The sequence below is a fragment of the Xanthomonas sp. WHRI 10204 genome (genome assembly GCF_040202875.1).
Lineage (GTDB): Bacteria > Pseudomonadota > Gammaproteobacteria > Xanthomonadales > Xanthomonadaceae > Xanthomonas.
In genome coordinates, this window is sequence record NZ_JBEGDW010000001.1 from 1,164,531 (window position 1) to 1,220,350 (window position 55,820).

The 55,820-nt window shown below is 64.8% G+C and carries 47 protein-coding genes and 3 other RNA genes (1 of these 50 only partly in view); 25 read left to right on the forward strand and 25 right to left on the reverse strand.

Annotation, left to right across the window (positions count from 1 at the left end; genetic code table 11):
* Both murD and ABQZ00_RS05055 read left to right on the forward strand, forming a co-directional pair.
* Positions 1-1,205: the 3' portion of a UDP-N-acetylmuramoyl-L-alanine--D-glutamate ligase gene (gene murD, locus ABQZ00_RS05050; protein WP_323539362.1), read on the forward strand. The gene continues 205 nt to the left of window position 1, outside the view; the window shows 1,205 of its 1,410 coding nt (coding positions 206-1,410); its start codon lies beyond the left edge, outside the window; its stop codon occupies positions 1,203-1,205.
* Positions 1,206-1,410: 205 nt separating this feature from the next.
* Positions 1,411-2,211 (forward strand): dienelactone hydrolase family protein, encoded by an 801-nt coding sequence (locus ABQZ00_RS05055; RefSeq protein ID WP_323539361.1) that lies wholly within the window; start codon positions 1,411-1,413, stop codon positions 2,209-2,211.
* A gap of 206 nt (positions 2,212-2,417) precedes the next feature.
* Here ABQZ00_RS05055 and ABQZ00_RS05060 read toward each other — a convergent pair whose 3' ends face one another.
* A complete protein-coding gene (locus ABQZ00_RS05060; RefSeq protein WP_115513468.1) occupies positions 2,418-3,416 on the reverse strand; it encodes a polyprenyl synthetase family protein in 999 nt (332 codons plus the stop codon).
* Positions 3,417-3,690: 274 nt separating this feature from the next.
* Here ABQZ00_RS05060 and ABQZ00_RS05065 point away from each other — a divergent pair, with 274 nt between their 5' ends.
* The 5 genes from ABQZ00_RS05065 (at position 3,691) to ABQZ00_RS05085 (ending at position 8,886) form a co-directional block, all read left to right on the forward strand.
* Positions 3,691-4,248: a single-stranded DNA-binding protein gene (locus ABQZ00_RS05065; protein WP_323539360.1), complete on the forward strand. Its 558-nt coding sequence runs from the start codon at positions 3,691-3,693 to the stop codon at positions 4,246-4,248.
* Positions 4,249-4,904: 656 nt separating this feature from the next.
* Positions 4,905-5,807 (forward strand): hydroxypyruvate isomerase family protein, encoded by a 903-nt coding sequence (locus ABQZ00_RS05070; protein ID WP_323539359.1) that lies wholly within the window; start codon positions 4,905-4,907, stop codon positions 5,805-5,807.
* 30 nt (positions 5,808-5,837) lie between these two features.
* Entirely contained in the window at positions 5,838-7,523 is a 1,686-nt protein-coding gene (locus tag ABQZ00_RS05075; RefSeq protein ID WP_323521290.1) for a GMC oxidoreductase, read from the forward strand.
* Complete coding sequence (locus ABQZ00_RS05080) at positions 7,523-8,098, forward strand: gluconate 2-dehydrogenase subunit 3 family protein (RefSeq protein WP_323521289.1); 576 nt, start codon at positions 7,523-7,525, stop codon at positions 8,096-8,098. Before ABQZ00_RS05075 ends, ABQZ00_RS05080 begins: the two co-directional genes overlap by 1 nt.
* A gap of 44 nt (positions 8,099-8,142) precedes the next feature.
* Complete coding sequence (locus ABQZ00_RS05085; protein WP_323539395.1) at positions 8,143-8,886, forward strand: 3-keto-disaccharide hydrolase; 744 nt, start codon at positions 8,143-8,145, stop codon at positions 8,884-8,886.
* 42 nt (positions 8,887-8,928) lie between these two features.
* Here the strand turns inward: ABQZ00_RS05085 and ABQZ00_RS05090 are convergent.
* The 6 genes from ABQZ00_RS05090 to ABQZ00_RS05115 form a co-directional block, all read right to left on the reverse strand.
* Positions 8,929-9,004: non-coding RNA, sX9 sRNA (locus tag ABQZ00_RS05090), on the reverse strand.
* A gap of 60 nt (positions 9,005-9,064) precedes the next feature.
* Entirely contained in the window at positions 9,065-9,361 is a 297-nt protein-coding gene (locus tag ABQZ00_RS05095; protein ID WP_323539358.1) for a c-type cytochrome, read from the reverse strand.
* 18 nt (positions 9,362-9,379) lie between these two features.
* Positions 9,380-10,234 (reverse strand): sugar phosphate isomerase/epimerase family protein, encoded by an 855-nt coding sequence (locus ABQZ00_RS05100; protein ID WP_323539357.1) that lies wholly within the window; start codon positions 10,232-10,234, stop codon positions 9,380-9,382.
* 19 nt (positions 10,235-10,253) lie between these two features.
* Positions 10,254-11,378, reverse strand: coding sequence for a Gfo/Idh/MocA family protein (locus ABQZ00_RS05105; RefSeq protein ID WP_323539356.1), 1,125 nt, complete (start codon positions 11,376-11,378; stop codon positions 10,254-10,256).
* Positions 11,379-11,390: 12 nt separating this feature from the next.
* On the reverse strand, positions 11,391-12,608 hold the full coding sequence (locus ABQZ00_RS05110) for a nucleoside permease (RefSeq protein WP_323539355.1): 1,218 nt from the start codon (positions 12,606-12,608) through the stop codon (positions 11,391-11,393).
* A 95-nt stretch (positions 12,609-12,703) separates the two neighbouring features.
* On the reverse strand, positions 12,704-13,756 hold the full coding sequence (locus ABQZ00_RS05115; protein WP_323539354.1) for a sugar phosphate isomerase/epimerase family protein: 1,053 nt from the start codon (positions 13,754-13,756) through the stop codon (positions 12,704-12,706).
* A gap of 95 nt (positions 13,757-13,851) precedes the next feature.
* On the opposite strand from ABQZ00_RS05115, the gene ABQZ00_RS05120 reads away from it, so the two are divergent.
* Entirely contained in the window at positions 13,852-14,862 is a 1,011-nt protein-coding gene (locus ABQZ00_RS05120; RefSeq protein ID WP_323539353.1) for a LacI family DNA-binding transcriptional regulator, read from the forward strand.
* Between the two features lie 56 nt (positions 14,863-14,918).
* On the opposite strand, the gene ABQZ00_RS05125 is transcribed toward ABQZ00_RS05120, so the two are convergent.
* Positions 14,919-16,403: a sensor domain-containing diguanylate cyclase gene (locus ABQZ00_RS05125; protein WP_323539352.1), complete on the reverse strand. Its 1,485-nt coding sequence runs from the start codon at positions 16,401-16,403 to the stop codon at positions 14,919-14,921.
* A 310-nt stretch (positions 16,404-16,713) separates the two neighbouring features.
* On the opposite strand from ABQZ00_RS05125, the gene ABQZ00_RS05130 reads away from it, so the two are divergent.
* The 7 genes from ABQZ00_RS05130 to ABQZ00_RS05160 all read left to right on the forward strand — a co-directional run bounded on the left by ABQZ00_RS05130 (position 16,714) and on the right by ABQZ00_RS05160 (position 24,188).
* Complete coding sequence (locus tag ABQZ00_RS05130; RefSeq protein WP_115528524.1) at positions 16,714-17,721, forward strand: zinc-dependent alcohol dehydrogenase family protein; 1,008 nt, start codon at positions 16,714-16,716, stop codon at positions 17,719-17,721.
* A 403-nt stretch (positions 17,722-18,124) separates the two neighbouring features.
* Complete coding sequence (gene paoA, locus ABQZ00_RS05135; RefSeq protein ID WP_503064239.1) at positions 18,125-18,766, forward strand: aldehyde dehydrogenase iron-sulfur subunit PaoA; 642 nt, start codon at positions 18,125-18,127, stop codon at positions 18,764-18,766.
* On the forward strand, positions 18,763-19,713 hold the full coding sequence (locus ABQZ00_RS05140; protein ID WP_115554228.1) for an FAD binding domain-containing protein: 951 nt from the start codon (positions 18,763-18,765) through the stop codon (positions 19,711-19,713). Before paoA ends, ABQZ00_RS05140 begins: the two co-directional genes overlap by 4 nt.
* A 1-nt stretch (position 19,714) precedes the next feature.
* The gene (gene paoC / locus ABQZ00_RS05145; RefSeq protein ID WP_323539350.1) at positions 19,715-21,922 is read left to right on the forward strand and encodes an aldehyde oxidoreductase molybdenum-binding subunit PaoC; all 2,208 of its coding nucleotides are present in this window, start codon (positions 19,715-19,717) and stop codon (positions 21,920-21,922) included.
* Positions 21,919-22,932 (forward strand): XdhC family protein, encoded by a 1,014-nt coding sequence (locus tag ABQZ00_RS05150; RefSeq protein WP_323539349.1) that lies wholly within the window; start codon positions 21,919-21,921, stop codon positions 22,930-22,932. The genes paoC and ABQZ00_RS05150 overlap by 4 nt, the downstream gene beginning before the upstream one ends.
* Positions 22,933-22,991: 59 nt before the next feature.
* Positions 22,992-23,067, forward strand: a non-coding RNA gene (locus tag ABQZ00_RS05155) — sX9 sRNA.
* 512 nt (positions 23,068-23,579) lie between these two features.
* Positions 23,580-24,188: a nucleotidyltransferase family protein gene (locus tag ABQZ00_RS05160; protein WP_323539348.1), complete on the forward strand. Its 609-nt coding sequence runs from the start codon at positions 23,580-23,582 to the stop codon at positions 24,186-24,188.
* Between the two features lie 63 nt (positions 24,189-24,251).
* Here the strand turns inward: ABQZ00_RS05160 and ABQZ00_RS05165 are convergent, their stop codons facing one another.
* Positions 24,252-24,479: a hypothetical protein gene (locus ABQZ00_RS05165; RefSeq protein ID WP_055849762.1), complete on the reverse strand. Its 228-nt coding sequence runs from the start codon at positions 24,477-24,479 to the stop codon at positions 24,252-24,254.
* 230 nt (positions 24,480-24,709) lie between these two features.
* Here ABQZ00_RS05165 and ABQZ00_RS05170 point away from each other — a divergent pair, with 230 nt between their 5' ends.
* Both ABQZ00_RS05170 and ABQZ00_RS05175 read left to right on the forward strand, forming a co-directional pair.
* Positions 24,710-24,925 carry a hypothetical protein gene (locus tag ABQZ00_RS05170; RefSeq protein ID WP_055849765.1) on the forward strand — a complete coding sequence of 72 codons (216 nt, stop codon included), beginning with the start codon at positions 24,710-24,712 and terminating at the stop codon, positions 24,923-24,925.
* Positions 24,926-25,283: 358 nt separating this feature from the next.
* Positions 25,284-26,534, forward strand: a complete 1,251-nt coding sequence (locus tag ABQZ00_RS05175; protein WP_323539347.1) for a DUF819 family protein — start codon at positions 25,284-25,286, stop codon at positions 26,532-26,534.
* Between the two features lie 167 nt (positions 26,535-26,701).
* Here the strand turns inward: ABQZ00_RS05175 and ABQZ00_RS05180 are convergent, their stop codons facing one another.
* Complete coding sequence (locus tag ABQZ00_RS05180; protein ID WP_323539346.1) at positions 26,702-27,898, reverse strand: Tle-like phospholipase domain-containing protein; 1,197 nt, start codon at positions 27,896-27,898, stop codon at positions 26,702-26,704.
* Between the two features lie 36 nt (positions 27,899-27,934).
* On the reverse strand, positions 27,935-28,744 hold the full coding sequence (locus tag ABQZ00_RS05185) for an ankyrin repeat domain-containing protein (RefSeq protein WP_082473493.1): 810 nt from the start codon (positions 28,742-28,744) through the stop codon (positions 27,935-27,937).
* Between the two features lie 190 nt (positions 28,745-28,934).
* On the opposite strand from ABQZ00_RS05185, the gene ABQZ00_RS05190 reads away from it, so the two are divergent.
* On the forward strand, positions 28,935-29,639 hold the full coding sequence (locus tag ABQZ00_RS05190) for an HAD family hydrolase (RefSeq protein ID WP_323539394.1): 705 nt from the start codon (positions 28,935-28,937) through the stop codon (positions 29,637-29,639).
* Positions 29,640-30,357: 718 nt separating this feature from the next.
* On the opposite strand, the gene ABQZ00_RS05195 is transcribed toward ABQZ00_RS05190, so the two are convergent.
* Positions 30,358-30,582, reverse strand: coding sequence for a YbdD/YjiX family protein (locus tag ABQZ00_RS05195; RefSeq protein ID WP_005926176.1), 225 nt, complete (start codon positions 30,580-30,582; stop codon positions 30,358-30,360).
* On the reverse strand, positions 30,582-32,654 hold the full coding sequence (locus ABQZ00_RS05200) for a carbon starvation CstA family protein (protein WP_055849774.1): 2,073 nt from the start codon (positions 32,652-32,654) through the stop codon (positions 30,582-30,584). The genes ABQZ00_RS05195 and ABQZ00_RS05200 overlap by 1 nt, the downstream gene beginning before the upstream one ends.
* Before the next feature lie 233 nt (positions 32,655-32,887).
* Between ABQZ00_RS05200 and ABQZ00_RS05205 the strand changes: the two genes are divergently transcribed.
* Both ABQZ00_RS05205 and ABQZ00_RS05210 read left to right on the forward strand, forming a co-directional pair.
* A complete protein-coding gene (locus ABQZ00_RS05205; RefSeq protein WP_323539345.1) occupies positions 32,888-33,745 on the forward strand; it encodes a pirin family protein in 858 nt (285 codons plus the stop codon).
* 33 nt (positions 33,746-33,778) lie between these two features.
* Positions 33,779-34,204, forward strand: a complete 426-nt coding sequence (locus tag ABQZ00_RS05210; protein WP_323539344.1) for an OsmC family protein — start codon at positions 33,779-33,781, stop codon at positions 34,202-34,204.
* 146 nt (positions 34,205-34,350) lie between these two features.
* On the opposite strand, the gene ABQZ00_RS05215 is transcribed toward ABQZ00_RS05210, so the two are convergent.
* The 3 genes from ABQZ00_RS05215 to nfi form a co-directional block, all read right to left on the reverse strand.
* Positions 34,351-34,812: a hypothetical protein gene (locus ABQZ00_RS05215; protein WP_055849779.1), complete on the reverse strand. Its 462-nt coding sequence runs from the start codon at positions 34,810-34,812 to the stop codon at positions 34,351-34,353.
* Between the two features lie 250 nt (positions 34,813-35,062).
* A complete protein-coding gene (locus tag ABQZ00_RS05220) occupies positions 35,063-35,953 on the reverse strand; it encodes a pirin family protein (RefSeq protein ID WP_115513446.1) in 891 nt (296 codons plus the stop codon).
* Between the two features lie 152 nt (positions 35,954-36,105).
* Entirely contained in the window at positions 36,106-36,813 is a 708-nt protein-coding gene (nfi, locus tag ABQZ00_RS05225; RefSeq protein WP_323518525.1) for a deoxyribonuclease V, read from the reverse strand.
* Positions 36,814-36,916: 103 nt separating this feature from the next.
* Between nfi and gpmA the strand changes: the two genes are divergently transcribed.
* From gpmA to ABQZ00_RS05250, 5 genes are all read left to right on the forward strand, one after another.
* Positions 36,917-37,666 (forward strand): 2,3-diphosphoglycerate-dependent phosphoglycerate mutase, encoded by a 750-nt coding sequence (gene gpmA, locus ABQZ00_RS05230; RefSeq protein ID WP_055849782.1) that lies wholly within the window; start codon positions 36,917-36,919, stop codon positions 37,664-37,666.
* Between the two features lie 137 nt (positions 37,667-37,803).
* On the forward strand, positions 37,804-38,121 hold the full coding sequence (locus ABQZ00_RS05235) for a hypothetical protein (protein WP_055849784.1): 318 nt from the start codon (positions 37,804-37,806) through the stop codon (positions 38,119-38,121).
* A gap of 269 nt (positions 38,122-38,390) precedes the next feature.
* Positions 38,391-40,493, forward strand: coding sequence for a M13 family metallopeptidase (locus ABQZ00_RS05240; RefSeq protein ID WP_323539343.1), 2,103 nt, complete (start codon positions 38,391-38,393; stop codon positions 40,491-40,493).
* A gap of 304 nt (positions 40,494-40,797) precedes the next feature.
* Positions 40,798-42,360 carry a phospholipase D family protein gene (locus tag ABQZ00_RS05245; RefSeq protein ID WP_323539393.1) on the forward strand — a complete coding sequence of 521 codons (1,563 nt, stop codon included), beginning with the start codon at positions 40,798-40,800 and terminating at the stop codon, positions 42,358-42,360.
* Positions 42,361-42,472: 112 nt separating this feature from the next.
* Positions 42,473-42,548: non-coding RNA, sX9 sRNA (locus tag ABQZ00_RS05250), on the forward strand.
* Positions 42,549-42,552: 4 nt separating this feature from the next.
* Here ABQZ00_RS05250 and ABQZ00_RS05255 read toward each other — a convergent pair.
* The 9 genes from ABQZ00_RS05255 to mfd form a co-directional block, all read right to left on the reverse strand.
* Positions 42,553-42,873, reverse strand: coding sequence for a hypothetical protein (locus tag ABQZ00_RS05255; RefSeq protein ID WP_115554217.1), 321 nt, complete (start codon positions 42,871-42,873; stop codon positions 42,553-42,555).
* A 286-nt stretch (positions 42,874-43,159) separates the two neighbouring features.
* Positions 43,160-44,287 carry a protein-glutamate methylesterase/protein-glutamine glutaminase gene (locus tag ABQZ00_RS05260; protein WP_055849789.1) on the reverse strand — a complete coding sequence of 376 codons (1,128 nt, stop codon included), beginning with the start codon at positions 44,285-44,287 and terminating at the stop codon, positions 43,160-43,162.
* Entirely contained in the window at positions 44,284-45,090 is an 807-nt protein-coding gene (locus tag ABQZ00_RS05265) for a CheR family methyltransferase (protein WP_323539342.1), read from the reverse strand. Before ABQZ00_RS05265 ends, ABQZ00_RS05260 begins: the two co-directional genes overlap by 4 nt.
* Positions 45,091-45,094: 4 nt before the next feature.
* Positions 45,095-46,378 carry an EAL domain-containing response regulator gene (locus ABQZ00_RS05270; RefSeq protein WP_323539341.1) on the reverse strand — a complete coding sequence of 428 codons (1,284 nt, stop codon included), beginning with the start codon at positions 46,376-46,378 and terminating at the stop codon, positions 45,095-45,097.
* 25 nt (positions 46,379-46,403) lie between these two features.
* A complete protein-coding gene (locus ABQZ00_RS05275; RefSeq protein WP_323539340.1) occupies positions 46,404-46,919 on the reverse strand; it encodes a chemotaxis protein CheW in 516 nt (171 codons plus the stop codon).
* A 10-nt stretch (positions 46,920-46,929) separates the two neighbouring features.
* Positions 46,930-49,083: a methyl-accepting chemotaxis protein gene (locus ABQZ00_RS05280; RefSeq protein WP_323539339.1), complete on the reverse strand. Its 2,154-nt coding sequence runs from the start codon at positions 49,081-49,083 to the stop codon at positions 46,930-46,932.
* 66 nt (positions 49,084-49,149) lie between these two features.
* Positions 49,150-51,168 (reverse strand): chemotaxis protein CheA, encoded by a 2,019-nt coding sequence (locus ABQZ00_RS05285; protein WP_323539338.1) that lies wholly within the window; start codon positions 51,166-51,168, stop codon positions 49,150-49,152.
* A gap of 18 nt (positions 51,169-51,186) precedes the next feature.
* Positions 51,187-51,516, reverse strand: a complete 330-nt coding sequence (locus ABQZ00_RS05290) for an STAS domain-containing protein (protein ID WP_115513439.1) — start codon at positions 51,514-51,516, stop codon at positions 51,187-51,189.
* A 451-nt stretch (positions 51,517-51,967) separates the two neighbouring features.
* On the reverse strand, positions 51,968-55,435 hold the full coding sequence (gene mfd / locus ABQZ00_RS05295) for a transcription-repair coupling factor (protein WP_323539337.1): 3,468 nt from the start codon (positions 55,433-55,435) through the stop codon (positions 51,968-51,970).
* Between the last annotated feature and the right edge of the window lie 385 nt (positions 55,436-55,820).

Below are 55,820 nucleotides of genomic sequence, written 5' to 3' on the forward strand. Positions count from 1 at the left end.
GTTTCGAGGTCGTGGTGAAGTCGCCGGGCATCAGTCCGTATCGCGCCGAAGCACTCACTGCCGCTGCCGCGCACGGCACGCAGTTCATCGGCGGCACCGCGTTGTGGTTTGCCGAACACGCGCAGGCCGACGGCGATGTGTCCGGCACCATCTGTGTGACCGGCACCAAGGGCAAGAGCACCACCACCGCATTGCTGGCGCACCTGTTGCGCAGTGCCGGGCATCGCACCGCCCTGGTCGGCAATATCGGCCAACCGTTGCTGGAAGTGCTGGCACCGCAACCGCCGCCGGCGTACTGGGCGATCGAGTTGTCCAGCTACCAGACCGGCGAGGTCGGGCGCAGCGGCGCGCGACCGCAACTGGCCGTGGTCTTGAACCTGTTTCCCGAACATCTGGACTGGCATGGCGACGAGGCGCGCTATGTGCGCGACAAGCTGTCGCTGGTGACCGAAGGGCGGCCGCGGATCGCCTTGCTCAACGCCGCCGATCCGCTGTTGCGCGGGTTGCAGCTGCCGGACAGCGAGGTGCGCTGGTTCAATCATGCCGATGGCTGGCATCTGCGCGGCGAGGTGGTGTATCGCGGCGAGCTGGCCATCTTCGATACCGCCAACGTGCCGCTGCCTGGCGAACACAATCGCCGCAATCTGTGCGCGGTGCTGGCCGCAATCGAAGCGTTGGGCCTGGATGCCGCAGCGCTGGCACCGGCGGCGCTAAGCTTTCGTCCGTTGCCCAATCGCCTGCAGCTACTCGGCAGCGTGGACGGCATCAGCTACGTCAACGACTCGATCAGCACGACACCGCATGCCTCTTTGGCCGCGCTTGCCTGTTTTGCGCAGCGGCGCGTCGCCTTGCTGGTCGGCGGGCATGACCGCGGGCTGGATTGGCAGGAGTTTGCCGCGCAGATGGCGCAGCAGGCGCCGCTGGAAATCGTCACCATGGGCGCCAACGGCCCGCGTATCCATGCGCTGCTGGAACCACTGGCCGCCAACGGCCGTTTCGGGCTGCACGCCGCCACTGATCTGGAACACGCCATGCAATTGGCACGCGATGCGCTGGGTGCGCAGGGCGGTGTGGTGCTGCTGTCGCCGGGCGCGCCCAGCTTCGGTGCATACCGCGATTACGTTGCACGCGGCCGGCATTTCGCGCAATTGGCCGGATTCGACCCGGCGGCGATCAGTGCCATCCCCGGGCTGGGCGTGCAGTAAGGCCTCTGACTGTCACGCCATCGCGCGCGCGATCGCCTCAACGCAGGATCAGGGCCACGAGAGCGTGCGGACACGCGATCGCCTCGACGGCGGACAGAATCGACATTGGTAGGCGGTCCATCCGCTGGTGGCTGTCTTCCGTGCGCCGCGACCACTCCTGCACGCCGCCTAGGCCTACACTCGCGCAAATCCCGGGAGCAAGCGCATGCACAAGCAATGGTCGTGGAGCGGTGTGGGTCTGGTCGGCGTGTTGGCGTCGTTGGCATTTCCGGCGATGGCCGCGATGCAAGCCAAGCCGCTGGAATGGAAGGTCGGCAAGGACACCTATAGCGGCGTGCTGGTCTACGACGATGCCGGCGATGCCAAGCGCCCCGGCCTGGTGATGGTGCCGAACTGGCGCGGCGTCAACGACTCGGCGGTGGCCAAAGCCAAGCAATTGGCCGGCGACGATTACGTGGTGTTGGTGGCCGATGTGTACGGCAAGGGCAAGCGTCCGGCCAACGATAGCGAGGCCGGGCAGTACGCCGGCGCGTTGAAGAAGGACCCGCCGACGCTACGTGCACGCGCGCTGAAAGCGGTCGACGTGCTCAAGGCGCAGGCCGGAAAGGCACCGCTGGATGCCACGCGCATCGGTGCGGTGGGTTTTTGCTTCGGCGGGACGACGGTGCTGGAACTGGTGCGTGCCGGTGCGCAGCTGGCCGGCGTGGTCAGCCTGCACGGCGGCATCGCCACGCCTAGCCCGGCCGCTGCCGGCTCAGCCAAAACCCCGCTGCTGGTGCTCAACGGCGCCGACGACAAGAGCGTGACCAAGGCGGACATCGCAGCGTTCGAAACCGAGATGAATGCTGCGGGCGCCGACTGGCAGTTCGTCAACTTCAGTGGCGCGGTGCATTGCTTTGCCGAAGCCGATGCCAACAGCCCGCCCGGTTGCCTGTACAACCCGCGCGCGGCCAAGCGTGCGTACCGCATGCTGGGCGACTTCTTCGATGAGCGGTTTGCGCGATAGCCGGAATTGGGGATTGGGGATTCGGGATTTGCAAAGCGCGGTCCCGTTCTTCAACGAATCCACCCACTGAATTTGTGCTCAGTGATGTCCGCCGATCAATCGTTCGGCGATCGCATGCAGGGATGGGTAAAAGCGCGAGCAACGCTGCTGTTGCAAATCCCAAACCCCAACTGCCCAATCCCGTCCGGAGCGCCCAGCGCTTCGGATCAGTGCGTGCGTTCGACCGCGTAACGGGCCAAGCCGCGCAAGGCGGCAACCGCCGGGCTGGCGGGCAGGGTGTCCAGCGCCTGTTCGGCAGCGGTGGCGTATTCGGCGGCGCGCTGACGGCTGTAGTCCAGCCCGCCGGTGGCGTGGATGGCTGCCAAGACTTCCGGCATCGCTGCAGCATCGCCTTGTTCGACGATCTGCCGCAGGCGCTGCTGCGTGGCCGCGTCCGAATGCGCCATTGCATGGATCAACGGCAGCGTGGCCTTGCCTTCGGCCAGATCGTCGCCCAGGTTCTTGCCCAGGTCGCTGGCGTCTGCGGCGTAATCGAGCACGTCGTCGGCGATCTGGAACGCAAAACCCAGCTGCATGCCGTAGTCGTACAGGCGCTGCTGCACATCGGCATTCGCGCCCGAGGCCAGCGCACCCAGACGGGTGCCGGCGGCGAACAGCACCGCGGTCTTGCGCTCGATCACGCGCAGGTAGGCGGCCTCGTCGGTGTCGGGGTTATGCACGTGCAAGAGCTGCAGCACTTCGCCTTCGGCGATGCGGTTGGTGGTGTCGGCCAGGATCTGCATGACTTCCATGCGGTCCAGCTCGACCATCAACTGGAAGCTGCGCGAATACAGGAAGTCGCCCACCAGCACGCTGGGTGCATTGCCCCACAACGCGTTGGCGGTGCTGCGACCGCGGCGCAGATCAGACTCGTCCACCACATCGTCGTGCAGCAAGGTGGAGGTGTGGATGAATTCGATGATCGCTGCCAGCTGGTGGTGCTCCGGGCCGGAGCCGCCGGCGGCGTGGCCGGCCAGCATCACCAGCATCGGGCGCAGGCGTTTGCCGCCGGCGGAGATGATGTGATCGGCGATCTGATTGATCAGCACGACGTCCGAGGCCAGGCGGCGGCGGATCAGCGCATCCACCGCGGCCATGTCGGGCGCGGCGAGGGACTGGATCTGGGGCAGGCCCAGGACGGTGGGGAGGTCTTCGGCGATGGTCATGCGCAGGCGTTCGTGATGTGCGCCGATTATAGGTGCCCGGGCCGGATCCGTCCCGCCGGGCGCAACCGGCGCCTTCACATTCGCGGTGGCGTGCGTCCGGGCTTGGGGCCGCAAAGGCCCGCGCGGGCTGGATTTCCGACCCCGGGCAGGGCGCTTGCCCGGCAGCCGGGCGCGGCAACCCGCCAGGACCGCCGACGGGCAGGTGCGGTAACATTGCCGCACAGACATTCATCGCTGCGCGCCCCGGCGCCAGCGCATCATCTCGGAAGCACCTATGGCCCGCGGCATCAACAAAGTCATCCTCGTCGGCAACCTCGGCAACGATCCCGACACCAAGTACACCCAGGCCGGCATGGCGATCACCCGCGTGAGCCTGGCGACCACCAGCATGCGCAAGGATCGCGAAGGCAATAACCAGGAGCGCACCGAGTGGCATCGCGTGGTGTTCTTCGGAAAGCTGGGCGAAATTGCCGGTGAGTACCTGCGTAAGGGCTCGCAGGTGTATGTCGAAGGCGAACTGCGCTACGACAAGTACACCGGTCAGGACGGCGTGGAAAAGTACAGCACCGACATCGTCGCCAACGAGATGCAGATGCTTGGCGGCCGTGGTGAAGGCGGCGGTGGCGGCGGTGGCATGGGCGGCGATCGCCCGCAGCGCGCACAGGCCCCGCGCCAGCAGCAGGGCGGTGGCGGTGGTGGCTACGGTGGTGGTGGTGGTGGTGGTGGCGATGGCGGCGGCGGGCAGGACTATGCCCCGCGTCGTCAGCAGCCGGCCCAGAAGCAGTCCGCGCCGCCGATGGACGATTTTGCGGATGACGATATTCCGTTCTAAGGAATATCTTTTTAAAGATGTAAAAAGGGGCCCTTTGCGCATTTGCCAAGGGCCTTTTTTGTTGTTAACGATCTCCAACAAGGTCCGACGACTCGTGTTTGATACGCACAGAATTTTTCTAGACAGCTCATGGCCACGGAAAATGGCTGATTCGGAGGTTCCATGCGCCGCCCGAACTGTTCCAGGTGCAGCTGACCTCGTCACCGCTGCGGTAGCCCCTTGGGTAGTAGTCGCTGATCCTCATGGCGGCCCGGGCGTCTCTTGGGGAATCGCACCGAAAATGCCAGCAGGTCGGCTCAATTCTCGCTTCGTGGGCGAGGCAGGGTCCGCTGAGAGAGGCGGGATGACCGGAGGCGAAACGCGGCGCTGAAGCGATGCTAGGCGTTAACAAGTTGCCCGCTCGCGTGCGGCGTTGTTGACACAAAACCTCCGGTCGGCATCGACTGGATGGACTGGGATCGTCTAGCAGTCCACCTCCTGCGACGTCCGACATTCCATCACCGTCGTGCAGCGCCTGGCGCGACAGGCGTTCTGCTCTGCAGCATGGGTTTCGTGCACTGCGTCTTGCAAAAAAGCGATTCCCTACTTTATGGTGCAATCGATTGAATCGCGGCGAATCCTTAGCATTTGATACCGGTTGGGAGGCCGGAAAACGGATGTCTATCCAATCGAGCGGGCCGGCGCCGGCCCCGGGGTTCACGCGACGGGATGCGCTTCGCGTTGCTGTCGCCGGGAGCATTGGCCTCGGCGTTGCGGGCATGTTGCCTGCGTTTGCCGCTGCCGCTGCAGAGCCGCGCAAGGGCCACCTGAAGCATTCCGTGGCCCGCTGGACGTTTCCGCAGCAGTCGATCGCCCAGCTTTGCCAGACGGTGAAGGGCATCGGGTTCGCCGCCATCGATCTGGTCGGTCCGGCAGATTGGCCTGCGCTGAAGGCCAATGGTGTGTACAGCTCGATGTGCAACGGGGCGGAGATGGGCCTGGACAAGGGCTTCGCCGGCAGCCAGTTCCACGACCAGCTGGTCGAGCGCTACACGCGGCACATCGATCTGGTGGCCGATGCCGGCTATCGCAACCTCATCTGTTTTTCCGGCAACCGCAACGGTATGGACCCCAAGGAAGGCATGGTCCACGCCGAAGCCGGACTCAAGCGCATCCTCGGACATGCCGAGAAGCGCGGCGTCGTGCTGGTGATGGAACTGCTGAACTCCAAGGTCGATCATCCCGACTATCTGTGCGACAACTCGGCATGGGGCGTCGAGCTGTGCCGGCGCATCGGCTCGGATCATTTCGGCCTTCTGTACGACATCTACCACATGCAAATCATGGAGGGCGACATTATCGCCACCATCGGCAAGCATCACGCTTTCTTCAAGCATTACCACACCGCGGGCGTGCCTGGCCGGCACGAGATCGGAGACGATCAGGAACTCCACTATCCCGCCATCTGTCGCGCGATCCGCGATACCGGTTTCGACGGCTATCTGGCGCAGGAATTCATTCCTACGGCACCGGATCCCGTCGGCTCGCTGCGCGAGGCAATCCGCCTCTGCGACGTCTGAAACGCTATCCACCCAGGTGAAGTAGAACCCATGGCAGACAATCACTACGACGCCATCGTCGTTGGCTCGGGAATCAGTGGCGGTTGGGCGGCGAAGGAGCTGACCGAGAAAGGCCTCAAGGTCCTGATGCTGGAACGCGGACGCAACATCGAGCACGTCAAGGACTATGTCAACGCGATGAAGGAAGTGTGGGATTTCCCGCACTACAACCGGCCGACCCAGGCGATGAAGGCCGACTATCCAGTGTTGAAGCGCGACTACGGCTTGGTCGAGAACCTGCAGGGCATGTGGGCAAACGAACAGGAATCGCCCTACACCGAACTCAAGCGATTCGACTGGTACCGCGCCTATCACGTGGGTGGTCGCTCGCTGCTGTGGGGACGGCAGAGCTATCGCCTGTCGGACCTGGATTTCCAGGCGAATCTCAAGGACGGCATTGCCACCGATTGGCCGATCCGCTACGCCGACCTTGCGCCCTGGTACGACTACGTGGAGAAGTTCGCCGGCATCGCCGGCACGCGCGAGGGCCTGGACGTGTTGCCCGATGGTGAGTTCCTGCCGCCGATCCCGTTGAACATCGTCGAAAAGGACGTTGCCGCGCGGATCAAGAAGGCCTTCGGTGGGACCAGGCACCTGATTCACTCGCGCACCGCGAACATCACCCAGCCCATGGTCGAGCAGGGCCGCGTCAACTGTCAGTACCGCAACAAATGCATCCTGGGCTGTCCCTTCGGCGCCTACTTCTCGACCCAGTCGGCGACGCTGCCGGCGGCCATGAAGACCGGCAACCTGACGTTGCGGCCCTTCTCGATCGTCAAGGAAGTGCTCTACGACAAGGACCGCAAGCGTGCGCGGGGCGTGGAGATCATCGATGCCGAGAGCGGACAGACCTATCAGTACACGGCCAAGGTCATTTTCCTTAATGCGTCCTCCTTCAACTCGAGCTGGCTGCTGATGAACTCGGCCACCGATGTCTGGGAAGGCGGGCTGGGTTCTTCGTCCGGCGAGCTGGGGCACAACGTGATGGACCATCATTTCGGCGCGGGCGCCTCCGGCCGGATCGAGGGCTTTGAGGACAAGTACTACTTCGGCCGTCGTCCCTGCGGTTTCTACATTCCGCGTTTCCGTAACGTCGCCGCGGACAGACGCGGCTACCTGCGTGGGTTCGGCTATCAGGGCAGCGCTAGTCGCACCGGGTGGTCGCGCGAGATCGCCGAACTGAACATCGGCGCTGACCTGAAGGACGCGCTGACCCTGCCGGGCAAATGGCGCATCGGCATGACCGGATTCGGCGAAATGCTGCCTCACCACGACAATGCGATTCGCCTGGACCCGCAGCGCAAGGACAAATGGGGATTGCCGGTGCTGGCGATGGATGTGTCCCTGCGCGCGAACGAAAAGGCCATGCGCAAGGACATGGCCGCGGATGCCGCGGAGATGCTGGAGGCCGCCGGCGTCAAGGACGTGCAGATGCACGATGACGACTACGCCCCGGGCAAGGGCATCCATGAGATGGGCACTGCCCGCATGGGCCGCGACCGCAGCAACTCGGTGCTGAACCAGCACAACCAGGTCTGGGACGCGCCGAACGTCTACGTGACCGACGGCGCCTGCATGACGTCCAGCGCCTGCGTGAATCCCTCGCTGACCTACATGGCGCTGACGGCGCGGGCGGCCGATCACGCCGTGCGCGAGCTGAAAGCGGGGAACCTGTGATGGAACGTCGCGAACTGCTGAAGATGATCGTCGCCGCCACGGGCGCGGCCATGGTCGGCCTGCCTGCGCTCGTGCATGGGCAGGCGCCGGCCGCGGGGGCGAAGACGCTCTTCTCCGCCGCCGAGGTCGGCATGCTGGACGAGATCGCAGAGACCATCCTGCCGCGGACCGCAACGCCGGGGGCGAAGGACGCCGGCGCCGGCCCGTTCATGGCGCAATTCGTTACCGACTGCTATGCCGCCCGGGAGCAGGCGACATTCCGCGCCGGGCTGATCGAGATCGACAAACGCGCCGGCGGCCGATTCGTGTCGCTGGCGCCGCAGGCGCGTACCGAGCTGCTGCGCGCCCTGGATGCAGAAGCCAGGAAACATGTCGTCGAAACGACCGACACCGGCACCGCCGAAATGGCGGGAGCGATCCCGCATTACTTCACCATGATCAAGCAGCTAGCCATCTTCAGCTTCTTCACCTCTAAGGTCGCGGCGACCGAAGTGCTGCGCTACGTCGCCGTGCCGGGTCGCTACGACGGCGACATGGCCTATACCCCCGGTACGCCCGCTTGGGCGATCAACTGATGGACCGCAAGGATGTGCCGATGCGCCACTTCCCCGGGAACACGATGGCCAGGCCCCTGTTGATGGTGGCCTGCCTGCTGGCCGTAGCGCCTGCGTTAGCGCAGACCAGCGGCGACCCGTCGCGCGATCCGGCCAAGACCGAGGCGTGGACGCCCGTACCCGCGATCGTGGCCACGCGCGCTGGCGGCGCGCCCTCCGATGCGATCGTGCTGTTCGATGGCAAAGATCTCTCCGCCTGGGAGTCGGAGCAGGGCGGTCGGGTCCCGTGGAGCGTCGCCGACGGTGCGCTGACCGTGGTCCCGGGGAGCAAGGGCATCCGGACCAAGCAGCGCTTTTGCGACATCCAGCTGCATGTCGAGTGGCGCACGCCCACCGCGACCCGGGGGTTCGAAGGCCAGCAGCGGGGGAACAGCGGCATCTTCCTGCAGGAACTGTATGAGCTGCAGGTGCTCGACAGCGACAACAACCCGACTTATGCCAACGGCCAGGCCGGCGCGATCTACAAGCAGGCCATTCCGCTGGTAAACGCGTCGCGTGCGCCGGGCGAGTGGCAGACCTACGACATCATCTGGAAGGCGCCCCGCTTTTCGCAGGGGGGCGGGCTCACCTCACCGGCCCGCATCACCGTCCTCCATAACGGCGTGCTGGTGCAGAACGACATCGTCCTGTCGGGCAAGACCGAGTACATCGGCGCCCCGTCGTACTCGCCACACGCGTGCGCGCCGATCTTCCTGCAGGAGCACGATTCCAAGGTCAGCTACCGCAATATCTGGGTGCGCGAGCTGTAACGCCGGAACGCCCGCGCGCAGTTGGCGCCGGTCGCTGAGAGCGGCTAACAATATGTGGCGAGCAGTCGTCAGGTGGGCGTGGGCGGGGCGGAGCAACCGCAGCGTACGAGTGGTACATGCCGCACCGAGCGCCGGCCGCGCCCGCCTGGTGGCTGCGCAGTCGTTTTGTGAGTTGCTCTTATTGCGCCAGGAAGCTGGCGATATCGTCGACTTCCTGTTGCGACAGCTGCGAAAAGGGCGGCATCAACCCGCCGCCCTTGCTGATTTTTTCCTTGATCTGCGCGGGCGGCAGCCGCTTACCCGCGTCCGTAAGCGCGGGGAACGTAGGCGGGACGCCCGCGCGATTGGCCCCATGGCAGGCCGTGCAGTGCGTTGCGTAGAGCTGCGCACCGGCCGTCGGGTCGTCCTTGCACCACGCCGTGGTCGCAAGCGTCGCCCCCAGCAGAGCCACGGCGATTGTCAGGATCGTTTTCAAGCGGGGCTCCTTTGCGCGCTAGCGATGCGCGCCGGCGGGCAGGTGTTCACGCAGGTAGTCAGCACCGGTCTGGATGACCGTGGCCGGATCGCGCGGACGGTCATGCTCGATGATGTACCAGCGCACGCCGGCACCCGCTGCGGCAGGCAGGATCGCGTTCCAGTCCAGTACGCCCTGGCCGACGGAGGCGAAGCCGCCCTCGTCCTCGGCCTGGCCTTTCGGGGCATTGTCCTTGGCGTGTACCGCGAACATGCGGCCCTTGAACTTGCCCAGCATCACCGCCGGGTCGTAGCCTGCGCGCGCAACCCAGGCCAGGTCCAACTCGGTCTTGAGATCGGGGCCCGCCGCTGCGAACAGCAGCTCCAGACCGGTCTTGCCATGGAAGTCGACCAGTTCGAAGTCGTGGTTGTGGTAGGCCAGTTGCATGCCCTTGGCACGTAGCCGCTTCGCGATTTGGCCTAGTTCCTGGCCCAATGCGGTCCAGCCTGCGGCATCGGTCGGCCGATCCTTCTCTTCCAGGTAAGGCACCACCAGTGTCGTGTTGCCGATCGACCGGTTGAAGGCCACCACGGCGTCCAGGTTCTTGCGCAGTTCGGCCAGTTGCACGTGCGACGAGATCGCCTTGATCGAATACTTGTCGAGCAGCTGCTTGAGTTGCGCAGCGCTGACGTTGTGCATGCCGACCGTTTCCACCGCTCCCACGCCCGCGTCATGGACGATCTTCAGTTGTTGGTCGAGCGAGCCTGCGTTGCGCAGCGTGTACATCTGCACCGCGATGGGTTTTTGCGGGCCGGCGGCGTCGCGCGCGACGGCGGGCAGGGCGACGAGGAGCAGCAGTGCGAGTGTCGCGGTCCTGCATAGGGCTGTACGCATGAAGAAGTCCTCCCGGGATTCAATCGATGGCCGTCCAGGCGCGCGTCCTGGCCGATGTGATGACGCGATCGACGATCAACGCCGAGCGCACTCCGTCTTCGAAGGTAGGCAGGCCTTCCGGCCGCTCCCCTTCGATGGCGCGATAGGTGTCGGCGACAAACGCCTCGAAGCAATTGCCATAGCCTTGTGCATGCCCGGCCGGCAATGTCGACAGCCGGCGTTGTTCGGCACTGCCGGCACCCGGCCCGCGCACGAAGATTTCCTCGCGCTGGTCGGGCAGGCCGATCCACAGCCGTTCGGCGTCCTCCTGGTCGAACGCCACGCTGGCCCTGGCGCCATCGATCTCGAACCAGAGACGATTGCGGCGTCCGGCCGAGACCTGGCTGACCGTCAATGACGCCAGCGTGCCCGCGCCGGTTCTGAACATCGCTGCGGCCACGTCCTCGCTTGCGACCGCCTGCACCGCGCCGCCCGCCGTCGGCGTGCTGAAGCTCTGACCGGTGAGGGCGCCGCGCTCGGCGATGACGGTCGCGAAGGCAGCGCTGACCTCGACGAAACGCTCGCCGCCGACCCATTCCACCAGGTCGCACCAGTGCGAGCCGATGTCGGCGAACACGCGCGATGCGCCGCCCAGCGCCGGGTCCACGCGCCAGTTGTTGCTGGCAGGGTCCAATAGCCAGTCCTGCAGATAGCTGCCGTGGATCAGGCGCAGCGGCCCCAGCTCGCCCTGCGCGATGCGCGCGCGCGCCTCGCGGATCACCGGGTGATAGCGGTAGACGAAGGGGACCGTGGCAACCAGTCCGGTCGAGGCGGCCAGTGCCGCCAATGCTTGGGCGTCTTGCAACGTGGTGGCCAGGGGTTTTTCGCAGATCACGTGCTTGCCGGCTTGCAGCGCCGCCTGCGCCATGGCGCGGTGCAGATGGTTGGGTGTGCAGACGTGCACCACCTGCACCTGCGGATCGGCGACCACCTCCTCGATGTCGCGATAGGCGCGCGGCACACCCCATGACTGCGCCACGTCGCGTGCGCGTTGCGGGGAAGAGGCGGCGATGCCGCGGACCTCGGCACCGGCCAGCAGCGCCGCGCGACGATGCACGGCGCCGATCATACCGGTGCCGACGATGGCGATTCCAAGCTTGCTCATCGGGTGGGGTTCTCAGGGCGTGGAGGGCGTGGCCGCGACGACCGGGCGGTCGCGGAAGAGCAACAGGAAGGCGATCAACACGACCAACGCCACACCTGCCGGGAACAGCCAGATCTGCTGCCAGTCCGGGCCCGCCGCCGTGGTGTAGTGCTCCACGACCGCGCCGGACAGGAACGTGCCGATCAACATGCCCACGCCGTACGTGGCCAGGGTGATGAACCCCTGCGCGCTGCTGCGCGCGGCGGGGCCGGCATGCGCATCGGTATAGATCTGGCCGGTGACGAAGAAGAAGTCGTAGCAGATGCCGTGCAGCAGGATGCCGATCACCAGCAAGGAGAAACCGCTACCCGCATCGCCAAAGGCGAACATCACGTAGCGCAGCACCCACGCCGCCATGCCCAGCGCCAGCATCGTCTTGACCCCCAACCGCACGAACAGGAACGGCATGGCCAGCATCAACAGCACTTCGGACACCTGACCCAGCGATTGCAGGCCGGCCGCGCCGCGCACGCCCAGATCGTTGAGATAGGGGTTGGTGAAGTTGTAGTAGAACGCCAGCGGGATGCATATGGCGATGGATGCCAGGAAGAACACCAAATAGGAGCGCGACTTCAGAAGCTGCAGCGAGTCCAGTCCCAGCATCTGTCCCAGCCCGGCATCGCGCTGTTGCGTCAGCGGCGGCGTGTGCGGCAGGGTGAAGGCATACAGGCCCAGGGCCAGCGATGCCATCGCCGCCATCCGGAAGGTCAGTTCGAGCCGGTGCGCCTGTTCCCAGCCCAGCCAGCCGATCATCACGCCCGCCACGATCCAGCCGACGCTGCCAGCGACGCGCACGGGCGGGAACTGTTTTTCAGGCGATTGCATGTGCCGCATCGCCACGCTGTTGGCCAGTGCCAGCGTCGGCATGAACAGCAGCATGTACCCCATGACGTAGGCGGAGAACATGCCGAAGCTCGTCGCCGTGGATGCCAGCCACATGAGCGCCGCACCTGCCAGGTGCAGCACCGCGAGGATGCGCTGCGCCGCGAAGTAGCGATCTGCGACCAAGCCGACCAGGAAGGGCGCCAAGATGGCGCCGATGGACTGGCTGAGAAACGCCGTTGCCACCTGGCTCGCGCTGGCCTTGAGGGGGCCCTGCACCAGGTACGTGCCCAGGGTCACGAACCATGCTCCCCAGATAAAGAACTGCAGAAACATCATCGCGCCCAAGCGCGACATGGTGTGCCTCATGGCTTGCCCTCCCAGGCGGTATTGGCTTAGAGCGTGCTATGTACTTTGAGGTGAGTGCGAAGCGTCCTGCGGCGCGTCGAGACGCATAACACGCTCTATGTCCCCAGCATGCGGCGCAGCGATTCCGGATCGGCGCCGCTGTCGGCAAAGTCGTCGAAGGCGCGTTCGGTCACGCGGATGATGTGGTCGCGGATGAACGCCGCACCCTCGCGTGCGCCGTCTTCCGGATGCTTCAGGCAACACTCCCACTCCAGCACCGCCCAGCCCGGGAAATCGTATTGCGCGAACTTCGAGAAGATCGCCTTGAAGTCGATCTGGCCGTCGCCGAGCGAACGGAACCGCCCCGGACGATCGATCCAGTCCTGGTAGCCGCCGTAGACGCCGCTGTTCGCACTGGCGCGATACTCCGCGTCCTTGACATGGAAGATGCCGATACGCGCGTGATACCGGTCGATGAAGCCCAGGTAGTCCATCTGCTGCAGCAGCAAGTGGCTGGGGTCGTACAGGATCTTGGCGCGTGGGTGGTGGTCCACGACATCGAGGAAGCGCTCGAAGGTCGCGCCGTCGTGCAGGTCCTCGCCCGGGTGGATCTCGAAGCACAGATCCACGCCGCAGGCGTCGAAGGCATCCAGAATGGGGCGCCAGCGGCGGCCGAGTTCGGCGAAGGCTTCTTCCACCAGCCCGGGCGGCCGCTGCGGCCAGGGGTAGAAGTAGGGCCAGGCCAGCGCGCCAGAGAACGTGGCATGCGCAGTCAGCCCCAGGCGCTGGCTGGCCTTGGCCGCCAACAGCAACTGTTCAACCGCCCAGGCCTGGCGGGCGGCGGGGTTACCGCGCTTGTCTGACGGTGCGAATCCGTCGAACAGCTGGTCGTAGGCGGGGTGGACGGCGACCAGCTGCCCCTGCAAGTGGGTCGACAACTCGGTGACTTGCAGCCCGTGCCCGGCCAGCATGCCGGCGATGTCGTCGCAATACGCCTGGCTCTGCGCGGCCTGGGCCAGATCGAACAGGTGCGGCGCGCTGGTCGGCACTTGTACGCCAGAATACCCCAGGCCCGCAGCCCAACCGGCCAGTGTGTCCAAGCGATTGAAGGGAGGTGTGTCGGCGATGAACTGTGCCAGGAATAGCGCCGGACCCTTGAGCGTCTTCAACGTAATTCGCCCTCATGCAATCGATTGAATCATCCTAGCATGGGCTTTCCGCAAGACCCGTTGTGCACTGCACAGCAGAAAGAAGAATCAAGGTCATGGCTACAACCATCTACGACATCGCAAAGCACGTTGGTGTCACCGCCGGCACGGTGTCGCGGGCGCTTTCCCGGCCGGAAAAAGTCCTGCCCGCCACGCGCACGCGCATCGAGCAGGCCGCCGCGGCGCTGGGCTATGTCCCCAACACAGTGGCCAGGACGCTCAAGACCCAGCGCAGCGGCAAGCTCCTGGTTACCGTCCCGGACATCGCCAATCCATTCTTCGCCCAGATCCTGCAGGGCGCGGAGGACGCGGCGCAGGCCGTCGGCTACGCCGTCCTGCTGGGTGATACCCAGCACCAGCCCGATCGCGAGGAGCGCTACGCGCAGATGCTTCTCCGTAACGAGGCAGACGGCCTGATCGTGCTGGGGCACGGCCTCCCGCCGACGGCGCGTGAGATCGTCAAGCAGCTAGGCGCCGCCGCGCCGGTGGTCAACGGATGCGAGTTCGACCCGGCGCTTGGCATCCCCAGCGTCCACATCGACAACGCGGCCGCCGCGCGCGCCATGATGGAACACCTGTATGGACTGGGGCACGAGCGGGTCGCCGTGGTGGGCGGCCCGCCCGACAATCCGCTGCACCAGCAACGCCTGGAAGGGGTCCGGGCCTCCGGCAAGGCACGCGGCCGTCTGCGCAAACTGACCGTCGTGCCGGGCGACTTCTCCGTAGAATCTGGCCATGCGGCTGCGATGGCGCTATTGACCCTTGCGCCCGCGCCGACCGCGATTTTCTGCTTCAGCGATCAAATGGCGCTGGGTGCCCTGGCCGCTTGCCGGGACCTGGGTATCCGCGTGCCGGATGACCTGTCCATTGTCGGCTTCGACGACCTGGCGTCGTCGAGTTACCTCACGCCGCCATTGACGACCATCCGGCAACCCATGCGAGAGATCGGTGTCCGCGCGGTCAACTTGCTGCTCGCCATCATCGAAAGGGTAGACGTGCCGCTGCAGCAGACGCTGGATTTCAGCTTGATGCTGCGTGGATCCACGGGTGCGCCGAGGGCGAGGTGACGGCAGGATCAGTCAGTGGAGTGAAGCCGGGCAACGCGGCAGAGCCGGAATCTGGATCACGCCGACGTACGATCCCGCCCGCTCTGCTTGGCGCGGTACAGCGCCGAATCGGCGTCATGCACGATGGCGTCGGGGGTCAGCGGTGCTTCGCCGGGTTCGAAGGTGGCGGCGCCGACGCTAACGGTGACGTGCGCGCTGGTTGGGCTCGGCAGATGCATCAGGCCGAGTTCGGCCACCGCGCTGCGCACGGCATCGGCCTGGCGCAGCGCACCGGCGGCGTCGGTATGCGGCAGGATCATGCCGAACTCTTCGCCGCCATACCGCGCAGCCACGTCGCTGCTGCGCCGCGAGCAGCCGGCGATGGCGCCGGCAATCAGGCGCAGGCAGGCGTCGCCAGTCACATGGCCATAGGTGTCGTTGTAGAGCTTGAAGTGATCGACATCGATCATCAGCACCGATAACGGCGATTGCAGACGGACCGCCTCCTGCAAGGCCTGCGACAACCGATAGTCGAACGCGCGCCGGTTGGCGATGCCGGTCAATGCATCCACCCAGGCCTCGGAACTGAGTTTGGCTTCGTTGCGATGCATGCGGCGCAGCTGCAGGTCCAGCCAGATGCCCACGCCCAGCAGCAGGGCGCAGCCAAGCGTGGCGATCACGATGCGCTGGCCCGCGGCATGCCGCCAATTGGTCAGCGCATCGTCCACCGACACGCCGGTCAGTACGCTCAGCGGATACGGCCGTGCCGGTGCGAAGCTGGAGATGCGCTCCACGCCATCGATCGGCGAGCGATAGGTCGCCGTGCCATGTCGGCGCGCGCGCATGTTGACGTAGATCGAGGTGCCGGCAATCGAGCTGCCGATCACGCCCTGCTTGTCGGGCCGGCGTAACAGCACGATGCCATCGTCGTTGATCATGCCGATGGTGCCGTGCGGGCCGACGTCGAAGGTGCTGTAGTGCTGCTGGAAATACTTCAGCTGCAGCGTCACCAGCACCACCCCGGCAAAGTCGCCGTCCGGGCCGTTGAGCCGGCGGCTCAGTGTCAGCACCCAGCTGCCATCGGAGCGGCTTTTGACCGGTGCGCCGACCAGCGACAACGCATCGCGATGGTCGCGGTGATACTTGAAGTAGGCGCTGTCGGCGTTGTTATGCGTCTTGGGTGTGCTATCCAGCGACGAGCTGACCCAGCTGCCATCTGCCGCGTAAATAAAGATGCCATGCAGGCGGTCCGAACGCCTTGCCTCGCGCACCAGGAATTCGTGCATTGCTGCGCGCGCGCTGGTATTGCCCTGGTCGTGCTCGACGCGCGCGACCAGCCCGGACAGCACTGCGTCGGCGATCGACATGGTGTCGCTGGCATGCTGCGCCAGCGAGTTGGCCAGGTTCAACGACTGCGCTTCGGCACCGCGCAGCGCGGATGCACGTTCTTCATGGATGGACCAGTACTCCGAACCGAGCAGTAGCATGCACGCCATGGTCAGCACGAAGTGCAACGCAATGCGTTGTGCACGTTGCCGCCGCCGCTTGGTGGGTGATGTCACTGTGGCTACCTGTCCAGACACCTGGGCGATGCAACCGGTGTGCCAGCCTACGCGTCGCTGCGGTCGCTACCGCGTGCAAACGCGGTGGCGCAATACGATTTTGTGATTTGCAGCGCATTGGAGGGCGGCAAACCAGTACGCGGCAATGCGGCGCAGCACGCAGATCCCGTTGCCGGTCCTGGTATCGCGCCATCGGCAGCGAGTCACCGACAGGCAACATGCTGCAGCCTTTTCAAGCCAGCTCGACTGCATTCGCATCACGGTACGCGTGCTATCCCTGGGCTCGAATCATCATCTGAGGAGTTCCCCCATGCGCGCCATTCGTCTCTCGCATCCCGCCGGTCTGAACGCACTGACGTCGGTTGAATTGCCCGATCCGGGCCAGCCTGCACGCGGGCAGATCCGTGTGCGTCTGCATGCGAGCTCGCTCAATTTCCATGACCTGGGCGTTGTGCTCGGTCAGATGCCGACGGCCGATGGCCGCATCCCGATGTCCGACGGCGCCGGCGTGATCGAGGCGATCGGCCCCGAGGTCGACGAGTTCGCCGTCGGCGACCACGTGGTGTCCACCTTTTTCCCGCAGTGGCTGGATGGCGAGCCGCTGCATGCTGGTTTTGCGACCACGCCAGGCGATGGCGTCGATGGGTATGCACGCACGGCGGTTGTGGCCGCTGCGCAGGCATTTACCCATGCGCCGGTCGGTTACAGCCACGCAGAGGCGGCCACCTTGACCACCGCTGGCGTCACCGCCTGGCGGGCGCTGGTTGTCAACGGCGGCCTGAAAGCAGGCGATACCGTGCTGGTGCTGGGCACGGGTGGCGTGTCGATCTTTGCGCTGCAATTCGCCAAGGCGATGGGCGCGAGCGTGATCGCCACGTCCTCGTCCGACGAGAAGCTGGAAAAGGTCCGCACGCTCGGTGCCGATCACGTCATCAACTATCGGCAGCACGCCGAGTGGTCGCGGCAGGTGCTGGAGATCACCGACGGACGCGGTGTGGATCATGTGGTCGAGGTCGGTGGACCCGGCACGCTGGCGCAATCGATCCGTTCCGCGCGTGTGGGCGGGCACATCGCCTTGATCGGCGTGTTGACCGGTGCGGCTGGCCCGGTGCCGACCGCCGAGATGATGGGGCGTCAGCAGCGTCTGCAAGGGTTGGTTGTCGGCAGTCGCCGGCATCAGCAAGCGCTGGTGCGCGCATTGGACGGGCTGCCGCTGCGCCCGGTCATCGACCGCAGCTATGCGCTGACCGAGATCGGCGAGGCGTTTGCATTGCAGAAGGCCGGCGGGCATCTGGGCAAGATCGTGCTGGAGTTTTAAGAGTGGATCCTGCGCGCTGGCTGCAACGCCGACGCCAGCGCGCCCAGGCAAGCATGTTTTCATGCGTTGCAGCATCAGCGCCCGCAACGGGTCTGCTGATGTCGGACACGGTTTCATAACGGTGGGGTGGTGGTGCGCGTCGCGGTCGGCAGGTGATCACGCGCGCAGCGGATGATGCAGGAATCGGTTGTATCGCTGCGGCGCCCTCCAATCACGCCGCACAGTGATGAGCACGTTTCATAGACGCATGCCAGCTCCAACGCCAATGCACGGGCAGGCGACAACTAGAATCGGGTAACGACCGATTGCATCGCTCCCAAGTGCCGCACTCACGCGCTTGTGACCGACGGCCCTGCACATTGATAAAGAACTGTATTAGCCAGCATTGTTGGAGATGCCAGCCATGAGAAACATCAAGATGACCCGTCGCGAAGTACTGATCGCTGGCACGGCATCGGCAGCCGGTGTTGCCGCAACCCAATCGATGGCGGCCACTGCCGTGTCGCAACGGCAAGCAGTGGAGCCTGCCAACGCATCCAGCCAGGTTGCCTTTGAAGTCAATGGCAAGCCCGTGACGCTGACACTGGATAATCGCACCACCTTGCTGGACGCATTGCGCGAGCACCTGCAGTTGACCGGCACCAAAAAGGGTTGCGATCACGGCCAATGCGGCGCGTGTACGGTCATCGTCGACGGGCAGCGCATGAATTCCTGCCTGTCGCTGGCGGTGATGCATCAGGGCGCAAAGGTCACCACCATCGAGGGCCTGGGCACACCTGACAAACTGCATCCGATGCAGGCGGCCTTCGTCAAACACGATGGCTATCAATGCGGCTATTGCACGCCGGGGCAGATCTGTTCGGCAGTGGCCGTGCTGGATGAAGTCAAACGCGGCATTCCCAGCCATGTGACCGAGGACCTGACGGCCAGGACCCGGCTCACCACGCCCGAACTGCAGGAGCGCATGAGCGGCAATATCTGCCGCTGCGGTGCGTATTCCAACATCGTCGAAGCGATCAACGAAGTTGCCGGAGAGCGCGCATGAAGGCTTTCAGTTACGAGCGCGCTACCTCGGCGGCAGATGCCGCGGCCAAAGCCGCGCGCCAGCCGGGCGCCAAGTTCATCGCCGGCGGCACCAATCTGCTCGATCTGATGAAGTTGCAGATCGAAACGCCATCGCATCTGATCGACGTCAATGGCTTAAGCCTGGACACCATCGACGCAACGCCGGACGGCGGTTTGCGCATCGGCGCGCTGGTGCGCAATACCGACCTTGCGGCAGATGCGCGTGTTCGTCGCGATTACGCGGTGCTGTCGCGCGCGCTGCTGGCAGGTGCGTCCGGCCAGCTGCGCAATCGCGCGACCACGGCGGGCAATCTGTTGCAGCGCACGCGTTGCCCGTATTTTTACGACACCAATCAACCGTGCAACAAGCGTCTGCCTGGTAGTGGTTGCGCGGCGATCGGCGGCTTCAACCGTCAGCTGGCCGTCATCGGCACCAGCGAAGCCTGCATCGCCACCCATCCCAGCGACATGGCCATCGCCATGCGTGTGCTCGATGCCACGGTGGAAACGGTGCGCCCGGATGGACAGACGCGCGCGCTGCCGTTGGCCGACTTCTATCGCGCGCCAGGTACGACGCCGCATCTGGAGACCGCGCTGGAACGTGGCGAGTTGATCACCGCCGTCACCTTGCCCAAGCCGCTTGGCGGAACGCATGTCTATCGCAAGGTGCGCGACCGTGCGTCTTACGCGTTTGCGTTGGTCTCGGTTGCCGCTGTCGTGCAGCGCGACGGCACCGCGCGCATCGGCGTAGGTGGCGTGGCGCACAAGCCGTGGCGCAGCGAAGCTGCCGAAGCACAGTCGCGCCAGGGCGCACGCGCCATCGCTTCTGTGCTGCTGGACGGCGCACAGCCCACCGAACACAACGCATTCAAAGTGCCGCTGGTGGAACGCACGTTGACCGCGATCCTGGCCGACGCGAGGGCTTGATATGAAATTCGACACTCCTGCCGGTACCAATCCCATCGATCAAGGCAAGGTCGTCGGCAAGCCCGTCGATCGCATTGACGGGCCGCTCAAGACCACCGGCCAAGCGCCGTATGCCTACGAACATCACGATCTGCCAGGCCGCGTTGCCTACGGCCATGTCGTGGGGGCGGGGATCGCCAAGGGCATGATCCGCAGTATCGACCTTAGCGCCGCACGCAATGCGCCCGGCGTGCTCGGGATCGTCTCTGCGCAGAACGCCGGCAAGTTGCACAAGGGCAAGCTCAATACCGCCAAATTGCTGGGCGGCCCGGAGATTCAGCACTACCACCAGGCGATTGCAGTGGTGGTTGCAGAGACCTTCGAGCAGGCACGCGCAGCGGGTCAGTTGATCAAGGTCGATTACGGCCGCCAGGTCGGCGTATACGATCTGAAAAAAGCGCGCGATGGCGCTAAGGTCACCAAGGAGGGCGGCGCACCCAATAGCGCCGTCGGCGACTTCGATGGTGCCTTCGCCGCAGCGCCGGTGCAGCTGGATGCCGAATACACCACGCCCGATCACTCGCACGCCATGATGGAGCCGCACGCGTCCACTGCGATGTGGGACGGCGACAAGCTCAGCGTGTGGACATCCAACCAGATGATCAACTGGGGCGCGCGCGACCTGGCGGTGACGTTGGGCATTCCGCGCGAAAACGTGCGGATCATGTCGCCGTACGTCGGTGGCGGTTTTGGCAGCAAGCTGTTTCTGCGTGCCGATGCGGTGCTGGCCGCGCTGGCTGCGCGCGAAGTCAAACGGCCGGTCAAGGTGATGCTGCCGCGCCCGCTGATCGCCAACAACACCACCCATCGCCCGGCCACCGTGCAGCGCATCCGCATCGGTGCCGAGCGCGATGGCAAGATCACCGCGATCGCACACGAAAGCTGGTCGGGCGATCTCGCTGGCGGTGCGCCGGAAATCGCTGCCTCGCAAACGCAATTGTTGTATGCCGGAGCCAACCGCCTGATCGCAACGCGCCTGGCGGTGATGGATCTTCCTGAGGGCAACGCCATGCGTGCGCCCGGCGAGGCGCCGGGGTTGATGGCGCTGGAAGTGGCGATGGACGAAATGGCCGAGAAGCTGGAGATGGACCCGGTCAAATTCCGCATCGTCAACGACACCCAGGTGGACCCGGAAAATCCGCAGCGGCCGTTTTCGCAGCGGCAGCTGGTCAAGTGTCTGGAAGATGGGGCAAAGCAGTTTGGTTGGTCCAAGCGCAAGCGCACGCCTGGCAGTACCCGCGATGGACGTTGGCTGGTCGGCATGGGCGTGGCCGCTGCATTCCGCAACGCCATCGCCATGACTTCCGGGGCGCGCATGCGCCTGGAGCAAGGCGGCCGCGTGGTGGTGGAAACCGACATGACCGACATCGGTACCGGCTCTTACACCATCATTGCGCAGACCGCTGCCGAGATGCTCGGTGTGCCGTTGAACTGGGTCGACGTGCGGCTGGGCGATTCGAGCTTCCCCGCATCGTCCGGTTCCGGTGGACAGTGGGGCGCCAACAGTTCCACCGCCGGCGTGTACGCGGCATCGGTCAAGCTGCGCGAAGCGATCGCCGGTCAACTGGGGCTGGACCCGGCCAAGGCCGAGTTTGCCGACGGCCACGTGCGTGCCGGCGGCAAGCGCATCCCGCTCGGCGATGCCGCGGCGAACGGCGCCTTGGTGGTGGAGGACAAGATCGAATTCGGTGACCTGTCCAAAACCCATCAGTTGTCGACCTTCGGTGCGCACTTTGTCGAAGTGGGCGTGGATATCACCACGGCCGAGGTGCGCATCCGCCGCATGCTCGCGGTCTGCGCGGCCGGACGCATCCTCAATCCCAAATCGGCACGCAGCCAGGTGATCGGCGGCATGACCATGGGCGCGGGCGCGGCATTGATGGAAGAGCTGGCGGTGGACAAGCGCTTCGGCTTCTTCGTCAATCATGACCTGGCCGGTTACGAAGTGCCGGTGCATGCGGATATCCCGCACCAGGAGGTGATGTTCCTGGAAGAAAGCGACCCGATGTCTTCGCCGATGAAGGCCAAGGGCGTGGGCGAGTTGGGGATTTGCGGCGTGGCGGCGGCGATTGCCAACGCGGTCTACAACGCCACCGGTGTGCGCGTGCGCGATTACCCGGTGACGCTGGAAAAATTGCTGCCGCACCTGCCCGAGCAGTTGCGCGCGTGAGTGCGGTCGTCGCTCCGGCCACGCATGCAGCGCCGGCCGAGCCGGCGTGGCCGGCATGGCCGAGCTACGCATTGCATGACGATCTGCTGCCGGTGCTGACGGCGTGGCACCGCGCCGGTCAGCGGGTTGCGATTGCGACATTGATGGATGTGCAGGGCTCCTCGCCGCGCCCGCTGGGCAGCGAAATGGCGATCGGGGCCGATGGCCGGGTTGCCGGTTATGTGTCCGGCGGCTGCGTCGAGGCGGCTGTGGCGCATGAAGCCATGGCCACGTTGCGCGACGGGCAGCCGCGGTGGCTGGACTACGGCGAGGGTAGCGAGGTGCTGGACATCCAGCTCAGCTGCGGCGGTCGCATCGGTGTGCTGCTCTGGCCCGTGCCGGATCTGTCCGAATACCTGGCGCGCTGGCGCAATGCCCGCCACCACCGCCGCGCGTTTCATGTGGCGCTGGATCGCAATACCGGAAGCGTGCGCTACCTATCGACTGTGCATGACGCGCGTCCAGGCGAATTTCTGCGCGTCCATCGCCCGCCACTGCGGCTGGTGCTGGTCGGCGCGGACCCGGCATTGCTGGTGCTGCTGGCGTTGGCCAATCAAATGGGCATCGAGACGCGCGTGCTGCGCCCGCACGGCCCCAGCGAGCCGCCGCCCGGTCTTGCGCCGGAACACTACGATCGCCGTGCGCTACGCGATGCGTTGCACGATGTGCAGCTGGATGCCGGCACTGCCTTGTACAGCCTGGCGCACGACAGCGAGATCGATCTGCAGGTCGCGTGCCGCGGTCTGGCATCCGATGCGGCATGCATCGGCATCCTGGGCAGTCGGAACAAGCGCGACACCCGTCTGCAGGCATTGCGCGCGCTGGGGCACGACGATGCCGCGCTTGCGCGTCTGCGCTTGCCTGCGGGTTGGCGGATGGGTCGCTCATCGCCGCACACCATCGCACTGGGCATCATCGCCGAAGCGACGCAGGCTGTAGCGGATCTGCAGATCGTTGCGGCTGCGGCTTAGAGCAGCTTACAAAACCACTGTGCAGCCGCTAGCGGGCGCCGCCGGTGCTCGGAATCCGCATGTACCACTTGTACACTCCGGTTTCTTTACGCCGTCCGCACCCACCTGACGACTGCTCGCTCTGTTTTTTTAGCCGCTCTTAGGCCGTTGTGGGTCTGCTGTCTGGTTTGTTGCGTCGCGCTTTGTGCGCCTTTGGTTTTCGCCAGCAGTTGTGCTTGGTGCAAGCGATGCTTCTGGAAAACGCCATGCGCGTGCGCGCGATTCATAGGAATCTGCACTACGCATAGCGCTTCGGTCAGCTCGATAACGTCGCTGAGATTTCGCTAATGCAGCTGTCGCGCGTTGCTGCCTGCGACGCATGGACGCATGGACGCATGGCGCGTGCGCTGCACGCAGTCGATGCGTCGCGCAGTCACTCCGCACGCACAGCGCGGCCTCTACGCTGAGGCGGTCTCCATTACGCACGACGTCGCCATGTCTCCTGATCTCTTCTCTGATGACGCCGTGTTTTGCGACATGCCCATTGTCGAATCGCCATGTATTTGTGGCTTTCCGCACGCAATGCTTGGCGATGCACGCAGGTTGCATCCTGCGCGCAGTCACGGTGGTACATGCGGCAGTTGTCACGCGCTGACCAGGCCCTGCGGATGAGCAGCGACCACGCCGCACTGGTGTTGGCCGCAGGTGCGGGGAGCCGGCTCGGGCGCTCAAAACAATTGCTGATGCGCGACGGCGAACCGTTGCTGCGTCGTGCTGCACGTATCGCACTGCAAACCGCACCACGCCGCTGCGTCGTCGTACTCGGCGCCGATGCCGACAGGCTGGCCGATGTGCTGCAGGGGCTGGACGTGGAAGTGCTGCGGCACGCCGACTGGTCTGCCGGGATGGGCTCCAGCCTGGCAGCGCTGCGCCGGCATGTGCAGGACGATGCGACGTTGCGACGTAGCCTGATTCTGGGGTGCGACCAACCGGCACTGGAGGCGCCGCACTTGCGTGGCTTGCTGGACGAAGCCGACCGTGCCGCGTCGGGGTGCGCCACCAGCGGCTACGCCGGCGTGCGCGGTATCCCCGCGGTGGTGACGCACACTGCCTGGGCGGATGTTGCGCTGCAGGGCGATAACGGCTTACGCGCGCTCTTTGCCAGCCTGGATGTCCAGACGCTGGGCTGCGTCAGCGCACCGGCGCTGGCGCTGGATGTGGATACGCCTGCCGATCTGGCGGCAGCGCAACAACGTGGGTGGGTGGACCAAGATTGAGACGCGATGACGGGTATCGGCCAGCGATCCCGGACAGCCTATTAGGCAAATCGCCGACGCCGATCAGGACCAGAGCACCAAGGCTTCCCTGACGACCAGAACGTAGCCCACCACCATCGCGGTCTTGACCGGAAACTGGAACTTTCTGAGCAGATACATGCCAACCCTCCCCAAGGTCTCGTCCGAGCGCGCCGTGATCCCCTGCAAGCCGTCTGCGCTCTTGTGACGGCCGCTTGTGAAGATTTCTTCACCCTTGCAGCCGAATGTAGCGCTCGACGTGAACTGTGTCACGTAAGAATTTTCTTACCCGGATGCCAGTGTCCGCCCGACAGTCGGGAAATGCGTAAAACCGCATGCTGGCTATGCCAAACGCGGGGCCACCGGCCACTCTCCCGCGGCCCCTTGAGTAAGGGTCTGTTGGCTTACGAATCGGCATGGCTTGCCCCAATCCCTCGCGTGATGCGCCTGTTCGGCGCGCTCGCACCTGCGCTTGACCGAAGTACCCACCGGCCGGAGGCCACATGGACCAGTCCCGCTACGTCGTACGCATTCATCCCGAACAAGGTGGTTGGTGGGTGACCCGTCCGGAATGGTCGCCGTTGCGCTACCTACGCGAGCAGGGCGCGCTGGAAAATGCCGAACTCATGGCCAAATTGCACTGCCTGACCACCGGTCAGCCCAGTGGCGTGGTGCTGGATACCGCCGACGGCGAACGCGTGGTGCGGCGCTACGGCTGAGGGTTGGTCTTGCGTCCAGCGTCGATTGCCAGGGCCAGGCCGGCAGGGGCTGCCTGATCGGTGTGGATGGAGCCGCATGCTGGCGACGCTGTGCTGAGTTTAGTGGCTGCCGTCTTGCGGCCTGAGGCCGGAGCGTCATGACGAGTGTCGTGCTCGACCGAGCGTGCAACATCGCCAGGTCGTCCCGGCCTAGCCAGGCAGCGCGGTTGCGCATGGACCGGTCTCGATCGCCTCCCACGGCCGTTGTCGGATGCGTTGGTGGGGTTTGCGCCACCGACGCGGTCGGCTAGATTCGCTGTCATCGGCCGCTCCTGGTTCGATCCGCGTTGGCGGCCCTCTGTCCGGATGACCGCCTGCGGTGAATGCGCCTGCGTCTGCATTGATTCAAAACGATATCGTCGTCTTCGGCCTGATCGCCGCCACTCTGGGTGCGGTGTTCTGGACTTCATCGCGCGAGCAAGGCCCGTGGCGGCGCTTCTATGCCGTGGTACCGGCCTTGTTGCTGTGCTATCTGTTGCCCGGCATCTACAACACCGTCGGGTTGATCGACGGCGCCAACACGCGCTTGTACAACCCCATCGCGCGCGACGTGCTATTGCCGGCCGCATTGATCCTGCTCACCCTGAGTATCGATCTGCGCGCGATCCTTGGGCTGGGACCCAAGCTGGTCGCCATGTATCTGGGCGCATCGGCGAGCATCATGCTGGGCGCGGTGGTCGCCTTCTGGGTCATGCAATGGCTGCACCCGGCCACCGTCGCGGGCGACACCTGGGCGGGCATGGCGGCATTGGCCGGCAGCTGGATCGGCGGCGGCGCCAACATGCTGGCGATGCGCGAAGTGTTCAATGTCGATGCGACCACGTTCGGGCAGTTTGCCGTGGTCGATGTGGGCGTCGGCTACGTGTGGATGGCGGCGCTGATCTTCCTGGCCGGACGCGCGCGCAAGATCGATGAGCGCAGCGGTGCAGACACCCGTGCGCTGGACGCCTTGCAGGAGCGCATGGCGCGCTTCCAGGCCGAACATGCGCGCATCCCCAGCCTGGCCGACCTGATGGTGATCGTGGCAGTGGCATTCGGCGGCGTCGGCCTTGCCCATGCGCTCGCAAGCCCGTTGGCGGCCTGGTGCAAGGCGCACCTGAGCTGGGCCGGCCAGTTCAGTCTGGATGCGCCGTTCGTGTGGGTGGTGGTGCTGGCGACCAGCTTGGGATTGCTGCTGAGCTTCACCCGTGCACGGACCCTGGAAGGCGCGGGCGCGTCCAAGATCGGCTCGCTGCTGCTTTATTTCCTGATTGCCTGCATTGGCATGCAGATGGACCTGCTGGCGCTGCTGGATCGGCCATGGCTGTTCCTGCTCGGGCTGATCTGGATCGCCGTGCACATCGCCTTGCTGTGGGCGCTGGGCCGCTGGTTGCGGGTGCCGTTCTTCTATTTTGCGATTGGCTCGCAGTCCAACATCGGCGGCCCGGCGTCCGCGCCGGTCGTCGCTGCGGCGTTCCACCCGGCGTTGGCCCCGGTGGGCGTGTTGCTGGGCACGATGGGCTACGCCACCGGCACCTATCTGGCGTATCTGGTCGGCATCACCTTGCGGGCGATGGCCGGCGCAGGCTAGTGCCGCGTTACGCCGTGCGGGCCGGCGTCATGGAGCTGCCGCTTGGAACAGCGCCATGACCGCTCCGGTCGGGTTACTGCAACAACGAGATTGTCACTTGCTCGACCTTCCCGCACCGCACGCGTCTACCTGACGAAGACGGCGTGCGGCACGGGTTGCCGCGTGCGTTATTGCTGGATCACGCGGCGCTGCTCTTCCTGCTGCTGGGCAGGCTGATGGGTGTGCTGCTGGTTCTGCTGCTGCAGCTGATTGACATTGCCTTGCGCCGGCTCATTGGCAGCGGACGCGGTCTGCACATGGCTGCGCAGATGCGCCGGGTCGTCCATGCGGCCTTGCACCGCAATCAGGCTGTCGCCATCGCGGTTGGGCACCAGATGATTGATCCGCTGCAGGCCGTCGTTGCCTGCACGCGCGGCCACGCTGGCGGCGGTGTTGATAAACGCCGTGTCATCGTGCAACCCCAGCCGCTCGCGTTGGCTGTCCAGTTGCACCACGGCGTCGTTGAACAACTGGCTGCCCGGCTGTAGCGACGCGCCGCGTGCCTGATCGGGCGATTGCATGTCCTGCGCCTTGATCACCGAGTCCATCCCGTGCAGGTCCAGACGATGCTTGAGCATCATGCCGGGCACCAGGCGTTGCCCGAACGACAGCGGGTCCGGCTCCGGCAATTCGATCTGATGACCGGCCGCGTTGGGCATGGTCCACTTCAGCGGAATGCTGTCTTCCTGCAAGTGGGTGAGGATTTCGTTCTTGACGTGGTAGCCGCGAATCAGCTCCTCGCTGGCGTACTGCTTGGCTGCCGACGCGTCCAGGCCCTGGCGTTCAAGGGTGCGGTCGTTGACGCCGGCGGCGTTGTACGTCACTGCGGGAATGTCGTTGATCATGGCCGACGCCGACGCCAGGCCACCGCCCAACGAGTGACCGGAGATCACCACCTGGTCGCCGAACGCCTGCTTGGCCTGGCTGCCGAGCTGGATGGCCGATGCATATTGTGCATCGTCGAAGCCCAAGCCCTGGCCGATATTGTGCTTCCAGTCCTTGCCTTCGTCGGTGCCGCAAAAACCGAGCACCACCTGGCCTTGATCGTTGCGATAAAACGCGGCATCGAAGCCGCTTTTGGCGTCGTGCAGCAGTGCCGGATCGATACCGGCCTGCTGAAGCGCGCTGTCGTCCATGCGCGACCAGCCGTTGGCCAGCGGCGCAAAGGTTTCAGCGCCACCTTCGCGGCGTTGATTGGCAGTGGCGTAGAGATCTTGCAGCAGCTCCGGAAACTGCCGGTCCTGCGGCTGCGGTTGTTGTCCGCGCATCGACTCTGCGAACGGAGTGGATGCGGCAGTGGATGATGTGGACTCTGACGGGGGCATGCGCGGCTCCTTGCGTGCGTCGTATGGAAAGCGCGCTTAGCGGCTGCTTTCCACGGGAATGTTGTGGGCGCTCAACCACGCGCGCACATCCGATCTGACCTGTTGTCCGGTGGCATTGAGCAGCCGATCCGGCGTGGTGAAGAAATACGCCTGGAAGGTTTTCTGCTGTGCATTGCGCACCGTGGGGTCTACGCCGGCCTTGAGCAATTGCAGCACTGCAGGGCTAGCGGCGCCGCTCTGTGCTGCCAGATGCAGCAGGCTGTTACCGGTGTGGTCGACACGCTTTACGTCGGCACCCGCATCGAGCAACAGGCCGATCTGCGCATCGCGCTTGCTCTGTACGGCGCGAAACAGCGGAGTCCAGCCGGCACGCGCGCTGACCACATCGATCGGCGCCTTGTGCTGCAGCAGAATCTTCAGATACTCCGGGTCCTGCGCCATGGCGGCCATGTGCACGACCGTTTCCTGGTCCATGCCCGGCACCGATGGGTCCGCGCCTGCGTCGAGCAGGGCGTCCAATGCGCGTGGTTGTTCGTTCCAGATCGCCCATTCCAGCAAGGTCACGTTCTGATCGCCATGTGCGGCCAGATCGACGGTGGGGGCGAGTGTTTTGATCCGCGCAACGTCGCCGTGCGCGATGGCGTTGGCGATGTCGGTCAGACCGGGGTCGCGGAAAGCGACGGTGTGGTCCTGCAGCGTAGCTGACATGGTGGTTTGCTCCTTGGCACCCGGCGAGGCGGTGCATGAGACCGCGAAAAACGAGGTCGCAAGAACGAGCAGGGTGGGGAATCGCGTCTGCATCGAAATCTCCTTCTCCTGATCGCATTCCTGGTGGCGCTGCGGCAAGTCCGGCCGCAGCGGGGCCGATCCTACCAGCTGTAAAAATCGCAAGCGGTAAGATTTCGTGACATGCCGCGGAGGATGGTTGGGCGGTCGGGTCTGCTTGATGACGGCCGGTGTGGTGCGAACGTATGGGCGTGTTGGTCACCTGCAGATGCAGCGCGCCACAGCCGACGGTCACGACCCGGCCGGCATAATGGCGCTTTGCGAGCAGATGGGTGCAATGGCGTACGAGCTACTGATCAGTGACTGCGATGGGGTTCTTGTCGACAGCGAAATACTGGCCGACCGGGTGATGCGCGAGGCGCTGGCGGCGTTTGTGCCGGCAGAACCGTTGGAACATCTACTGGAAACCACCTTCGGGCAGACCACACGCGAGGTGTTGCGGCGGGTGGAAGAGCACTTTGCGCTGCAGTTGCCCGAGACCTTGCTGGCGCAGATCCAGGCACGCAGCGAGGCCTTGATCAGCGCCGAGGTGCAGCCGATTCCCGGCGTGCGCGAGGCGCTGGAGCAGATTCCGCTGCCGCTGGCAGTGGCCTCCAACAGCCGCCGCCACAACGTGATCGCATCGGTGGAGCGGGCCGGGCTCACAGCGCGTGCAGCAGGGCGAGTCTTCAGTGCCGACATGGTGGAGCGACCCAAGCCGGCACCGGACGTGTATCTGCTGGCCGCCCGCACGGCCGGTGTGGCGCCGGAGCGGTGCCTGGTGATCGAAGACAGCCCCACCGGCGCGACCGCTGCGCTGGCGGCAGGCATGCAGGTGCTGGGGTTTACCGGTGCCGGCCACATTCCGCAAGGGCATGGCGACACCTTGCGACGGATCGGCGTGCTGGAGGTGTTCGACGATATGCGCGATTTGCCCGCGTTGTTCGAGCGGCTCGCGCAAAAGCGCGCTGGTTGAGGATGTCGAGTCGCAGCATCGTTTGGCTGCGGTCAAATGCTTGGATCGAAAGCCTAGTTGGTCGAGCGTGCGATGCCCTCACCGCTTGCGGGACACGCCGTCAACCCATCCCTGGGGGCTCGGTGGCGGCATCCATGCCGCCACACGGTCCCGCAATCGGTGAGGACACCGCACCAGAGAGTTGGTCGGTCGCTAGGTGAAAAGCGGGCCATCTCGCTGGTTGCATTGGCTTGCTGCTGCGGGTCGCAACTCCATTGAGAGTTAGCGAATGAGAAGCACCTCATGCATTGCTTGCATCTTGCACACCGAGCATCTCGACTGATCCTTGCCCGCTCACCGTCGCGGGACCTTACGCGGCATGGATGCCGCGTAAGAGCTTACAAGGACGTACTTGCAGCGTGTCCCGCGATGGTGAGCGGGCAGGGGCCTGGAGCGATACTGCAGATTAAGCGTTCTGCTTTATGGACTGTCCTGCAAGAGCAGTCGAGCAGTTGCCCTTTTGTGATATCGCAGATCAGCCGTCCTGTCTTGAGGCGTGCCCCGACAGTGGGCGAGAGTCGCCCTGCAGCGACGTCGCAGATCAGCCGCTCCGCCCTCGGCAGTTTCACGATGTTTGGCGGAAGAAGACCTGCAGTAACGCGCAAGCCCCGAACGAAACAGGGCGCGATTCGCATCGCGCCCTGTTGCATTTGCATCGGTCGATCAACCGATCAACCGATCAGCAGCAGCGAAACCCGCTCTTGCCGCCGTAGCGTGCGTCCTGCCGCTCGCGGAAGAACGCGGGGTAATCCATCACCGGTTTGTCGGGGTGTTTTTCCAGCATGTGACGCACGTAGTTGTCGTAGTCGGGAATGCCGCAGCACAGGCGCGCGGTTTGGATGAGCCGCCGCCAGATGCGGCGATGCACCTGATATTGGCTGGCCAGAACGAGTTGGGTGCCCATTACAGATCCGCCATCTGATGTGGCTGCAAGGCCACGTACGGGGTTTCGCGGTCGCTGCGCTGCGGGTTGCGGCGCGCAATCACGATCGTCTTGACCGCATAGATCAGGATCGAGCCGACCACGAACAGAAACAGCACGGTCAGCCCGGTATTGACGTAGGCATTGGTGACGATCTGCTGCATCTGCGGCACGGTCTTGGCCGGTGCGGTGATGGTGTTGCTGGCGATGGCGGCCTGGTACTTGTGCGCCTGTGCCAGGAAACCCTGCGCCGGGTTGCTGTCGAAGATCTTGATCAGCCCGGCGTAGGTCGTGCACAGCAACAGCCACAGCGCCGGCACGATGGTGACCCACGCATAGCGGTCGCGCTTCATCTTGAACAGCACCACGGTGCCGAGCATCAACGCGATACCCGCCAGCATCTGGTTGGAGATGCCGAACAACGGCCACAGCGTCTGGATGCCGCCGAACGGATCGATCACGCCGGTGTAGAGCAGATAGCCCCACAGCGCCACGCAGCCAGCGGTGGCGATGATGTTGGCGGTCCACGATTCGGTTTTCTTCAGCGCCGGGATGAAGTTGCCCAGCAGGTCCTGCAGCATGAAGCGGCCCGCCCGCGTGCCGGCATCCACCGCGGTCAGGATGAACAAGGCTTCGAACAGGATGGCGAAGTGGTACCAGAACGCCATGGTGTCTTCGCCCGGCAATAGCTGGTGCAGGATCTGCGCGATGCCTACCGCCAACGTGGGCGCACCGCCGGCGCGGGCCAGGATGCTGTGCTCGCCGATGTCCCTGGCGGTGGCTTCCAGCACCTCCGGGGTGATCGCAAAGCCCCACTCCGACACCTTGGCCGCAACCGCAATGGTGTCGGTACCGACCAGCGAGGCGGGGCTGTTCATGGCGAAGTAGATGCCGGGCTCGATGATCGAGGCGGCCACCAGCGCCATCACTGCCACGAACGATTCCATCAGCATGCCGCCGTAGCCGATGTAGCGCATGTGGCCTTCGTTGGCGAGCAGCTTGGGCGTGGTGCCGGAGGCGATCAACGCATGGAAGCCGGACACCGCACCGCAGGCGATGGTGATGAACAGGAACGGGAAGATGCCGCCTTTCCAGACCGGGCCGTCGCCGGTGGAGGCGAACTGGGTCAGGGCCGGCATCTTGAGATCGGGCATGACCACCAGGATGCCGATGGCCAGCGCCAGGATCGTGCCGATCTTGAGGAAGGTGGACAGGTAATCGCGCGGTGCCAGCAGCAGCCACACCGGCAGCACCGAGGCGACGAAACCGTAGCCGATCAGCATCCAGGTGATCTGCTTGGCGGTGAAGGTGAAGGCCGGCCCCCAGGTCGGGTCGGCGGCGACCTTGCCGCCCAGCCAGATTGCGCCCAGCAACAGGATCAGCCCGACCACCGAAATCTCGCCGATCTTGCCGACGCGGATGTAGCGCATGTACACGCCCATCATCAGCGCGATCGGCATGGTGGCGATCACCGTGAACATGCCCCACGGGCTTTCCGCCAGCGCCTTGACCACCACCATCGCCAGTACCGCCAGGATGATGATCATGATCAGGAAGGCGCCGAACAGGGCGATGGTGCCGGGCACCTGGCCCATCTCTTCGCGCACCAGATCGCCCAGCGAGCGGCCGTTGCGGCGACTGGATAGAAACAGCACCACAAAGTCCTGCACCGCGCCGGCAAACACCACGCCGACCACCAGCCACAGCAGGCCGGGCAGGTAGCCCATCTGCGCGGCGAGCACCGGGCCGACCAGTGGCCCGGCACCGGCAATCGCGGCAAAGTGGTGGCCGAACAGCACGTGCTTGTTGGTGGGCACGTAGTCCAGGCCGTCGTTGTTGCTCACCGCCGGGGTGGCGCGGGTGATGTCCAGCTGCATCACCTTGTCGGCGATGAACAAGCTATAGAACCGGTAGGCGATCAGATAGATCGACACCGCCGCCACCACGATCCATAGCGCATTGATGTGCTCGCCACGCCGCAGCGCCACGGTACCCAGACAGAACGCGGCCAGCAGCGCGAGCGCGCCCCAGGCCAGCTTCGAGAACCCTTTCATGCATGCCCCTTCAGCAACGATTCGCCCAAGGGTCCCCCCGTGCCCGGCTGCGGTCAATGCCAGCGTTCTGTAGCGGGGTAAAACTTTGGTCGTAGAGTGTCCGGGCACACGGTGCGCTAGCGCCCGCCGCACGGGGCCGATGTTTGGAACGATCGGTTGCAACCGTCGTGGTTGGGCGCTGCAGCACGCGCACCCATCATTGGCGCACCGACACACTGCACAGGGACAACGCAATGAGCACCACCACCACGACCGCGGCGCATGTGCTGCGCACCATCCGCGGTATGCCGACCTCCGACGGCGCCGGCGTCAAGCTGACCCGCGTCATCGGCACCCAGCAGCTGCCGGATCTGGACCCCTTTCTGATGCTCGACGAGTTCGGCACCGAAAAGGCCGAGGACTATATCGGCGGTTTTCCAAGCCATCCGCATCGCGGCTTCGAGACGGTGACCTACATGCTCGACGGGCGCATGCGGCACAAGGACAACCACGGCAACGAAGGCCTGCTGACACCGGGCAGCGTGCAGTGGATGACCGCTGGTCGCGGGCTGATCCATTCGGAAATGCCGGAGCAGGAATCCGGGCGTATGCGCGGCTTTCAGCTATGGGTGAACCTGCCTGCGCGCGACAAGATGATCGAGCCCAAGTACCAGGAATACGCGCCCGACCACATCCCGGTGGCGCAGCCGGCGCCAGGCGTGACGGTCAAGGTGATTGCCGGCACGGTGGGCGAGGTGATCGGCCCGATCGTGCAACCTGCGACCAGCCCGGTGTATCTGGATATCGCCCTGGCACCGGATGCGGTGTGGGATTACCTGCTGCCCGGCGGTCACAACGCGTTTGCGTATGCGTTTGAAGGCGAGGTTGTAGTGGGCGAAGGCGATGCTTCGCGCACGCTGCCTGCACAGGAACTGGCAGTGCTGGGCGGTGGCGAGCGGTTGACGTTGCGCGCTGGTGCGCAGGGCGCACAGCTGATCCTGGTGGCGGGCCGCCCGCTCAACGAGCCAGTGATGCGGCATGGCCCGTTCGTGATGAACAGCAAGCAGGAATTGATGCAGGCATTCGTCGATTTCCAGGAAGGGCGGTTCTAACCGTGTCCACGTCCTACAGCGCAGGAGAGCGTCATGAGTGATCGCCCCGTCCATGTCAGTACCGAAGCGGTGCCGTACACCGTCACCATCCACGATGGGCAACACCGTTGGGTGGGCGATACCCAACAGGCAAACGGCGGCACCGATGCCGGGCCGGATCCGGAGTCGCAAGTGCTCGGTGCGTTGGGTGCGTGCACCGCAATCACGGTGTCGATGGTGGCGGCACGCAAACAGTGGCCGCTGACGGCGGTGCACGTGCATCTGCATTACACCCAACGCGGTGCAGCAGGCACCGACATCAGCCGTGAGATCGTGCTCGAAGGCGCACTGGATGACGCGCAACGCGCGCGTTTGATGGAAGTGGCGGACAAATGTCCGATCCATCGGCTCTTGACTGGCGAGGTACGTATTTCCAGTCGGCTGCAGGCGGCGGAAGCTGTTGGCAACCCCGCGGCCTGAGTGTGTCGAGCGTCACCGCATCTCGTCTGGAGGCGGTGACCTGCGGCCTGTAGTCACAGGGCATCAGCACGGCAGGCGCTAAACCTGCCGCGCAGCCAATGCGCGATGTAAGCGCGGCATCACGCCACGCAGCAACCCGCGTCGCCTCAGCGCTGCAATGCAAGACTGGCCGGCTGCAGATCCATCGCCTGCACCAGCGATTGCATCGAGGCAAGTTCTTCGGTGCTGGCACCGTCAATCCACAGTTGTGCGTAGCGCTTCTTGCCCAGCTCCACCACGGTGACGCGGCGCGATTCCATGCCCGGAATCTCGCGGCCGCCCAGATCGAGCTTGTACCAGTAGAAGTCTTCCTGCTGGAGCTGGCCTTTTTCGGCACGGCGGTCGCGGGCCAGGGTCATGGCCGGGTCGCGGGTGGTGAGCATCACGCCAACCACCTGGCGGCCGTCGGCGGTGACCGCCTTGCAGACCAAATAGTCGGCACCGGCCAGCTCGTTCCACTGCAGTCCCGATGCGGGCGGCAAGGGCGGGCAGACCGGTGAGGTTTGGGCGTGGGCGGTTGCAGCGGCCAACAGCAATGACAGGCCGAACAGGCAGGATGCGGACTTCATTCAAGTGTTCCCCGGCGATGGATGACAATGCGGGGCGACGTCGTCTTTTCGTGCCGCTGCACCGTCTCAAGCTCCCCGCTCGAGCGTGCAGTCCACGCGACGTGCTCCGACTACGGAGATATCACTATCACAGTTTTGTGGGCGTGCTCAAGATGGGTCGCATCCCTGCCTGGCATCGCTTGTGTAGCGGGGCACCTCCGTTGCGAGACCTGGTGCGGTTGTGTTCGCCACACCAAATTCGCGCATGGTTTCAGGGGTAATTGACCGGGTTGGGTGCCGGCGTTTCGGGCAGCGGAATGAATTCCTTGTCGTCGCCGGGAATGCTGCCGAAGCGCCCGGCCTGCCAGTCGTCCTTGGCCTGTTCGATGCGCTCCTTGGAGCTGGACACGAAGTTCCACCACAGATGACGCGGGCCATCCAGCGGCTCGCCGCCGAGCAGCATGGCCTTGAGCGGGGTCTTGGCGCGCAGGCGCCCACGCGCGCCAGGCGAGGGCACGATCAGGTGGCGCGCCGGCACGTCGGCACCATCCAGTTGCGCCTCGCCTTCCAGGATGTACAACGCGCGCTCGGCGTGGCCGGTGTCCAGGTCGATTTCGGCATCCGCGGCCAGATCCAGCGCCACATTGAGAGTGCCGCTGAACACCTGCACCGGCGATTCTTCGCCATAGGCGCGGCCGGCGATCACTCGTAGCCACACGCCATCGCGGCGCTGCTGCGGCAGGCTGGCGGCGGCATGGTGGTGGAAGGCCGGTGCGGTCTCTTCGGCCGAGCGCGGTAGCGCGATCCAGGTCTGCATGCCATGCAGTGCATGTTCGCGCGCGCGCTCGGGGCCGGGCGTGCGTTCGGAGTGGGCGATACCGCGGCCGGCGGTCATCCAGTTGACGTCGCCGGGGCGGATCACCTGATCGGAGCCGAGCGTGTCGCGGTGGCCGATCTCGCCCGCCCACAGGAAGGTCACGGTGGCCAGGCCGATATGCGGATGCGGGCGCACGTCGATGCCATGGTCCGGCTCCAGCACCGCCGGGCCCATATGGTCGACGAACACGAACGGGCCCACGCTGCGCGCCTGCAAGGTGGGCACGGCGCGACGCACTTGCAGCCCGCCGATGTCGTGGACGCGTGGGGCGATCAGAGTGGTCATGGCGGTGGCTCGTGACGAATGGGAGCCAAAGCTTCGCATGCACGCGACGGCATCGCAGTGCTGTCGATCAAGACGGAATGTTCTGCGTGCGCCGCCGCGCTAGTGCAGCGGTGGCGAGGTCGACCGCACGGCGCTGGCGCGCTGGATCGGTGTTACAGCAGGCTCGCCTGTACAGGCAGATCGATCTCGCCACGCCGCGATGCCAGCCGATCGGCCAGGCGCGTGGGTTCGGGCAGGCGATAGCCGCGCAGCGTGCGCAGGGTCCAGTCGAGCGCGCCTTGCATCGAGACGCGATGCCCGGGCGAGACGATCAACGGATTGCAGCGCGGCTTGCTGCGCAATGCCCAGCCGATCTGCAGGCCGCCGAGCAGGATGCGGCTATGCGCGCCGCGCTCCGGGCCGGGGTCGACGAAGCTGCCGGCCAGCCGCTGCTTGGCCACACCGATGCTCGGCAAGCCGGTCACCACGCCGAAGTGCGCGGCAATGCCGAGCTTGCGCGGATGCGCGATGCCCTGACCATCGACGAACACCAGATCCGGCGTGCGCGACAGCAGTGCCAGCGCCTGCAGTAATGCCGGCAATTCGCGGAAGCTGAGCAGGCCAGGCACATACGGCATCGAGGTGGGCACGCGCGCCACATGCGTTTCCAACGGAAGCAAGGTCTGCGCATCCAGCAGCACGGCCGCGGCACGCGTGGTCTGCCCGTCGTCTTCAAAGCCGACATCGAAGCCGGCCAACAGCTGCGGCGTTGCGACGACCTCGTCCTGCAACACCACACGGTGTGCCAGTTGCTGCTGCAACTGTCGCGCCTGTGCGGCGCTGCCGTCCCAATCGGCGAATACGGGAGCGATGTTCGACATGGCCGCAGCATCGCGCGCCGCACGTGGGCGGGTCGTGCACGCCAGCGATGCGCTGGCTGCCGCTACAATCGCAGGTTGATCGGCCCCCAATCGGAGAACCGTAGTGACCCGCAAACTCGTACTGCTGCGCCATGGCCAGAGCCAATGGAACCTGGACAACCGTTTCACCGGCTGGGTGGATGTGGAACTCACCGAGCAGGGCCGCCAGGAAGCCACGACGGCCGGCAAGCTGATGAAGGACGAAGGGCTGCAGTTCGATGTCGCCCACACCTCGGTGCTCAAGCGCGCCATCCACACGCTGCAGGGCGCGTTGAAGGAGCTCGATCAGGACTGGCTGCCGGTGTCCAAGAGCTGGCGCCTCAACGAGCGCCATTACGGCGGCCTGCAGGGGCTGGACAAGGCCGAAACCGCGGCCAAGCACGGCGAAGAGCAGGTCAAGATCTGGCGCCGCTCGTATGACATCCCGCCGCCGGCAATGGACGTCAACGATCCGGGGCACCCGTGCCACGACCGTCGCTACGCCACGCTGGATCGCAATGCATTGCCGGGTACCGAGTCGCTGGCGACCACGCTGGTGCGCGTGTTGCCGTACTGGCACGACGCGATCGCGCCGCAGTTGAAGGCCGGGCAGACCGTGCTGGTGACCGCGCACGGCAACTCGCTGCGCGCGCTGTACAAGTACCTCAACGCTGTCTCCAACGAGCAGATCCTGGAGCTCAACATCCCCACCGGCATTCCGTTGCTGTTCGAGTTGGACGACGAGCTGCAGGTGCAGAGTTTCCGTTACCTGGGCGACCCGGAAGCGGCCAAGCGCGCTGCCGAAGCGGTGGCCAATCAGGGCAAGGCGAAGTAGGCCTGTTGCCAATGCCGCGCATGCATGCGCGGCGTGTAGTGTCCACAGCGCGGCTAGCGCGCTGCGGTGATTCGATCCGGTACGCCGGGTGCTGCGTGGATCAGCGCCCGGCGCATCACGTATGCAGGGACGACAGGATGTCCGCCAGACGTAAGCACCAGCAAATGAGCGCCACCTACTGCCGCGCCTATCTGGTCACGGTGGGGATATTGCTGGCAGGCGCCAGCGCCGCATTCGGGACGTTGGCCGCTGGTAGCGTCTCCAGCAACGCCTTGCTGGTGGCGCTGCTGATCTGTGTGATTGGTGTGGTGTTGCTGGCGTTCGGGTTGTTCGGGCCATCGCCGCAGATGGAGGCGTGGGCCGATGCGGCATCCGGGCATGAGGTAGCGCTGGTGCTGATGCTGTTGGCGTATCCGGTGTACCTGTTGATGGCGCCGTTCTACGCGCGGCGTTGACTGCATGCGATGGCGCTTGATGCTTGAAGCAGCGTGTTGCGGCGTCGGTGACGGACGCGCACGCAGTGTGTGGTTGCAATGACTTTCGATCAGGCGCGGCAGCGGACGTTAGGGCGTTGCGGTGCCGCTGCAGTGATCTGGTGCGGCCGGTTACGGAGTCACTGACGATGATGCGAGCGCCGTTTGATGCGCCGCCTTTCGCCAGCGATTCCTGGCAGGCTGCCGACTTTTTTCGACCGCGCATGCGCGGTCATGCCTTGGAGAATTGAATGAAGTTGAGCAAGTTCGCACCGCTGTCGCTTGCGGTGGCCATTGCGGTCACGCTGTCGGCCTGTGGTGCCTCCGAGGACACCGCCAAGGCAGCGCCGGAGACCAACCGGACCGCGCCGGCGCGTGTGGATGTCTCCAAACTCGACGCGCCGATCGTGGCGTTCGGCATCAATGATCTGGATCCGGCCATCAACGCGTGCCAGGACCTCAACGGGTTCGTCAACGCGAAGTGGCTCAAGGCCAATCCGGTGCCGTCCGATCGCAGCAGCTGGGGCAGCTTCGAAGTGCTCGCCGAGCGCTCGTTGACCATCCAGCACGCACTGGTGGAGCAGTTGGCGCGCGGCAATCTGTCGGCTGGCTCGGTGGATGCCAAGATCGCCGACCTGTGGCGGACCGGCTCGGACGAGGCCGCCATCGATAAGGCCGGTATCACGCCGTTGCAGCCGCAATTGAAGGCTATCGATGCGCTGACCGATGCGCCTGCCATCGCGGCGTGGCTGCGCGACAGCTACGCGCAGGGCCAGGGCTTCATGTTCTCGTTCGGTGCCAATGCCGACTACAAAAATTCCGAACAGATGATCGCCTACGCAGGGCAGGGCGGTCTGGGCCTGCCCGAGAAGGGCTATTACACCAATCCGGCGCAGGCCAAGATCCGCGAGCAGTACGTGGCCTACATCGCGCGCGTGCTGGAGTTGTCCGGCATTCCCGCCGCACAGGCGGCCACGCAGGCCAAGGCGGTGATGGCGTTCGAGACTCGCCTCGCCGCTGCATCGCTGTCGCGCATCGAGTTGCGCGACCCGGCCAAGCGCTACAACCCGGTCGACGTGGCTGGTGCCAACGCAGTGACGCCGCACTTCGACTGGCAGGCGTTCTTCAAGGCGCTCAAGGTGCCGGCCGGCACCTTCTCGCTGAGCCAGCCGGGCTACTTCGCCGAGCTCGATGCGATGTTTGCAGACACACCGGTAGAGACCTGGAAGGCGTACCTGCGTTTCCACAGCATCGACGAGGCGGCGCCGTATCTGGCCAAGCCGTTCGAGCAGGCCAACTTCGATTTCTATTCGAAAACGCTGCGTGGCCAGCAGGACATGCTGCCACGCTGGAAGCGCACCTTGAATGCGGTCAACGAAGCGATGGGCGAGGCGCTGGGCCAGCTGTATGTGCAGTCCGCATTCCCCGCCGAATCCAAGGAGCAGATGCAGCAGCTGGTGCAGAACCTGTCGGCCGCCTTGAAGGCACGGCTGGAAAAGCTCGACTGGATGAGCGCAGACACCAAGCAACGCGCGCTGGAAAAGTGGGCCAGCTTCACGCCCAAGATCGGCTATCCGGATCAATGGCGCGATTGGTCGGGCCTGGAGACGCGCGGCGATGGGTTCCTGGCCAACATGCAGGCTGCGCAGGCATTCAACTATCGCTACATGCTGGACAAGATCGGCAAGCCGGTCGACAAGCGCGAGTGGCATATGACCCCGCAGACGGTCAACGCGTACTACAACGCCACCCGCAACGAGATCGTGTTCCCGGCGGCGATCCTGCAGCCGCCGTTCTTCGATCCCAAGGCCGACCCGGCGCTCAATTACGGCGGCATCGGCGCGGTGATCGGCCACGAGATGATGCATGGCTACGACGACTCGGGCAGCCAGTTCGATGCCAAGGGTAACTTCGACACCTGGTGGACCGACGCGGACCGCAAGCTGTTTACCCAGCGCACCGATCAGTTGGTGGCGCAGTTCGATGGCTATGAAGCGATTCCCGGTGAGCACGTCAAAGGCAAGCTGACGCTTGGTGAAAACATCGGCGACCTGGGCGGCCTGACCGTCGCCTACGATGCATTGCAGATGGCGCTGAAGGCGCAGCCGGAAGCCAACAAGGACGTCGATGGCCATACCCAGGATCAGCGCTTTTTCATGAACTGGGCAACGGTGTGGCGTCGCAACTTCACCGATGGCGAACTGCGTGTGCGCTTGAACACCGACCCGCATGCACCGGCGAATTTCCGCGCCAATGGCGCGCCGTCGAACATGCCGGCGTTTGCGCAGGCGTTTCAGTGCAAACCCGGCGATGCGATGGTGCGTGCGGACAAGGATCGCGTGGCGATCTGGTAAACGCAGGTGTTTGAACGATTGCGCCCGCCTGTATGGGCGCAATCGTTACCTGATCGCGGCAGTGGTCAAGCGGCCGCTTGTTTGCCGTGCCGACGTCAGCCGTCAAGGTGGGCCACAGAATACGTCGGCGGAATCGGTGCTTGCTCGTCGGCGCAGAGGTGGCCTGGCAGCAGTCGCAGCGATGGCCGCCAACGCAAAACCGCTTGTTTTGCAGGGTTGTTGAGCTCGCTTGCGTGGCAGCCTCTGCACACGCAGCTCGCTGTGCAGCATCTACACTGCCGCGCTGGCAATTCCGGGCCCGGCAGTGACCAAGCGTAACGTCTTCAAATGGACCGGCATCGGCATGCTGGTGTTTGTGCTGGGCAGCGCGCTGTCGTTGTACGGCTATGGCCGTTTTGCCGATCGCCAACGCGGCCCGGTGAGTCACGCGTTACCGGCGACCGCCGTGGCGACACCGATCGACCGGGTGGTTGCGCCGTTGCAGCACGCGCATGCCAAACAGACCGGCATGGTGATCCTGTCCGACAATATCGATGCGTTTGCGGTGCGTGCGCTCACCGCGCGTGCGGCCGGGCGCAGCCTGGACCTGCAGTACTACATCTGGCATGCCGATTTCACCGGCAATCTGTTGCACAACGAGCTGCTGCGCGCGGCCGACCGCGGTGTGCGGGTGCGGTTGCTGCTGGACGACATGAATATCCACGGCAGCGATTCGGTATTGGCGGCGCTCGACAGCCACCCGATGATCGAGATCCGCCTTTTCAATCCCACCCGCGCGCGCGAAGGCACGCTGATGCGCGGCGTAGAGATGGTGCTGCGCATGTTCAGCATCAACCGACGCATGCACAACAAGGCCTGGATTGCCGATGGACGCATTGCGGTGGTGGGCGGGCGCAATGTGGGCGACGAATATTTCGATGCCGCGCGCGATACCAATTTCATGGACATGGACGCGGCCGTGATGGGGCCGACGGTGCAGCAGGCCGAACGCAACTTCGATGCCTATTGGAACAGCCCGAACGCCTTGCCGCTGGCCGCGCTGGTGACCGCAACGCCACAGGCGTTGGCGGCGCTGCGTGGCAGCCTGGATGCCGGCATGGCGTCGGCACGCGCGCATCCGTATGTGGAGCGCTTGCGCCGGTCGCCCAGCGTGCAGGCCTTGATGCAGGGCGACCGCCCGGTGCATTGGCTCGCCCATGCGCGCATCGTGTCCGACCCGCCGGAAAAAGCCGATGGCGCGGAGCCGCAAGCGGACTGGATGACGCCGGTGTTGATCGGCGAAATGGCGCATGCGCAGCGCGAGTTGAAGGTGATCTCGCCGTACTTCGTGCCGGGCGATGAGGGCATGCGCTGGATCGGCGATCTGCGTCGGCACCAGGTGCGCGTGAATATCCTGACCAATTCGCTGGCGGCAAACGATGTAGTGGCCGTGCACAGCGGCTATGCCGATTACCGCATACCGCTGCTGCAACAGGGCGTGCGCCTGCATGAGCTCAAGCCGATGGGCAAGCCGGACGGGAGTTTGTTCGGGTCCAGCGGCGCCAGCCTGCACACCAAGGCGTTTGTAGTGGACGACACCAGCGGTTTCATCGGCTCGTTCAATCTCGACCCGCGCTCGATGAATCTCAATACCGAGATGGGCTTGCTGTTCGAAGACCGCACCGTCACCGCCGAGCTCGAGCGCCTGTACAACCACAAGGTCAGTGCGCCGGTGAGTTACCGGGTCACCCTGGAGCAGGGCGCGCTGCGCTGGCACGACGATGCCGCGCAGCCGCCGCGCATCTGGACACGCGAGCCGGAGGCCAGTGTCTGGCGCCGGAGTGCGGCGAAGATGCTTGGGTGGCTGCCGTTGGATTCGCAGCTGTAAGACTTGCCGGCGTATGCGCGAGTAGCGCATGTCGAACGTTGGCGGTGACGTGTTGCGGCTGACAAACGATTCCGCTCACCGCCAGGAGGGCGCGTCCGGCGCTCGCTACGGCATGTACCACGCGTACATGCCGGTCATGAGCGCGCTTTCCACACCCAGCTGACGATGGCTCGCTACGTGGTGTTGCCGCTGTTAGTGCAGGCGGTGACGCAGAGCGTTGTATTCCACGCTCGCCTGCGCATCGCCAGCGGCGCGATGCGCATCGGGTGGCGCGAGCAGGGCTGCACGCGCCTGTGCCCAGTCGGGGCGAAGCTCTGCTTGTGGGCAATGCATGGCCGGCAACTGTTGCAGATGTGGCTGGTCGCAGTGCGCGTCGTCGATGCCATAGGCAGCGGGTGCTACCAATGCGGCACAGCGGATGTTGGCGCCTGCTTCGATCACGGGGTCGACAATGACCGAGTCCACACTGACCGGATCGATAAACAGACCGTCGTTGAGATCGCGCGTCGTCATCTTGCACCTCCGGTCCCGGGACGGCGATACCGCTGCCTCGGGTGACCCGCGCAATGCTGGGTCTTCAATCAAGTTAGCGGCAGCGACGGCGGATCTTTAGGTTGCCCTGCATGCCAATACAGCGGCGGTGTGGCCTGTGGTTGGAAGACACGGCCTGCGTGGCGGGCGCCGGGATACCGCGCTTGCCGCAGTCTCCGTGCGCTGTGGGGTGGTGCCTGCGCACGTTCGTCTGCCACGTCGATGCCCGCGGGCTGCCGGCAGTGCCGGTACTCTTGCGGGGTCGCGCCTACTGCAGCTGCGTCACGATCTCCCGCGCCATCGCGCCCAGCGGCAGGATGCGGTCCGCACCGCCGCGCTTGATCGCTTCCTTGGGCATGCCGAACACGATGCTGGTGTGTTCGTCCTGCGCCACCGTGCGCGCGCCGGCCTGGCGCATTTCCAGCAGCCCGGCGGCGCCGTCGTCGCCCATCCCGGTCATGATGATACCGAGCGCATTGCTGCCGGCCGCACGCGCGGCAGAGCGGAACAATACATCCACCGACGGGCGGTGCCGGTTGACTGGCGGGCCTTCCAGTACTTCGACGAAATATTGCGCGCCACTGCGGCGCAACAGCAGATGTTTGCCGCCCGGTGCGATCAACGCGCGCCCCGGCATCACGCGATCGTTGTTGGCTGCCTCTTTCACTGCGATCTGGCACAGACCGTTAAGGCGTGCGGCGAAGGCGGCGGTGAATTTCTCCGGCATGTGCTGCACGATCACGATGCCAGGGCACACGCGCGGCAGGGCCGTGAGCACTTCTTCCAGCGCCTGGGTGCCGCCGGTGGAGGTGCCGATGGCAACGATGCGCTCGGTGGTTTGCGACAGCGCACGCCCGCTTTGCGCCGGCAGGATCACGTCGGCGGTGTGTTTGACCTCCGCTTCCAGCGGCACGGCAGTGACGCGCGCGGCCAGGCGCTTGACGTTGGCGCGTGCAGCGCTGCGCACGGTGGCGACCAGCTCGTCGGCCGAATCGGTGAGGAATTGCTTCAAGCCCAGACGCGGTTTGGTCACCACCGCCACCGCACCGGCGGCCAGCGCATCCATGGTCACGCGCGCGCCTTTTTCGGTGAGCGTGGAGCAGATCACCACCGGAGTGGGGCGCTCGCTCATGATCTTGCGCAGGAAGGTGATGCCGTCCATGCGCGGCATTTCCACGTCCAGCACAATGACATCCGGCCACTGCTGGCGCATCTTTTCGATGGCCAGCAGCGGGTCTGCGGCAGTGGCGATCACCTCGATACCGGGGGCGTCGTTGAGCACCCCCACCAGGACCTGGCGCACCACCGCCGAATCGTCGACCACCATGGCCTTGATGGTGTTGGGATTGGTGACGGGGCGATTGAACGCTGTGGACACGGTGGATCCTTGGTTCATGCCTTGCGGAAAATCGAAGGTGCCACCTGGACCAGATCGATGTCCAGTTCGCTCAGGCTTTCGGAATGCCCAATGCAGAAATACCCGCCCGATTTGAGGGTGGCAAGTACGCGCAAGATGACTTCGCGCTTAGTTTGCCCATTGAAATAGATCATGACATTGCGCAGGAAGATCGCATCGAAGCTCCCCAATGCCGGCAGTGCAGTGTTGAGGTTGGCATGCACGAACTGCACACGGTCGCGCAGGCGGCGTTCTACCAACAGGGTGCCGGCATACTCGCCCTCGCCGCGCAGGCAGTAGCGCTTGAGATACGACTGCGGAATGCCGTCGATGCGTTGCAATGCGTAATGCCCGGTGCGCGCCTTGGCCAGCACGCGCGTGCTGATGTCGGTGCCGACCACCTCGAACGGGCGGCCTTGCAGCGTATCGTCCAGCACCATCGCCATGCTGTAGGCCTCTTCGCCGCTTGAGCTGGCCGCGCTCCAGCAGCGGAACGGCAGCCCGCCACGATGCTCGCCGGCCAGTTTGCGCAACAGATCGAAGTGCTTGGGCTCGCGGAAGAAATAGGTTTCGTTGGTGGTCAGCAGATCGATCGCGGTCTGGATTTCCTCGCGGTCCTGGCGGCTTTCCAGCAACTGCAGATACTGCGTGTAGTTACTGAACTGGTGTTCGCGCAGACGCTTGCCCAGGCGGCCGCACAACATGGCTTTTTTGCCCGACGAGATGCTGATGCCGGCGGCTTCGAAGATGAAACGCTGGAAGCGCCCGAACTCTTGTTCGGTGATGGCGGTGGCGGTATTCATCGGCTCAGGCCACATCCGCATCGCTGGGGAGCATGTTGTCGCTCAATCGGGCGATGCGCACGGCATGTTCGCGCCACCAGTCCGACAGCATCGGCCCAGGCATCGGCGACCCCATCAGATAGCCTTGCGCCAGATCGCAGCCCAGCTCGCGCAGCAGGCGCCAGTCGTCCGGGGTTTCCACGCCTTCGGCCACGGCGGTCAGGTCCAGGCGATGCGCCAGCTCCAGCGTGGATTCGAGCACGGTGCGCTGGCTGCGGCTACGATGCGCGGCCTGCACGAAGCTGCGGTCCAGTTTGAGTTCGGTGAACGGGATGCTGGCCAGACGTTGCAGCGACGAGAAGCCGGTACCGTAATCGTCGATGGACAACCCAAAGCCATGCAGGCGCAGGCGCGCGAGCATGCTCAACGCATTGGCCGGTTCCACGATGGCGCTTTCGGTGAGTTCCAGCACCAGGTCCGCCGGGCGCAAGCCGTTATCGCTCAGCTTGGCGCACAGTTGTTCGAGAAAATCCGCTTCGCCGAGGAGCCGGGGCGACAGGTTCAATGCCAGGGTCAACTGAAAGCCTTCGCTGCGCCAATCCACAAGCTGCGCAATCGCCTTGTCGATCACCTGTTGGGTCAGGGCGTGAATCAAACCTTCGCGCTCTGCCAGCGGAATGAAGCGGTCCGGCCCGATCATGTCGCCTTGCGGGCGACGCCAGCGCGCCAGTGCTTCGACCCCGCGCAAGCGGCCGTCTTTCAGATCGAGTTTGGGTTGATACGCCACGCGGATTTCGCCGCGCCGCATCGCGCGATCCAGCCGCGAGGCCGCCGCGCCGCCGCTGGACATCAACGGCGAAACTGCCGCTTGCACGAAGGTCGGCACACTGGCGCTGGATTCGGGTTCGCATTCCAGCACGGTGGCCAGGTCCTGCAGGTTCATCGGTTTTTCGATGCCGCCCAACACACGCACGCCGGCGCTGCGGCTGAGCTGCATCACCGCATCGATCAGGGCACCGCCGCGTTGCGACACCACCACCACCGGCACGTTGTGCTGGCCGCGCGCCAGCGCATCGAGCAGTTGCACACCGTCCATGCCCGGCATTTCCAGGTCGATCAGCAATAGCGAGGGCGCGTTGGCGTGGACGAGCCAGGCCAACGCAGCGTGGCCATCGACGGCACCATCGACCGTGCTGGCGCCGAGCTGGCGGCACAAGGCCATGGCGTGTTCGCGTTGCACCACGCTGTCGTCGACCACCAGCACCGGGCCGGTGAGCGTGCAGTTGCAGGAGAGAAGGGCGGGGCGCATGGGAATCCTTGCGTGCATGCGTAAGTCAGGCCGCCATTGGGGCGGCGGGGAGCTGGGCGAGCGCATCGCGGCCCAGCACGGCATCGGCATCGAGCAGGATCACGAAACGCTCACCGATCTTGCCCATGGCCTGGATGAAATCGCGTGCGATACCGGCACCGAAACTGGGCGGCTCGACGATATCGCCCGGTGCGATCTCCAGCACTTCGCTGACCGCATCCACCAGCAACCCGAGCACCAGGTGCGCATCGCCCTGTGCGATCTCCACGATCACGATGCAGCTGCGTTTGGTGATCGCGCTGGCGTCGCGGCCGAAGCGCTGCTGCAGATCCACCACCGGCACGACTGCGCCGCGCAGATTGATCACCCCGCGCAGTGCCGGCGGCATCATCGGTACGTCGGTGGGCGTGCGGTATTCGATGATCTCCTTGATCCCGAGGATGCCCAGGCCGAACATGTCCCCGCCCAATAAAAAGGTCAGGTATTGCTGCGGTGCCGTCGGCGACGGTGCGGTGCTGCTGGCGGTGTTGTGCGCTTGCATGGTGTGCACCTCAGAAGCTGGCGAACTGCGACTCGTCGATGGCATCGGCGGTTGCCGCCACCATGCCGATCTGACGCACATTGGTCCGTCGTGCCGGTGCGCTGAGCGCCGTGGAGTGGCTGGCCTGCACCACGCGTCGCGGGCCGCTCTTGCTGCCTGAGCCAGCGCTGCGGCCACCCGTGCCCAGCCGGAAGAAGCCCATCAGCTGCTGCAGCTGCTCGGCCTGCGCACTCATTTCCTCGGACGTGGCGGCCAGTTCTTCGGCATTGGCGGCGGCCGACTGCGTGGTCTGGTTCAACTGACCCACCGCGGTGTTGATCTGGCTGACGCCGGCGGTCTGTTCTTCGGAGGCTGCAGCGATTTCCTGCACCAGGTCGGAGGTGCGGCGGATCGACGGCACCATTTCACCCAGCACGCGGCCGGCGCTTTCGGCCAGTTCCACGCTGGAGCCGGCCACTTCGCCGATCTCGTGCGCGGCGATCTGGCTACGCTCAGCCAGCTTGCGCACTTCCGCTGCCACTACCGCAAAGCCCTTGCCGTGCTCGCCGGCGCGCGCCGCTTCGATGGCCGCATTGAGCGCAAGCAGATTGGTTTGATAGGCGATGTCGTCGATGATGCCGATCTTCTTGGCGATGTCCTTCATCGCTACCACGGTGGCGCGCACGGTGTCGCCACCGTCGGCCGCTTCGCTGGCGGCCTTGGCGGCCATGCTGTCGGTGACACGTGCGTTTTCGGTGTTCTGCGCGATGGAAGCGGTCATCTGCTCCAGCGAGGCGCTGGTCTCTTCCACACCTGCGGCCTGTTCGCTGGCGGCCTGTGCAAGCGCTTGCGCGGTGGCGCTCACTTGTTCTGACGCGCTGGCCAGATTTTCGGCGTTGCGGTTGACCTCATCGACGATCTCGGTCAAGCGGGTCATGGTGGTGTTGACGTAGCGCTGCATGTCGGCGAATGCGCCTTCGTAGCGACCTTCCACGGTGTGGGTGAGGTCGCCGTCGGCCATCGCGCCCATGACCTGGATGACTTCGGAAATGCTGCGCAGATTGCTGCGCGCGCGCTCCACGGTGTCGTTGATGAAGGCCTTCTTGCCCGGCAGTTGCGCCAGCGGCGCATCGAAGTTGCCGCGGCCGAATTCGGCCACCACCCCCATCGCCAACTTCTTGACCGCAATATGTGCGCCAACCATTTCGTTGATGCCGGTGGCCATGCTGCGGAAATCGCCATCGAAGCGGGTGCTGTCGATGACCACGTCGATATCGCCCGCTTCGTGTTCGGCCGACATGTGGTTGATCTCGGCGATCAGTCCGGTGAGGTTGCCGCGCACCTGATCGATGGTGTCGTTGATGAAGCGCTTCTTGCCCGGCAGCAACGGCAGTTGTGCGGTGAAGTTGCCGCGGCCGAACTCGCCGACGCAGGCGATGGCCTGCTTCTTGACCGCGATGTGGCCAGCCACCATCGCATTGATGCCTTCGGCCATGCGACGGAAGTCGCCGGTGAAGCGCTGCGTGTCGATCACCACGTCGATATCGCCGGCATCGTGTTCCACCGACATGCGGTTGACCTCGGTGACCATGCCGGTGAGGTTGCCGCGGATCTGGTCCACCACCTCGTTGATGAAGGCTTTCTTGCCTGGCAGGCGTTCCAGCTCGGCGGCGAAATTGCCGCGGCCGAATTCGGCCACGCAGGCCATCGCCTGCTTTTTCACCGTGATATGGCTGGCGACCATGCGATTGATGCCATCGCCCATGGTGCGGAAGTCGCCGTCGAAGCGCGCCACATCGATGCGTGCGTCGATTTCGCCGGCATCGTGTTCGCGCGAGACGCGATTGATCTCGTCGTTGACGTGGCGGATGCCGCTTTGCACTTTACGCAAGCCGCGCAGCACGTCGCCGGCATGCTCGTCGCGTGTCTGCGGCAGGGCGACATCGAAGTTGCCACGCGAGAAGGCGTCCAGCGTGGTGGTGGCCAGGTCCAGCGCGCCGCTGGCGATGCGGATCGCCCACATCAGCAGAGCACCGCTGATGAGTGCTGCAACGATGCTGGCGCCGAGCAGGGCTGCATGCGACAGCGTCAGCGCAAAGCCGGCGACGATCACGAGGACGGGCAGGGCCACCGCAAGCGCGGCGGTGAACCATAACTGGGTGGCGATCGGAAGACGGTGTGACATGGCGAGAGTTCCTGGGGTCAGGTAACAACGAACGAGGCGGGTTGTAAGGAGCGAAACTGCGAATGCTCAGGCCGCCAGCGCGTCCTGGTTGGGATGCAACTGCTGAATCAGGCTGGGCACATCCAGAATCAGCGCGACATCGCCGCTGCCCAGGATGCTGGAGCCACTGATGCCTTTGACCTGTGCGAACACTTTGGACAACGGCTTGATCACGGTCTGCCATTCGCCCAGCAAGGTGTCCACGACCAGGCCGAAGCGTTGTGCGCCCTGGCGGATCACCACGATGCTTTCGCGTGCCGGGGTTCTGCCACCGAGGGCGAACAGTTCACGCAGCCGCACATACGGCAGCACGCTGCCGCGCAGGTCGATGTAGTCGCTGGCGTAGTCGGGCGTGAACTCCACGCATTCCTCCACCACATCCAGCGGCACCACGAACACGGATTTGCCCACGCCCACCTGGAAGCCGTTGATGATGGCCAGCGTCAGCGGCAGGCGCACCGAGATGGTGGTGCCGAGCCCGGCAGCGCTGTCGATCTCGACCGTGCCGCGCAGGGCGGTGATGTTGCGTTTGACCACATCCATGCCGACGCCGCGGCCGGACAGGTTGGTGACCTTTTCTGCGGTGGAAAAGCCCGGTTCGAAGATCATCGCGAACACTTCGCGGTCGCTGAGCTGGCGGCCGGGTTCGATCAGGCCGCGCTCGAGCGCCTTGGCCAGGATGCGGTCGCGGTTCAAGCCGCCGCCGTCGTCGGTGATCTGGATGACGATGCTGCCGGAGTCGTGATACGCGTTGAGGCCCACGGTGCCGCGTGCGGGTTTGCCGTGTGCCACGCGCACGTCCGCCGGCTCGATGCCGTGGTCCATCGCGTTGCGCACCAGATGCGTCAGCGGGTCGCCGATCTTTTCCACCACCGACTTGTCCAGTTCGGTGTCTTCGCCGGCCACCACCAGCGCAATGTCCTTGCCGAGTTCGCGCGCCACATCGTGCACCACACGCTGGAAGCGGCTGAAGGTGCCGCCGATCTTGACCATGCGTAGCTGCAAGGCGCTTTCGCGCACGTCTTCCACCAGGCCGGCCAGGATCGAGGCCGATTCCAGTAGTTGCGCATCGCCGGTACGCTGCGCGTTGGCGTTGGTGCTGCTGACGGCAATGATGAGTTCGCCGACCAGATCGATCATGCGATCGAGCTTGTCGGCATCCACACGGATCGAGCGCGCATCGCTGTTGCGGCCGCCCGCGTCGGGTGCGTTGCGGGCCGGCGCCGATGCGGCGTTTGCGCCATTTGGCACGGCGGCAAGTACGCTGACCGGCACCGCGACAACCACCGGCTCGCTGATCAGCAGCGTGGCTGTATCGGCTGGTGCAGGCACTGCGGCGATATCCAGATCGCAATCGTCGCGGACGAATTCGAACACCTCTTCGATCGCGGCGCGGTCGGCATCGCTGCGTAGCAGGATCTGGAAACCGAGGTAATTGGCTTCCGGGTCGAGGTCTTCGAACTTTGGCAATTGGCTGTAGTCGGTGCCGATCGACTCTACCGACCCGAGGCCGCGCAGATTGCGGATCAGCTTGAGCGGCGAGTTGCCGAAGCGCAGTGCGTCGGCGAAAAGTTTGAGCGAAATACGCCAGTAACCGCTCTGTTTTTCAGGCGTGCTGTACTGGATGGCGGCAGCGGTGACGCCGCAGGCGCTGCTTTGCAGATAGGTCTGCAGCTGCGCCAATAACGGGTCGGCTTCGGCAGCCAGCGCATCCGCATCGGCATGACTGGGGTCGGCGGCAGTCTCCACCAATGCATGGATATGATCGCAACACACCAGCAGCAGTCCGATCAGTTCCGAGCTCAACGTCAGCGCTTCATCGCGCACCAGATCGAGCACGCTTTCCACCACATGGGTGAAGCCGACCAGCTGCGGCAGATCGAATAATCCGCCCGAGCCCTTGATGGTATGCGCGGCACGGAAGATCGCATTGACCGCATCCGGCGACGACTCGCCACGCTCGGCTTCGAGCAGATGCCGTTCCATGTCTTCGAGCAGGTCCCGGCTCTCGGCCAGGAAGGTCTGCATCAGCTGGTTCATGTCCATGCGCGCGTCACCCGTCCGTTAGTGAATCTGTTCGCCGAGGCCGGCAACCGCATGCGGGTACAGCGCTTCGAGCAGGCCGAGCAGTTCGATCACATCGACCACCGCACGGCTGGAGTCGGTCAGCGAAAACGGCCGTCCATCGGCCTGGATCGCCTGCTTGGTGGCCAGCAGCAATTGCAGGCCGGTGGTGTCGATTTCGCTCACTGCCGCCAGATCCAGATGCACTCCACCCGGATGCGCCAACGCCGGCTGCAACAGCGGCTTGAGTTCGGCGGCGCGACGAATCGTCATCTCGCCCTCAAGGGCAAGCGTCAACGGCGCGGGCAGATCGGGAGATGGAGTGTTCATGGGTGCCTCAAGCGATGGCGCACGTTGGGTGCGATGACGCGGGGAGAAGGTCGCGGTGACATGGATCTGCGTGGCGTGCTCTGCACACAGGGTCATGCCGGTCTATGCAGGTATCGGCGCCTAGCTGGAATATTTAGGCCAAATTCAGTCGAATGACGTAAATGTGAAATCTTCTAGCAGTTCTGAAATTAACTGCTCAGGTTTGTCGCAAGCAGGCTCATAAGGCGTTTGTCCTGGACAGTCCCGGGACAACATGCGCGTGTTTCAAACACGGCGGAGCAGTGCGCATCGAGCAAGGGCAAGGGCTGCGAGCCCGTTGCGTATGACGCAGATTGGCGCGATATCGGAGACGTCTCGCGCGCACGCCATGCACACAGGTGGTGCTCACCTGCGTGCATGGCGTGTGGTGCTGTCGAGTCTGTTGCGACGCCGCTAAATGCAGCGTTGCGCTTCAGCCCGGTGTCAGTGCGGCCAGCAAACCGCGTGCAGCGTTGAAGCGGTCTGCGCCTTCGGGCATCGGCAACTTGATGCGCAGTTTGTCCGGGCCATCCATGGTGTAGATCTTCGGCTGCTTCTGGATCATCTGGATGACGGTCATCGGGTCGATCGATGGCTTGGCTTCGAACACCAGACGCCCGCCGTTTTCACCCAGATCCAGCTTGCGGATCCCCAACGCATTGGCCTGCAGCTTGAGCTCGGCAATCGCAAACAGGTGCTTGACCGGATCCGGCAGCAAGCCGAAGCGGTCGATCATCTCCACCTGCAATTCGCGCAAGGCATCGGTATCGCGTGCACTGGAAATGCGCTTGTACAGCGTCAGGCGCGTATGCACATCGGGCAGGTAATCCTCGGGAATCAGCGAGGCCACATGCAGCTCCACTTCGGCGCCGCGCGCTTCTTCGCCGGCATCCAGATCGGGCAGTTTGCCTTGGCGAATACTGCGCACCGCGCGCTCCAGCAGCTCGGTGTACAGGCTGAAACCGACCTCGGCCATCTGGCCGCTCTGGTCTTCGCCGAGCAATTCGCCGGCGCCGCGGATTTCAAGATCGTGCGTGGCCAGGGTAAAGCCTGCGCCCAGCTCGTCCATCGAGGCGATGGCTTCCAGGCGCTTTTCTGCATCGGAGGTCATCGAGCGCCGGTCCGGCACCACCAGATACGCATAGGCGCGGTGATGCGAACGGCCCACGCGGCCGCGCAGCTGATGCAACTGCGCAAGACCGAAGCGATCGGCGCGGTTGATGATGATGGTGTTGGCGTTGGGAATGTCGATGCCCGATTCGATGATCGTGGTCGACAACAACACGTTGAAGCGTTGCTTCTGGAAATCCAGCATCACCCGTTCCAGCTCACGCTCGGGCATCTGCCCGTGCGCGATGCCGATGCGCGCTTCCGGCACCAGCTCGGACAGATCGCGTTGCATGCGCACGATGCTTTCCACATCGTTATGCAGGAAGTACAGCTGACCGCCACGGCTGAGCTCGCGCTGGAATGCTTCGCGCAGCAGCGTGTTGTCCCAGGCGGTGATGAAGGTTTGCACCGCCAGGCGGTTGGGCGGCGGGGTGGCGATGATGGACAGATCGCGCAACCCGGCCATGGCCATATTGAGCGTGCGCGGGATCGGCGTGGCGGTGAGCGTGAGCAGATGCACGTTGGCGCGCATCGCCTTGAGCGCTTCTTTTTGCCGCACGCCGAACCGTTGTTCCTCGTCGACCACGACCAGGCCCAGATCCTTGAACTTCACATCTGGCTGCAACAAGCGGTGCGTGCCGATGATGACGTCGATATCGCCACTGGCGACCTTCTCCAGCTCGGCCTTGATTTCCTTGGTGCTCTTGAAGCGCGAAAGCACTTCCACCTTCATCGGGTAATCGGCAAAGCGGTCGCGGAAATTGCGGTAATGCTGTTCGGCCAACAGGGTGGTCGGCACCAGTACGGCGACCTGCTTGCCGGCACTGGCCGCAGCAAATGCCGCGCGCACCGCGACCTCGGTCTTGCCGAAACCGACATCGCCGCACACCACGCGGTCCATCGGCTGGCTGCTGCCCAGATCGCGCAGCGTGGCATCGATGGCGGCAAGCTGGTCGGTGGTTTCTTCGAACGGGAATCCGGCTGCAAACGGCTCGTACATCGCACGGTCCACCTGCAGCGCCAGGCCGGCGCGCGCGCGGCGGCGGGCCTGGATTTCCAGCAGTTCGGCAGCCACGTCGCGCACCTTCTCGGCGGCTCTGCGCTTGGCCTTGGTCCATTGCTCGCCGCCCAGCGAATGCAGCGGCGCGGTCTCGGCCGACGCACCGGAGTAACGGCTGATCAGATGCAGCTGGGCCACCGGCACATACAGCCGGTCGCCCTTGGCGTATTCGATTTCCAGGAACTCGCCGGGCATGCCGCCGGCATCGAGCACGATCAGCCCGCGGTAGCGGCCCACACCGTGATCCTCGTGCACGATCGGCGCGCCTTCGGACAGCTCGCCCAGGTCGCGAATGATCGCTTCCGGCTCACGCCCGACCCGGCGCGTGCGGCGCGGTTGGTTGGCCCGCTCGGGAAATAGCTGGCGCTCGGTCAGCAACGCAATCTGCGGGTCGTCCAGCGCAAAACCGTCTTCCAGCGCTGCCACCGTGATGCCGAAACGCAGCTTGGTTGCCGCCAGGAAGGCGGGCACATCGGCCACGACATCCGGCTTGAGCTGGGCGGCGGCCAGCACTTCCATCAAGGCTTCGCGGCGGCCTGCCGAATCGGCGGCGACCAGCACACGGCCCGGGTAGTGGCTCAGGAACGAGGCCAGTGCCTGGCCAGCCGGCGCGTCTTTTGCGGCAACCGGCAACGGCGGCAGCGGTTGGTCGCCGAGCGCGGCGGCCTCGTCGATGCGCGCATGGTCGCTGGCCCACACCTCGATACGCGCCAGCTTGTTGAGCCGCTCGCGCAGCGCATCCGGCGATTGATACAACTCGTCCGGCGGCAGCAGCGGGCGCTCCACATCGTGGCGGCGCTGTTCGTAGCGATTCTGCGCCTGCGCCCAGAACGTATCGGCGGCGTTGGACACGCCAGTGGCCACCAGCGGCAGCACACGCGTGTCCAGATAGTCGAACAAGGTAGCGGTCTTGTTGAAGAACATCGGCAGGTAGTACTCGACCCCTGACGGCGCCAGGCCCGATTTGAGATCCTGGTACAAGGCGCTGCGCCGGGTATCCACGTCGAAGCGTTCGCGCAGGCAGGCCAGCACGCGTTCGACGCTGGCATCGTCCATCGGCACTTCGCGGCCGGGCAACATCTTGACCGCGTCCACCTTGTCCAGCGAACGCTGCGATTCCGGGTCGAACACGCGGATCGAATCGATGTCTTCATCCAGCAACTCCACGCGCAGCGGCGTGGATTCGCCCATCGGAAACACGTCGAGCAACCCGCCGCGCACCGCAAAATCGCCTGGGTCCATCACCTGCGGCACATTGCGGTAACCGGCGCTTTCCAGGCGGCGTTTTTCCGCATCCAGATCCAGCCGCTGGCCAACCTTGAGATCGAAACTGCCGCCGACGATGTAGCTCAGCGGTGCCAGCTGCTGCATCAGGGTCTGCACCGGCACGATCACCACGCCCTTGCTCAGGCCGGGCAGGCGATGCAGGGCAGCCAGGCGCTGGCTGATGATTTCCGGGTGCGGGCTGAACTGGTCGTAGGGCAGGGTTTCCCAATCGGGAAACGGCACCACCGGCAGCGTCGCGTGCTCACCGAGCAAGGCGTGCAGATCGGCCTCAATCTGGTGCGCGCTCTGGTTATCGCGGGCGATCACCAGCAGCGGGCCGGCATGCGCTTCGGCAGCGCGGGCGATCGACCAAGCCAGTGCAGTCGGAGAAGACGGAGAGCGCCAGTAGGCGCGGAGCTGGCCAGACTTGGGCAGCGGCGGCGAGGGATAGGTAGGCTGCGGCATCAGTCCGCGATTTTATCAGAGCGCCCGCAGTGCCCGGTCCATCTGGCGTGAAAGCTGGTGTTGGCTCGTGCGCGGAGAGCTTCGCCAAGTTCTGCTGGCTTGCCGCTGCCGTTCTGGTGACCGGCCGATTTTGGAGCAACCGCTGAGCGGGTCGAAGGCGCGGTGCCCTCACCGTTTGCGGGACACGCCGTGAATCCGTCCGTGTAGGCTCGGTGGCGGCATCCATGCCGCCACACGGTCCCGCAATCGGTAAGCACACCGCGCCAGCACGTTGGTCGGTCGTCTGAGGAGGGTCATCAGACCGCAGGCGGCTTTTTTGGGCCCAGTATTGGTTCGGTAGGCCGTCAATAGCACCGCTCACCGCGCCTGGCTTGAACCATGCACA

Bases quoted from the DNA above. Each gene is read 5' to 3' on its own strand.
- paoC (WP_323539350.1), top strand. From the start codon at position 19,715: ATGAAATTCGACACTCCTGCCGGTACCAATCCCATCGATCAAGGCAAG.
- ABQZ00_RS05055 (WP_323539361.1), top strand. From the start codon at position 1,411: ATGCACAAGCAATGGTCGTGGAGCGGTGTGGGTCTGGTCGGCGTGTTG.
- ABQZ00_RS05140 (WP_115554228.1), top strand. From the start codon at position 18,763: ATGAAGGCTTTCAGTTACGAGCGCGCTACCTCGGCGGCAGATGCCGCG.
- ABQZ00_RS05190 (WP_323539394.1), top strand. From the start codon at position 28,935: ATGGCGCTTTGCGAGCAGATGGGTGCAATGGCGTACGAGCTACTGATC.
- ABQZ00_RS05215 (WP_055849779.1), bottom strand. From the start codon at position 34,812: ATGAAGTCCGCATCCTGCCTGTTCGGCCTGTCATTGCTGTTGGCCGCT.
- ABQZ00_RS05160 (WP_323539348.1), top strand. From the start codon at position 23,580: ATGAGCAGCGACCACGCCGCACTGGTGTTGGCCGCAGGTGCGGGGAGC.
- ABQZ00_RS05130 (WP_115528524.1), top strand. From the start codon at position 16,714: ATGCGCGCCATTCGTCTCTCGCATCCCGCCGGTCTGAACGCACTGACG.
- ABQZ00_RS05070 (WP_323539359.1), top strand. From the start codon at position 4,905: ATGTCTATCCAATCGAGCGGGCCGGCGCCGGCCCCGGGGTTCACGCGA.
- ABQZ00_RS05110 (WP_323539355.1), bottom strand. From the start codon at position 12,608: ATGAGGCACACCATGTCGCGCTTGGGCGCGATGATGTTTCTGCAGTTC.
- ABQZ00_RS05290 (WP_115513439.1), bottom strand. From the start codon at position 51,516: ATGAACACTCCATCTCCCGATCTGCCCGCGCCGTTGACGCTTGCCCTT.
- ABQZ00_RS05180 (WP_323539346.1), bottom strand. From the start codon at position 27,898: ATGCCCCCGTCAGAGTCCACATCATCCACTGCCGCATCCACTCCGTTC.
- ABQZ00_RS05085 (WP_323539395.1), top strand. From the start codon at position 8,143: ATGGCCAGGCCCCTGTTGATGGTGGCCTGCCTGCTGGCCGTAGCGCCT.
- ABQZ00_RS05200 (WP_055849774.1), bottom strand. From the start codon at position 32,654: ATGAAAGGGTTCTCGAAGCTGGCCTGGGGCGCGCTCGCGCTGCTGGCC.
- ABQZ00_RS05075 (WP_323521290.1), top strand. From the start codon at position 5,838: ATGGCAGACAATCACTACGACGCCATCGTCGTTGGCTCGGGAATCAGT.
- ABQZ00_RS05170 (WP_055849765.1), top strand. From the start codon at position 24,710: ATGGACCAGTCCCGCTACGTCGTACGCATTCATCCCGAACAAGGTGGT.
- ABQZ00_RS05080 (WP_323521289.1), top strand. From the start codon at position 7,523: ATGGAACGTCGCGAACTGCTGAAGATGATCGTCGCCGCCACGGGCGCG.
- paoA (WP_503064239.1), top strand. From the start codon at position 18,125: ATGAGAAACATCAAGATGACCCGTCGCGAAGTACTGATCGCTGGCACG.
- ABQZ00_RS05255 (WP_115554217.1), bottom strand. From the start codon at position 42,873: ATGACGACGCGCGATCTCAACGACGGTCTGTTTATCGATCCGGTCAGT.
- ABQZ00_RS05205 (WP_323539345.1), top strand. From the start codon at position 32,888: ATGAGCACCACCACCACGACCGCGGCGCATGTGCTGCGCACCATCCGC.
- ABQZ00_RS05280 (WP_323539339.1), bottom strand. From the start codon at position 49,083: ATGTCACACCGTCTTCCGATCGCCACCCAGTTATGGTTCACCGCCGCG.
- ABQZ00_RS05105 (WP_323539356.1), bottom strand. From the start codon at position 11,378: ATGAGCAAGCTTGGAATCGCCATCGTCGGCACCGGTATGATCGGCGCC.
- ABQZ00_RS05060 (WP_115513468.1), bottom strand. From the start codon at position 3,416: ATGACCATCGCCGAAGACCTCCCCACCGTCCTGGGCCTGCCCCAGATC.
- ABQZ00_RS05265 (WP_323539342.1), bottom strand. From the start codon at position 45,090: ATGAATACCGCCACCGCCATCACCGAACAAGAGTTCGGGCGCTTCCAG.
- ABQZ00_RS05270 (WP_323539341.1), bottom strand. From the start codon at position 46,378: ATGCGCCCCGCCCTTCTCTCCTGCAACTGCACGCTCACCGGCCCGGTG.
- ABQZ00_RS05260 (WP_055849789.1), bottom strand. From the start codon at position 44,287: ATGAACCAAGGATCCACCGTGTCCACAGCGTTCAATCGCCCCGTCACC.
- ABQZ00_RS05220 (WP_115513446.1), bottom strand. From the start codon at position 35,953: ATGACCACTCTGATCGCCCCACGCGTCCACGACATCGGCGGGCTGCAA.
- ABQZ00_RS05235 (WP_055849784.1), top strand. From the start codon at position 37,804: ATGTCCGCCAGACGTAAGCACCAGCAAATGAGCGCCACCTACTGCCGC.
- ABQZ00_RS05195 (WP_005926176.1), bottom strand. From the start codon at position 30,582: ATGGGCACCCAACTCGTTCTGGCCAGCCAATATCAGGTGCATCGCCGC.
- ABQZ00_RS05240 (WP_323539343.1), top strand. From the start codon at position 38,391: ATGAAGTTGAGCAAGTTCGCACCGCTGTCGCTTGCGGTGGCCATTGCG.
- nfi (WP_323518525.1), bottom strand. From the start codon at position 36,813: ATGTCGAACATCGCTCCCGTATTCGCCGATTGGGACGGCAGCGCCGCA.
- ABQZ00_RS05100 (WP_323539357.1), bottom strand. From the start codon at position 10,234: ATGCGTACAGCCCTATGCAGGACCGCGACACTCGCACTGCTGCTCCTC.
- ABQZ00_RS05275 (WP_323539340.1), bottom strand. From the start codon at position 46,919: ATGCAAGCGCACAACACCGCCAGCAGCACCGCACCGTCGCCGACGGCA.
- ABQZ00_RS05120 (WP_323539353.1), top strand. From the start codon at position 13,852: ATGGCTACAACCATCTACGACATCGCAAAGCACGTTGGTGTCACCGCC.
- mfd (WP_323539337.1), bottom strand. From the start codon at position 55,435: ATGCCGCAGCCTACCTATCCCTCGCCGCCGCTGCCCAAGTCTGGCCAG.
- ABQZ00_RS05210 (WP_323539344.1), top strand. From the start codon at position 33,779: ATGAGTGATCGCCCCGTCCATGTCAGTACCGAAGCGGTGCCGTACACC.
- ABQZ00_RS05285 (WP_323539338.1), bottom strand. From the start codon at position 51,168: ATGGACATGAACCAGCTGATGCAGACCTTCCTGGCCGAGAGCCGGGAC.
- ABQZ00_RS05065 (WP_323539360.1), top strand. From the start codon at position 3,691: ATGGCCCGCGGCATCAACAAAGTCATCCTCGTCGGCAACCTCGGCAAC.